This window comes from Kutzneria kofuensis, from assembly GCF_014203355.1.
Classification (GTDB): Bacteria; Actinomycetota; Actinomycetes; order Mycobacteriales; family Pseudonocardiaceae; genus Kutzneria; species Kutzneria kofuensis.
On record NZ_JACHIR010000001.1, the window covers coordinates 2,406,839 to 2,463,142 of the forward strand.

Here is a 56,304-nt window from a genome sequence, read left to right on the forward strand (position 1 = left end):
ACCCCGCCGGGCACGCCGACCCTGGTGAGCGACACGCCGAGCAGCGCCACCATCCAGTGGCCGGCCTCGACCGACAACGTCGGCGTCACCGGCTACGACATCTACCACGACGGGCAGCTGTGCGCGCAGGTCGACGGGACCACGCTGACCGGCACCTGCACCGGCCTGAACCCCGCCACCAACTACGGCTTCTACGTCAACGCCCGCGACGCCGCCGGCAACGTCTCGCAGCCCAGCCCCACGCTGTCGATCACCACGCCGCCGTCGGACGACCACCAGCCGCCGACCGCGCCGACCAACGTGCACACCACCTCGGTCACCAGCACCAGCATCGGCCTGGCCTGGACGGCGTCCACGGACAACGTCGGCGTCACCGGCTACACGGTCTACAACCTGGTCAACGGCTCGCCGGTCGCGATCGGCGCCTCCAACGGCGCCTCCCCCAGCGCGCAGCTGAGCGCCCTGACGCCGAACACGACGTATCACCTGCAGGTCACCGCCTCCGACGCGAACAAGAACGTCAGCCCGCCGTCGCCCGCGCTGGACGTGACCACGTCCAGCGGCTCCTGCACCCAGCCGGTCTGCACCGTCACCCAGGTCGGCGCCAGTGACGACGTGGTGTGGGGCCTGGTCACGCTGCCGGACGGCACAATCCTGTTCAACGAGCGGGACGTGCACGACATCGTGCACCTGAACCCCAGGACCGGGGCCAAGAAGGTCATCGGCACGGTGCCGAACGTGCAGAGCACCGACGGCGAGGGCGGCCTGACCGGCCTGGAGATCAACCCGGTCAGCTTCGGCGCCGACCACTGGCTCTACATCATGCACACTTCGCCGTCGGACAACCGGATCGTGCGCATCAAGTACGACCCCAACGCCGACAGCCTGCAGACGTCCACCGAGCAGATCCTGGTCACCGGCATCGCCCGCAACAAGTACCACAACGGCGGCCGGCTGCGGTTCAGCCCCGATGGCAAGTACCTGTACGCCGGCACCGGCGACGCGCAGAACGGCGACAACGCGCAGAACACCAGCAGCCTGAACGGGAAGGTGCTGCGGATCAACCCGGACGGCAGCATCCCCGCGGACAACCCGTTCCACAACGCCGTCTGGAGCTTCGGGCACCGCAACGTGCAGGGGCTGGCGTTCGACTCGCAGGGCCGGCTGTGGGAGCAGGAGTTCGGCAACAGCGTGATGGACGAGACGAACCTGATCGTGAAGGGCGGCAACTACGGCTGGCCGTCCTGCGAGGGAACGTCCGGCAGCTGTGGCAATTCCGCCTACATCAAGCCCAAGCACACCTATCCGGTCGCGCAGGGCTCGTGCAGCGGCATCACCATCGTGCGTGACGTGCTCTACGTGGCCTGCGAACGCGGAACCCGGCTCTACCGCGAGGTGATCAGCGGCGACAGCCTGACCAACGTGCAGGTGTTCTTCGACGGCACCTACGGCCGGCTGCGCACCGTCGAGCCCGCACCCGACGGCGGCATCTGGCTGACCACCTCCAACAACGGCGACAAGGACAGCACCCCGCACAACAGCAACGACCAGATCTTCCACGTGTCGCTGGGAAGCTAGAGCGCCGCGTCGACCGCTTCGCCGAGACTGTCCACGATGGACATTCCGGCGAAGTGGTCGCGGGCGTGCAGGGCGTCCCGGCCCGCGTGGTAGAGCCGGAACTGCGTGCCACACTCCCGTGCGGCGACGGCGTCGTCGACGCTGTCGCCCACGAGGAGCACAGTGGACGGATCGAACCCGAGCTCGTCGAGCTGCCGGCGCAGATGCGGGGCCTTGCGGCCACGCTCGCCGTCCCGCAACCCGTCTACCGCGGCGAAGAAGCCGGCGATGCCGGTCCTCTGCACCAACGGCATCAGTTCGTCGTGCGGATACATCGACAGCAGCGACTGCGTGCGACCCGCACCCTGCCAGCGCTGCAACGACGTCAGGGCGTCGTGTGTCAACGGAATGGTGTCGCGTCGCTTCACGTACGCGGTTTGGAAGTGCACCGCGAGCGCCGCCTGCTCGGCGTCGGACAGCTCCCGGCCGGCCAACCGGTTGTAGAACAGCGGAATCGGCTGCGCGTGGTGCCGCTGGTACAGCTCGCGCGTGACGGCCGGCAGCCCGGCGGCGTGGAACGCCTCGATGGTGGACTCGATCAGCGCGGCGCCGTCGCCGAACAGCGTGCCGTTCCAGTCCCAGACGATGTGCTCCACAATCATGTTCCCCCCGAACGGTCCCGGTCAGTATATTGGCGTCACGTGCTCACCCGTCGCCTGACCGCCGTGCTCGCCGCCACATGCGCCGTCACGTCGTCGAACATCTACCTGATCCAGCCGGTGCTCGGGCAGGTGGCCGCCGACCTGCGGATAGGCGAGGGCACCGCCGGCATCGTGCCGACCGCCACCCAGCTCGGCTACGCGGCGGGCATCCTGCTGCTGGTGCCGCTGGGCGACATCCGCAATCGCCGCCCGCTGATCCTGTCCATGATGGCGGCGACCACTCTCGCGCTGGCCGGGGCGGCGCTGGCGCCGTCGGTGGGCTGGCTCGCCGCGGCCGGGTTCGCGATCGGCCTGCTCACCCCGATTCCGCAGGTGGTGCTGCCGCTCGGGGTGGCGCTGGCCGGCGGCGAGCGCAGCGGTCACGTGGTCGGCATCCTGCAGGGCGGTCTCCTGGTCGGGTTGCTGGCGTCACGCGCGTACGCCGGCGCGATCGGGCAGGTGCTCGGCTGGCGGCAGGTCTATTGGTGCTCGGTGGCGATGATGGTGATCGTCGGCCTTGTCCTGGTGCGCACGCTGCCCAGCGCGCCGCCGCATTCGTCGATGAGCTATCCGGCGGTGGTGCGGTCGCTGCCGAGGTTGTTGCTGGGCAACCGGATCGTGCTCGGGGTGTGCGCGGCCGGCGTGGTCGTCGGCGCCGCCTTCGGCACGTTCTGGAACACGTTGTCGTTCGTTTTGCTGCACGAGTTCGACCTCGGCCCGGCGATCGTCGGCCTGTTCGGGCTGGTCGCGGCGGCCAGCGCGCTCACGTCGCCGCTGGCCGGCCGGCTCACGGACCGGTTCGGTCCCCGTCTCGGCCAGTTCACGCTGGTCGGTCTCGTGCTGCTGGCCTGGGTGGCGCTGGCCGTCGGTCCACAGTGGATCGGCTGGTTCGTCATCGGCACGGTCCTGCTGGATGTCGGCGTCTGGGGCAACCAGGTGGTGAACCAGGCCGTTCTGTTCGGTTTGGACAGTGCCCACCACAACCGGTTGAACACGCTGTACTTCTTCACCCGGTTCCTCGGCATCGCCGCCGGATCCGCGTTCGGTGCGCAGCTCTGGGACGCGTGGGGGTGGTCCGCGGTCGCCGCCCTCGGGCTGCTCGCCTCGGCCGTCGGGCTGCCGGCCGCCGTGCTGGCCGCGCCGAGGTCAGAGCGCCAGCACGCGGGATAGCCGGTCCTGCCACCAGGTCAGGCGGTCGCCGGTCATCTCGTACCGCTGCAACAGCTCCGGATCCGGGGTCGGCGGCTTCGCCGGCACCGGCAGGTATCCGTCCACCACCCGGAACGAATCCCGCACGACGTCGCCCTTGAGCAGCGACAAAGTCCCCAGCCCGCAGGCGAAACCCAGCTCCGGCAACGCTCCCGCGAGGGCCAGCTGCGCCGCCAGGCCGACGCTCGTCTCCAGCGCCGACGACACCACCACCGGCAGGCCCGCCGCCTCCGCCACCCGCATCGCCCGCCGCACGCCGCCCAGCGGCGTGCACTTGATCACCGCCACGTCGGCCGCCTGCGTGACGTCCACGGACAGCGGATCCTCCGCCCGCCGGATCGACTCGTCCGCCGCGATCCGCACGTCCACCCTGCGCCGCACCGCCACCAGCTCCTCGATCGTGCGGCACGGCTGCTCCACGTACTCCAGCCCGCCGGCGGCCCGATCCAGTCGCCGGATGTGCCGCACCGCCGTGTCCACGTCCCACACCGCGTTCGCGTCGACGCGGATCGCGCCCTGGGGGCCGAGCGCGTCCCGGACCGCCTCCAGCCGGGCGATGTCCTCGGCCAGCGACTCCGGGTGGTCCGCCACCTTCACCTTCGCCGTGCCGCACCCCGACTTCGCCACGATCTCGTGTGCCCGCGCCGGCTCCACCACCGGCACCGTGCAGTTGATCGGGATCCGGTCCCGCACCGGCTCCGGCCACCCCTGCGTGCACTGCTCCACCGCCGTCGCCAGCCACGTGGCCGCCACCGCGTCGTCGTAGTCGTCGAACGGGCAGAACTCGCCCCACCCGTTCGGGCCGCGCAGCACCGCCCCTTCCCGCACGGTGATCCCCCGGAACCGGGTCGTCATCGGGATCGCGAAAAACCGCACGTCGTCGAAGGCTGCCACGGTTCCACCTTAACGTTTCGAACGCGTGAGCGGATTCACCGGCCGGAATGGGGGACGCGCCGGATTCCGGGAATCGGCGCGGCTCTATGATCGCCGGCGTGACCGCTTACCACGATTTCGATCCGTTCCAGGACATGGAGGTCGACGCGCTGCCCGAGCGGCAGGTGCGGATCCTGGCCACCATCAAGGAGTGGGTGGTCGAGTACGGCTATGCGCCGAGCACGCGGGAGATCGGCGAGCGGGTCGGCCTGAAGTCCACCTCCTCGGTGTCGAAACACCTCGCCGCCCTCGAGGAGAAGGGCTACCTGCGGCGCAGCGCCTCGGTGTCGCGGCCGATCGACGTGCGGGACTTCCTGCGCGGCAACGGCAAGGCCCGGGAGCACGGCGACGGCGCGGTGAGCGTGCCGGTCGTCGGCGACATCGCCGCCGGTATTCCGATCACCGCCGAGGAACACGTCGACGACATTCTGACGCTGCCTCGGGAACTCACCGGCCGCGGCACCGTATTCGGCCTTCGGGTGCGCGGCGACTCGATGGTCGACGCCGCGATCTGCGACGGCGACATCGTGATCATCCGCAAGCAGCAGGAGGCCCATTCCGGCCAGATCGTGGCCGCGATGATCGACGGTGAAGCCACCGTGAAGGTCTATCGCAAGCAAAACGGCCACGTGTATCTGGAACCGCGGAATCCGGCCTACGACGTCATCGACGGCGACCGCGCGGAAGTGCTGGGCGTCGTGGCGTCGGTGCTGCGCAGCGTTTAACGCCCGGGGCCGCGGCCGTATTTGAGAAGGTTGCCGTCGGCGTCGAAGGCGGACAGCTGCACCACGCTGGCGGCGTTGATGTCCTCGGCGTCGTACTTCGGCGCCGCCCAGAAGACGGTGACGTTGAGCTCGGGCACGGGCTGGCTGAGCACCGACAGCGTGTCCCCCTCGTACGTGGCCTTGAACTGCCGCACCGGCCCGATGAAGTAGCCGAACAGCGGGAGGAAGCTGCGCGGGTGGCCGGTGGTGACGCCGTGGAAGCCGTCGCCGGTGAAGTCGGCGTCGTCGGCCGACACGGACGTGAGCGTGCCGTCGGCGGCCTTGTGCGCCAGGACCAGCTGGTACCTGGCGGCGCCGCTGGCATCGCGAACGTGCGCGAAGTACAGCACGGCGTGGCCCTCGTGGTCGACGACGCCGGTGTCGACCACCGACCCGACCGGCGCCATGCCGATCGTCACCGCATGCGGTGCGGCCACGGTGATGGTGGTCGGGGCCTGGGAATCACGGTAGATCCGGACACCGATCACGCTGCCGGCGACGATCACCAGAGCCAGCACCGCGGCGGCCCCGGTGAGCAGCCGGCGCCGGGCCCGCCGGCGGCCGCCCAGCCGCATGACCCGCTCGACGTCCACGGGGGCGAAGTGCTGGGCGGGCTGGGCCATGGCCTCCCGAAGCCGGTCGATGTCGCTCACGACACACGCTCCACGAGCTCCTCGGACACCCGCATCTTGGCCAGCGCCCGCGACGCCGTGCTCTTCACGGTGCCGACCGACACGTTCAGCTCGGCGGCGACGTCGGCCTCGGACAGGTCCCAGAAGTGCCGGAGCACGACGATGGCCCGCTCTCGGGCCGTCAATCGAGCCAGCGCCCGCATCAACCACTCCTGAACCGCCAACCCGTCGGCGAAGTCGTCCGGGATCGACCGTTCGGGCATCTCTTCGGTGGCGTCCTCCCGGAACGGCCGCCGCCAGCGGTCGATGACCAGGTTGGCGAGAACCTTGCGGGCGTAGGCGAAGGGGTCCTGGCGGCGGATGCGGGACCACACGGTGTAGACCCGCACCAGCACCGTCTGCACGTCGTCCTCGGCCTGGTGCCGGTCGCCGGTCAGCAGGTAGGCCGCGTGCTGCAGCCGAGCCGTGCTGGCCCGCACGAACTCCACGAACTCGGCGTCACCTCTGGCCATGCCAGCTCCGACGCCCGACGGCCGCGGAGGGTTGCCTCAACCTTTTGCGACCGTCACTCGTCGACCCTGACATGACCACCACGATAAGGGTTGCCGTGGCACTGCTCGGCGGGGCGCTGCTCGCCGGCTGCGGCGCCGCCCCCTCGGCGGCCCCCACGACCGGCACGTCGTCGGCGGCGGCCCCGACGCAGGCCGGCCCGGACACGAACACGCCGGAGGGCCGGGCCGAGGCGGACTCGATCAAGTCCGAGAACCTGATGGCCGACTGCATGAAGGCCGCCGGTTTCCAGTACGTGCCGCATCCGCAGCACTACACCCAGTCGGCCGGCAACGTCGCCGGCAAGGATCCGGCGACCGTCCCGTACGACGTGCTGAAGACGTACCGGCAGAAGTACGGCTACGGCAGCAACTACGCCTCGGACGTCTACCCGAACGACCCGAACGTGGTCCCGCCCTACACCCCCGCGGCGAACCCGAACAACGCCATCCGCGACGCGCTGGACCCGGCCCGCAAGCAGGCCTACGACCTGGCCTACGACGGCGGCGCCCGCGAGCAGTTCGAGTCCGGGAGCAAGAAGCCGGACATCCGCACCGGCGGCTGCGTCGCCAAGGTCAACCAGCAGATCGGCAACACCGGCGGCCCCAAGACGACCACGGATCCGGCGGCGGAGGCGGCAGCGGCCCAGGCGCAGCAGCAGTTCCAGACCGACCCGACGGTGCTCAGCGCCGCCCAGGCGTACGGCAGCTGCCTGCAGCAGCACGGCTACACGGTGCCGAGCACCAAGCCCGGCGTGATCGAACGCACCCTGGAGCAACTGGTGCAGCAGGAGCACACCGACCACCCGGTCGCCGACAAGAAGCAGGGCCTGAGCAAGGAGATCCAGACCTCCCTGGACGACCTGGAGTGCGGCAAGGCCTACGAGGCGGCGGCGAAGCCGTTCGTGGAGAAGCTGCTTCAGGTCGGGGTCGGCTGATGACGCCGAGGCGGGTCATGCTGCTGGTGGTCGGCGTGGCGCTGGCGACCGGCGCGGCCGGCTGGGCGGTCGGCGCGCAGATCACCTCGCCGGCCGACGCCGCCGCCGCGCACCAGCCGCCGCCCGCGTCGCTGATCACGGTGGCGGTGGCGAAACAGGCGCTGGCCAGCAAGATCACCGCCCAGGGCACGGTCAGCTACACCGGCGCGATCCCGGTGACGTTGACCGGCACGGTCGGCGGGGCAGCCACCCAGCTGGTGACCCGGGCCCCGTCGGTGGGCGCGACCGTGGGGCCCGGTGAGCGGCTGCTCGAAGTCAGCGGAAGGCCGGTCTTCCTGCTGCCGGGCTCGGTTCCGATGTACCGGACGCTGACCGACGGCATGAAGGGCGATGACGTCAAGCAGCTGCAGCAGGCGCTGACGACGCTCGGTTTCGGGCACCTGTCCGGCGGCACGTTCGACGTGGCGACGCAGATCCAGGTCAAGCGCTGGTACGAGCACGCGGGCTACGAACCGCAGGCCGAGGACAACAAGGTGACCGTGCCGTCGGGCGAGATCCTGTTCCTGCCAACGCTTCCGGTACGGGTGGACACGGTGACGACCCGGGCCGGCGCGACCGCGTCCGGACCGATCGGCACCGTCACCAACAGCACGGTGAACATCCAGAGCACGCTGCCGTCGGCCGACGCGCAGTTCGTGCGCGCCGGCATGAAAGCCACGCTCACGCTGCCGGACGGCACGACCATGGCGGCGAAGGTGGACGCGATCGGCAAGGACGCGGCGCCGCCGCCCACCGATCAACCCGTCCAACCCAGTGGCCAGCAACAACAACCGCAGCAGCAACAGTCCACTTCGGACGCCGTGCCGATGCGGCTGGTCGCTCAGGACCCGGCCGCGCTCGCGGCGTACGCGAACAAGGCGGCGAAGATCGACATCGAGGTCGGCAAGACCAACGGCGACGTGCTGGTGGTGCCGGTGGCCGCGGTCGCGACCAGCCAGGACGGCGCGACCCGGGTGCAGGTGCAGCGCAAGGACGGTCGACTGCAGGACGTGCCGGTGCGGCTCGGCCTGACCGCGAACGGCCTGGTCGAGGTGTCGGGGACCGGTCTGGCCGAGGGCGACCGAGTGGTGGTGGGCAGCAAGTGACCGACCTGGTCATCCGGCTGGACGGCGTGAGCCGCGTGTTCCCGGCCGACCCGCCGGTGCACGCGCTCGTGGACGTCCAGCTGACCGTGCGGCGCGGCGAGTACGTGTCGATCGTCGGCGCGTCCGGCTCCGGCAAGTCGACCCTGCTGAACACGTTGGGGCTGCTGGACCGGCCGACCTCCGGCAGCTATCAGCTCGACGGCGTCGAGACGTCAGGGCTCCGCGACCGTGAGCGGACGGCCCTGCGTGGCAGCCGGATCGGCTTCGTCTTCCAGTCGTTCCACCTGCTCGCCTACCGCAGCGCGGCCGACAACGTGGCCATGGCCGAGTTGTACGGGAAGGCGGATCGCAAACACCGGCTGGAGCGAGCCGAGCAGGCGCTGGAACGGGTGGGGCTGGCGCACCGCAAGGGTTTCCGGCCGGATCGGCTCTCCGGCGGCGAGCGCCAGCGGGTCGCGATCGCCCGGGCGCTGTTGGGCCGGCCGGCGCTGCTGCTGTGCGACGAACCGACCGGAAACCTCGACCGCGCCAACACTCTCGGCGTGCTGGACCTGTTCGACGAGCTGGCGGCGCAGGGCGTCACGCTGGTCGTGATCACCCACGACGAGCAGGTCAGCAGCCGCGCGCAGCGGCGGGTGCGGATCGAGGACGGCCGGCTGTGCGACTGATCGATCTCGGCGACGAGGCACTGGCCGGCGTCGCCTCGCGGCCGGTGCGGACCGCCCTGACCATGCTCGGCACCTTCATCGGCATCACCACGTTGGTGATCACGCTCGGCGTGTCGGCCACCGCCGGCAACCAGATCGCCGGCCGGTTCGACGCGGTCAGCGCGACCGGCGTCACGGTTTCCGTGCCCTCCGCCCCGAATCCCGGCGGGCCGCCGCTGGTGTCGTGGTCCGGCCTCGCGGATCTGGTGCGGCTCAACGGGGTCCACGCGGCGGCGTCCATCTCCGAGCTGGACAACACCGGCAACCCCTCGGTGCGGGCCAACGAGTTGCACGACCCGAACACCGTCAGCGACCGCGCGCTGCCGGTCGTCGCCGCGACGGCCGGGCTGCCCGAGGTGGTGAACGCTGCCCTGGCCCAGGGCCGGTTCTTCGACGACGGGCACGTCAAGCGGCACGACCGGGTGGCCGTTCTCGGGGCCACGGCGGCCAAGCTGCTCGGCATCACACGGGTCGACGACCAGCCGGCGGTGTTCGTCAACGGCCAGGCCTTCACGGTGATCGGCGTCCTCGGCTCGTCCGGGCTGGACCTGGACCACGCCCTGGACGCGTCGGTGATCCTGCCGTACACCTCGGCCGCGGACCGGCTCAAGATCGGCGCCCCGACGAAGGTCCTGATACGCACCGATCTCGGTGCGGCGCCGCTGGTCGCCAAGCAGGCGCCGGTCGCCTTGAGCCCCAACGACCACGGGCAGCTGCAGGTGCTGGCGCCGCCGGACCCGGCGACCCTGCGCGGCGGCGTCGAGCACGACGTGAACGGACTCTTCGTGGTGCTGGGCCTGGTGTCGCTGGTGGTCGGCGCGATCGGCATCGCCAACGTCACGCTGGTGACGGTGATGGAACGCATCGGCGAGATCGGCCTGCGCCGCTCGCTGGGCGCCCGCCGCCGGCACATCGCCGCCCAGTTCCTGGTGGAATCCGGCACGGTCGGGCTGATCGGCGGCGTGATCGGCACCAGCGCCGGCATCGTCGCGGTGGTGGTGATCTCCGCGCTGAACGGTTGGACGCCGGTGCTCGACCTGTCGCTGGCGGCGGGCGCCCCGGTGGCCGGCGCGCTGGTCGGGCTGCTCGCCGGGCTCTACCCGGCGCTACGGGCGGCCCGACTCGAGCCGGTGGACGCGCTGCGATCGGGGACCTAGAAGTGTGGTGAGAGCTTGAGGATCCGCCGCCGGGCGAGCGGACGGACCAGTGGCAGAACGAGCCGGGCCGCCAGCGCGGGCCGGGAGCACTCGACGACGTACGCCATGATCTCGTCGAAGCTGTGCCGCTGGAACCGTAGAACCCGTTGGCTCTCCTCGGTGTCCAGCCAGTCGGTGCAGTACGGCTCGGTGCTGAACGCGGAGTCGGGCAGCGCGCCGAGCCCGAACGCGTCCAGCGCCCGGCCGAGCATGTCCCGGTAGCGGACCTGACAGCTGGGGCCGCCCCCGATCAGCCAGGTGCCGCCCCAGATGTCGGCGGCGACACCGTTGGCGACGGCCAGCCCGGCGTCGTCCCGGTGCACCAGCTCGATCCGGTTGTCCAGCGGGATGGCGAACATGATCGGGTGCGGCCGGCGGGCCTCGTCGGGCGGCACGTCGGCGAAGCGGTAGATCGCCCACGGCCGCGGCGACTGCCGGACCAGCTCCTCGCAGCGGATCTTGTGCCCGGAGTACTCGTCGGTCCGCGCCACCGGATCGTCCACCCGGCGCGGCGGGTCGAGGTGCTGGGTGGGTCCGTAGACGTCCAAGGTGGACGCGAACAGGATGCGGGAGTTGTGGCGTGCCACCGCGTCCAGCACGTTCCCCGTGCCGCCGACGTTGACGTCACGGGCGGTCTGAGGGTCCTCGGCGACCTGCGGTGGGATCAGGCCGGCCAGGTGCACCACCACGTCCTGGTCGCGGACGGCCCGCTGCACCGCGTCGGCGTCGCGGATGTCGGCCCACACCACGTTGGTCGCGCCGCGCGCCCGCCGGAGGTTGGCCTTGCTCGGCACGTCGAAGCAGCGCACCTCATGCCCCTGACGGCGCAGCTGCGCCACCGCGCTCGACCCGATGTTGCCGAACGCCCCTGTGACCAGCACCCGCATGCCACGGCATTGTGCTCGCGGCCCGCGTCACCCGACAGCGACCAAATGGATAGCACGAGTTGGTTCCATTAGCGGTGTGCTAGGTTGGCGCGGTGCCGGAACCGCTGCCGGTTGAGCTGATGAACACCGTCCGCGCCGACGCGGACCTCCTCGATGACGCCTGGTTGCGCGCGGTCGGCCTGCCCGCGCCGGACGACCTCGACCAGTTGCGCACGTTGCGCCGCGCGCTGCGGCGGTTGGCCGCCGACGCGACCGATGATCCGCGCGAGCCCGTGGACGCGATGACCCGACCGGACGCCCTCGCCGCCCTCAACTCACTGGCCGGATCGGCCCGGCCGGAGCTGTCCTGGCCGGGCGACGGGCCGCCGGCGCGCACCCTGCGCGGGCCCGCGGCCGGCGTGATCGCGACCCTGGGGGTCGAATTGCTTGCCGGCGCGGATCGCGGCCGGCTGCGCGCCTGTCTCGCGCCGAACTGCGTGCTGTACTTCGTCAAGGAACACACGCGCCGGGAATGGTGCTCGCCGAACTGCGGGAACCGGGCGCGGGTGGCCCGCCACTACCAGCGCCACCGTCAGGACTGACCGATGCACAGTGCGAAGACCGAGTTCGTCGGGTCGCAGGGCGAGCCCCTGGCCGCCCGGCTGGAGCTGCCCGAGGGCACGCCCCGCGCCTACGCGCTGTTCGCGCACTGCTTCACGTGCAGCAAGGACGTGCTGGCCGCGTCCCGGATCTGCAAGGCGCTGACCGGGTTCGACATCGCCGTGCTGCGCTTCGACTTCACCGGCCTCGGTGGCTCCGGCGGCGACTTCGGCAACACCGACTTCTCGTCCAACATCTCCGATCTCGTGCTGGCGGCGGACCATCTCCGGTCCACACACGCGGCGCCGACCCTGCTGATCGGGCATTCCCTGGGCGGCGCGGCGGTTCTGGCCGCGCGTCGGCGGATTCCGGAGGTCCGCGCCGTCGCGACGATCGGCGCGCCGGCCGACCCGGAGCACGTGCTGCACCTGCTCGGCGACCGGCGGGACGACATCGAGCGCGACGGCGAGGCGGACGTGGTGCTCGGCGGGCGGAAGTTCCGCGTGCGGGCCAGTTTCCTGGCCGACGTCGCCGCGCAGCCGCAGGCCGAGTGCATCGCGACGCTCGGGGCCGCGCTGCTGGTCATGCACTCGCCGGTGGACGAGGTGGTCGGTGTCGACCACGCCCGGCGGATCTTCGACACCGCGCGGCACCCCAAGTCGTTCATCGCCATCGACGGCGCCGACCACCTGCTGACCCGGTCGGCCGACGCCACCTTCGTCGCCTCGGTGCTGGCGGCGTGGGCGCCCCGGTACGCGTTCAGTCCTGCGGAAAGTCGGCCGACCGGCTGACCTCGGCCCACTTCTCCACCTCGGCGGCACGGGACTCCTGCGACTTGCGCACCTGGTCGACGGCAACCGCGCCGAGCAGCAGGCGCAGCGGCGGCTCGTCGGCGTCGACCACGTCGACGATCACCTTGGCGGCGCGGGCCGGGTCGCCGGGCCAGGTCGCGGCGGTCCTGGCGCGGAAGCGGTCCATCTCACCGACGGTGCCGTCGTAGTCGGGGTCGATCGCCTCGTCGGTGGAGAAGGACGCCCAGTCGGTGCGGAACGGGCCGGGCTCGATGATCGTCACCTTCACGCCGAACGGCTTGACCTCGTTGTTCAACACCTCGGAGAAGCCTTCCACGGCGAACTTCGCCGACTGGTAGGCGCCCATGCCGGGCGAGCCGCCGACCCGGCCGCCGACCGAGGAGAACTGCAGGATGTGGCCGCCGCGCTGCTGGCGCAGCACCGGCAGGGCGGCGCGGGTCACGTTGACCACGCCGAAGAAGTTCGCCTCGAACTGGTCGCGGAAGTCCCGCTCCGACATGTGTTCGATGGGCGCGCTGGAGGCGTAGCCGGCGTTGTTGGCGACGACGTCGAGGCCGCCGAAGCGGTCCACCGCGAACCGCACGGCCGCCTTGGCCGCCTCGGCGTCGGTGACGTCCAGGGCGAAGGGGGCCACCTTGTCGCCGTACTCGCCGACCAGGTCGTCCAGCTGCTCGGGCTTGCGCGCGGTCGCCACCACGTTGTCGCCCGCGGCCAGCGCCGCCTCCGCCAGCTGCCGGCCGAGGCCGCGGGAGCTGCCGGTGATGAGCCAAGTCCTCATCGTCGTACCCTTCTCTATAACTAACTGGATGGTTACTTCAACCATGACATCACCACAGCTATTCCATGTCAACTATCTGGTTAGTTGCTACGCTCACACCATGGCCAGGGACGCGCACGCCACGAGACAGCGGCTGCTGGAGGCGGCGACCGCCGAGTTCGCCGAGCACGGCATCGCCGGCGCCCGGGTGGACCGGGTCGCCGCCGCCGCGGGCTGCAACAAGGCGCTGATCTACTCGTACTTCGGGAACAAGGACCAGCTGTTCGAGGCGGTGTTCGCACGGAACATCGCCGAGTTCTACGAGCTGGTGCCGTTCGACGCCACCGACCTGCCCGGCTATGCCGGGCGGCTGTTCGACCACTACGAGGCGCATCCCGTGACGCTGCGGCTGTCCACCTGGTACCGGCTGGAGCGCGCCGAGGGGGCCATGCCCGCCGTGTCGGCGGTCAACGACGTGCGGCTGGAACGTCTTCGTCAGGCCCAGGCCGACGGTGTGGTGTCGACCCACTTCGATCCCGTGCAGCTCTTGGTGTTGTTGCAGGCCGTGCCCGCCGCGTGGGCGACGACGAACCCGGAGCTGGCCGGCGCCTCCACCCGCGAGTTCCGCCGCCGGACCGTCGTCGAGGCCATCGAGAAGTTGTTGGCATAGAAAGGGATCGGCCCCCACCCGCCGTCCCGGGTGGGGGCCGATCCGGTCCCGTCGCCGCCGCGTCTTTGCTGCCACGCAAACCTTCATGACGCGTGGTGCCGGCGACGGAAGTCCTTTCGTTGTGCTTGCGGGGCCGGCTCGCCCTGGTACGAACGAGCCGGCCCCTTCTCGCCGCTGTCAGGCGACGGCGCCTTCGAGAACCTTGGTCTCTTCCGTCTTGTTGTTGTCCTTGGGGGTGGGCGGGGTCGGCTTGATCCGCCGCAGCAACGCGATCGTGAACACCGCCGCGCCCACCGCCACGACCCCACCGGCGATCGCCGAGTAGTGCAGCGAGCTGGTGAACGCCTCACGGGCCACCGCCAGCAGCGAGTCGGCCTGGGCCCGCGGCAGGCCATGAGCGACCGTCGAGGCGGTGGCCAGGGTCTGCCGGGAGGCCTGCACGGCGGCGGCCGGCACGTCGTGCGGGGTGTGGGCGTCGAAGGTCACGGCATACACCGCCGCCCCGATCGAGCCCAGGATCGCGATCCCCAACGCCCCGCCCAACTCCTGACCGGTCTCCAGCAACGCCGAGGCGGCGCCGGCCCGCTCGGCCGGCGCGGCCGCCACGACCAGGTCGGTGATGCAGGTCAGCACGATCGCGATGCCCAGGCCGATCCCGATCGCCCCGCCCATCACCGTGACCATGCTGCGGGCCACCTCCAACTGCGTCATCACCACGAAACCCACGGCGGCGACGAGGAAGCCGGCGGCGATGATGTAGGCCGGGCGGACGGTGCGGGCGATGATCGTCACGAACGGCACCACCAGGGTCACCACCACCGGGGAGGCCATCGTCCACAGCGCGGCCTCCAGCGTGCTCATCCGCAGCACTTCCATCAGGTACTGGGTGGTGAACACGCCGAACCCGATCAGGCAGAACGAGCAGGCGACGGACACGGTCATGGAGGCGCCGAAGTCGCGGTTGCGGAACAGTTGCGGGTCGATCATCGGGTGCGACAGGGTCTTCTGGCGGCGGACGAAGACGTAGCCCAGGGCCAGGCCGGCCGCCAGCGCCGCCGCGGGCAGGGCGGAGAACCCGTTGACCGCGGTTTCCTTCAGGCCCCAGATGATCGCCAGCACCCCGGCCAGTGACAGCAGGCCGGAGGCGAGGTCGAAGCGGCCGGCTTGGCCGCGGGGCAGGCGGTACTCGGGCACGAGGGCGGGGACCAGGATCAGCAGCAGGACCATGACGGGGGCGTTGATCAGGAAGACCGAGCCCCAGGGGAAGAACTGCAGCAGCACCCCGGACACGATCGGGCCCAGGGCGGCGCCGACGGACAGGCCGGTGGACCACACGGCGATGGCGGAGCGGCGCTGCTTGTCGTCGTGGAACATGCTGCGCACCAGGGCCAGGGTGGAGGGCATCAGGGTGGCGCCGCCGATGCCCTGGATGGCGCGGGCGGTGATCAGGGTGGTGGGGTCGGTGGCGAAGGCGGCGGCGACCGAGGCCAGGCCGAACACGGTGGAGCCGATCAGCAGCAGGGTGCGGCGGCCGATGCGGTCGCCGATGTTGCCCATGGTGATCAGCAGGCCGGCCAGGACGAAGCCGTACATGTCGATGATCCACAGCTGTTCGGTGCCGGAGGGGGCCAGGGCGGCGGAGATGGCGGGGATGGCGAAGTACAGGACGGTCATGTCCATGGAGACCAGCAGCAGTGGCAGGACGAGGACGGCCAGGCCGGTCCATTCGCGTCGGCCGGCGAGGCGGGGTGGTTGCGTGGCGTGTGTCATGCCCCGAACCATACACGCGTCCCACACGCTTGTATAGAACGTACGTTTAAGACACTCGATGGCTAGGGAAACCCCCAGCCGTCGCTCGCCAACCCCAGCCCCGGTGCACGTGAGTGGCATACGTGGCTTCCGCGGCCACACAAGCCACTCACGTACGGGCGGCCACGGCACGTGAGTGGCTTATATGGCTCCTGCGGCCACACAAGCCACTCACGTAGGCCCGCACCCGGGGCCGGCCACGGCACGTGAGTGGCTCAGGTGGCCGCCGAGGCCAAGTGAGCCACTCAGGTGAGAAAAACCGGGGGGACGATGTGCCGAGGCTGCGGCGGGGATGGGGCCGTTGCGACTTCGTCGGCGAGAGCGATCTCGTGGCGGGCGGCCGGGGCTGAGTACGCCGGCGGGTCAGACTCGGGTGCGGGTCATCGGGTCGCGGCCAGGATGTGTTCGCCCATGGCCCGAACGGCGTCACGGGCCTCGGGCAGCCAAGAAGTGAAGTAGTGCCACACATGCGGAGCGTCCTGGACGACGATCAACCGTGCGCCGGCCCTGGCGGCCAGGGCGACGGCGTCGTCGTGAAGGATCTCCTCGGTGCCGACCTGCACGAGCAGCGGCGGCAGGCCGGTGAGGTCGCCGTAGATCGGCGACGCGTACGGGTGCAGCGGGCTGGCCTTCCCCGCCAGATACTCGGTGGCGGCCGCGAGCAGACCGGCCCGGGAGAGCATCGGGTCCCGGGATGCCCTGGTAGCCATGGATTCCCCGGTGCACTCCAGGTCCACCCACGGCGAGTTGACAGCAGCGGCAGCCGGCAGCGGGAGACCCTCGTCCCGAAGACGTAGCAGCAACGCCACGGCCAGCCCACCGCCGGCGGACTCGCCGGCGATGGCGATTCGGTTGGCGGCAAAGCGATCCAGCAACGAGACGTACGCGTCACGGGCGAAGTCGACGGCCGCCGGGAACGGGTGCTCCGGCGCCAGCGGGTAATCAGCGAACGCGACCTCCGCCCGAGCGGCGCTCGCCACCCCGGCCATGAGCGCCCGATGAGTGCCCGGCGAGCCGAGCCGGTAGGCGCCGCCATGGAGGTACAGCACGACCCGGTCCGGCTCGGACTCGGGCGTCCGCACCCACACGCCGAACTCCCACGGCTCCACAACGGTTTCCGCCGGCACGGGGAACTGCCCGGCCCACTCCACGTACGCCTGCCGCTGCGCCTCCACCGTGCCCACCGACCGGGCATCCACCAGCTCGCGCAGCGTCGCGTGCGCCCGCTCCATCTCCGGGGTCATGCCAGCAGCTCCTTCCGTGAGCTCCGATCGCCGCCCCGACGCACGTGAGTGGCTCATGTGCCCCCTGGCGGCAAGTCAGCCACTCACGTACGTCAGCGGCCGATCGGGTCGCCGGGGGCGGATCAGGTCGCGGGCGCTAGATTTCCGCGCTGGCGGGCGCGATAAGTGGCGCCTTTCACCTTGTTTCCGCACGTGGTCATCGAGCACCATTCCCGCCGGAAACCGCGGGAGCGGTCGATGAAGACCTGGTTGCACTCCGGCCGCTGACACTCCTTGAGCAGGTGCGCGTCGGGCCCGCCGAGCAGGTCGACGGCGGCCCGCGCGACGGTGGCAAGCGCTTGCGCGGGCGTGGCCTCGACGTGTCGGCCGGCCGGCGTGAGCTGTGGGGCCGCGGGCGCGGACCGCGCGAACTCGTTGACCAGTGACACGTCCGCGGCACGCTGCTCCTCCCCGAACAACCGGGCCGCTACCAGGGCATATATCGCCTCCCGGAGCGCGACGGCGTCGACCAGGTCGGCGGGTGCGCTGCGTGGACCGGCGTCGATGAGCTTCGACTCACGAAACCAGGCGTCAAGGGACGCGGGCCCGTCGAGCATCTCCAGCGGGTCGTCGTTGCGGCGGCCGCGCAGGGTGCCGACGAAGTCGAGCGCCGGGTGGTCGCACGGGAAGCGGTGAACCATGCGCACCAGTTTGACAGGTGCGCAGACGCCATGCAATGCTGCACACCGTTCTAACCGGTGCGCGATTGCAGGCCGTAAATTACGCACCGCTCCGACAGGTGCCGACTGGAGACGCCAGTGATCACGCGAGAGCAGTACCTCGACTTCTTCACCAACGCGCTCAACGGGATGGCCGACATCGTCGCCGAGCTGGGCGACGACCTGGCCAACCGGCGTATGCCGCTGCCCGGCGCGAACACGCCGTACGCGGTGCTCAACCACAGCCTCGGCGCCATCGGCTACTGGGTCGGCGAGGTCGTCTCCGGCCGCCCCGCGCACCGGGACCGCGATGCCGAGTTCACCGCGTCCGGGCCGGTCGCGCCGCTGCTCGACCGGGTCCGTGACACCGTCGGCCAGCTGGCCAAGGACGTCGCCGCCGCGCGGGAGGACACCGACACCGCCGGCGCGCTGCTGCACGTCTACACCGACGTCGTCCAGCACCACGGCCAGCTGCAGATCATGCGCGACGCCCTCGTCGCCACGGCCTGACCATGCACCCCGTCAAGTCCCCGCCGCTGTCCCGTGGCCGCGACCGCCACGTGATCGCCGTGCCGGTGCTGCCCGATTCGGTGGCGTTGGAGGTGACCGTGGTGCAGCAGGTGTTCGGGCGCCGCCCGTTCCCCGGCGCCGGCGACCTGACCGGCCGCTACCAGATCGTGCTGTGCGGGGAGCGCCGCCGGCAGCCGCTGCCCGGCGGCGTCGACCTGGGCGACTTGGCCCCGTTGGAGACCCTGTTGACCGCCGACACCGTGCTGGTTCCCGGCGTGGAGAACCCGTTCGCGCCGCGCAGCCGCACGTTGCTGGCCACGCTGCGGGCGGCCTTCCACCGCGGGGCGCGGATGGTCGGGCTGTGCGGCGGCACCTTCCTGCTCGGTCGCGCCGGCGTGCTCGACGGCCGGCGCGCCACCACGCACTGGCTGTACTCGGCGGCGTTCCGCGAGGCGTTCCCGCTGACCCGGCTGGAGATCGACCGGGTTTTCGTCGACGACGGCTCGGTGCACACCTGCGGCGGCGCACTGTCCACTGCGGACATCGCGCTGCACCTGCTGTCGCTGGACATCGGCGACGCCTACGCCGACGCCATCGGCCGGCTGTTGGTCGTCGCCCCCCACCGTTCCGGCGAGCAGCTGGCCCGCGACCCGCACGGCCAGTTCATGACGGACTTTCTCAGCTGGCTTCGGGAACACGTGCACGAGCCGCTCACGTTGACCCGGTTGGCGGGGCAGGCGCACGTGAGCGAGCGGAGCCTGGTGCGGAAGTTCCGGCAGGCCACCGGGACCAGCATCTTCGAGTGGATCGGCCAGGAACGGGTCGAGCGGGCCAAGTCCCTGCTCGAGACCACCGACCACCTGGTCGCCGACATCGCGGCGATGGCCGGCTTCGGCTCGGCCGAGTCGCTGCGCCGCAACTTCGTCAAACACGTCGGCATCTCGGCCCGCAGCTACCGGGCCAAGTTCCGGCCGACCCGGAAGTCCGGAGGTAGTCATGGCTGAGCTCACCGACACCGAAGCCGCCGCCGTCCGCCGCGAGCGCTTCGGCGCCCTGCCCGCCCGCGTGCCCGCCGACCACACCGTCGAAACGGTGCCGCCCGAGCGCTTCGAGTTCACCGGCGTCGACCCCGACACCGAGTGGATGATCCGCTACAGCGCCTGAGCGGCTGTCACACTCTCGTTACAAGCCTAGGTCAGAGCCACGACACCGGCCCCGCACGATTGTCCGTATGACCCGAACGATCCTGCTCGAACTGGCGACCAAGGCGCTGGCCCGGGTGTTCCTGCCGGTGGCGAAGGTCCGGTATCGCCGCGACGCGCGGCACCACGCGGCGCAGTGGGCGCTGCGGCTGAGGTTCCCGCGTGAGTCGCTGGCGGGCCTGCACCCGGCTACGAAGGCGGCCTTCGAGGCGGCCAGGGCGGAAGCGTTCTGGCGGGACGGGCAGCTGATCGGGCTGACCTCGGGCCACCGGGACGCGGCGGAGCAGTACCGCCTGTACAAGGAGGCGGTGCGGAGCGCGGGGTCGCACCAGGAGGCCCGCAAGTGGGTGCTGCCGCCGCACGAGTCGAGCCACGTTCAGGGGACGGCGCTGGACGTCCGGCCCTGTGAGGGCGCGGCTTGGCTGGAGCGGAACGGGGACCGGTACCACCTGTACCGCCGCTACGACAACGAGCCCTGGCACTTCGAGCTGTGCGCCGCCCGGCCGGCCCGCCAGCCGCATCCTGGCGCGGCGCCGTTGCGCCGTTCGTGCTAACCACTGTGTATCCGACCGAGGGAGGCACGGTGGCCCAGCTGTTGCTCGTCGAGGACGACGCCGTGCTGGCGGAGGCCCTGGCCCGGGCGCTGACGGCGCTGGGCCACGAGGTGAACGTCGCCCCGAGCGGCGAACTGGCGTTGGAGCAGCTGTTCGACCGGCGCACGCCGACGGATCTGGTGCTGCTGGACGTGATGCTGCCGGGCATCGACGGTTTCGAGGTGTGCCGCAAGATCCGCGCCAAGTCGACGGTTCCGGTCGTCCTGCTGACGGCCCGCGGCGACCCGGTGGACATGGTGGTCGGTCTGGAGGGCGGCGCGGACGACTACGTGGTGAAGCCGGCGGAACCGAGGGTGCTCGACGCCCGCGTGAAGACCATTCTGCGCCGCACGTCCTCCAGCCCGGCACAGCCTACGGTGCAGACGTTCGGCGACCTCTCCATCGACAGCGAGGCCATGATCGTCAAGAGGAACGGCGAGGAGTTGCACCTCACCTCCACGGAGATGCGGCTGCTGCTGGAGTTCGCCGACCACCCGGGCCAGGTGCTGTCCCGCCAGACGCTGCTCAAGCGGGTCTGGGACTACGGCTTCGCCGGCGACTCCCGGCTGGTCGACGCGGCCGTGGCCCGGCTGCGCGCGAAGATCGAGCCGGACCCGGGCAACCCGACGCTGCTGCGCACCGCGAGGGGGCTCGGCTACCGCCTGGTCAAGCCGTGAGGCGCTGGCATCCCGGCCTGCGCACGAGCATCGTGCTCACGGTCATCGCGATCACCGTCGCCGCCACCGGCACGATGGCGTACCTGTCGTACCAGTTGCAGCAGCACGAGATCCGGGACCGATTCCGCCAGGCCGCGCTGGCCGATTTCCAGTCGGACCAGCAGCAGATCCACCAGTGGCTGGTGTACGCCAAGGCCCCGGCCGGCTCCAAAGTGGACGGTGCCGCCGACTATCTCAACGGCCGGCTCGCGCTGGACTGGTCCATCGTGAACCTCAATCCCGCCACCGGCCCGCAGTCGCAGCTGACGGGTTCCGGCTACACCGCGGTCGCCGGAATTCCCGCGGTGCTCCCCCAGGACCAGGTCGAGAAGGCGCTCGACCAGCTCGAACCCGTCGACTTCGAGTACAACGTCCAGGGCAGCCTGCAACTGGTGTTCGTCGGCCAGACGGAGCCGAACATGCTGCTGGTCGAGTACTACAGCACCAGGATCACCGACGCCGAGCTGAGCAAGGTGCGGCTGCAGCTCAGCGCCGCCGCCGTATTGGTCATCCTGGTCGGCAGCGGGCTCGGCGTCCTGGCCGCGCGCCGCATCCAGCGCCGGGTCAGGGTCGCCGCCGGCGCCGCCCGCCAGCTCGGCTCGGGCGACCTGGAGACGCGGCTGCCGGTGCAGGGGCAGGACGAGTTCGCCGACCTCGCCGGCTCGTTCAACTCGATGGCGCAGCGGCTCGGCGAGTCCATCGACGAGCTGCGCCGCAAGGACGAGCAGCAACGCCGGTTCGTCGCCGACGTCGCCCACGACCTGCGGACCCCGATGGCGGTGCTGATCGCCGCCAGCGACGGCCTCGACGGCCCGGACCGGGACCGCTCGGCCGAGCTGATCGGCGCCCAGACGCGCCGGCTGAGCGCGCTCGTCGAGGACCTGCTGGAGATGTCCCGGTTCGACGCCGGCGCCGCCGAGTTCCGGCCGGAACACGTTGACCTGCAAGAGCTCTGCGTGGACGTGGTGGAGATGGTGGCCGCCGACATCTCGGTCACCCTGCACGGCAACGGCATCGTGGTCGGCGACCCGCGCCGCCTGCACACCATCGTCCGCAACCTGGTCAGCAACGCCCTGCACCACGGCGCGCCGCCGGTGACGATCACCATCGACGGCACCGCCGACTTCGAGGTCCGGGTGGCCGTCCGGGATCACGGCCCGGGGCTGCCGCCGGAGCTGGCGCCAGTGGTGTTCGACCGGTTCGTCCGGGGCGACCGCTCCCGCCGCAGCGAGGGCAGCGGCCTGGGCCTGGCCATCGCGTACGAGAACGCGGTGCTGCACGGCGGCCGGATCGACGTCGCCAGCCCCGGCGGCGCGGAGTTCACCCTTGTGGTGCCCCGAATTCCAGGCGGTGGTCCGCGACCCAGCGACGGAAGTCCCGAGCCGGCGCACCCGTGACGGCCTCCACGGTGTCGGTGACGAGCGACGGCCGGCCGACGCAGTGGAGGTCGGTGTCCAGCAACGTCTCCATCACGTCGGCCGGAATGAACGCCGGCCGGGTTTCCAACGCCCGTTCCCGGCTGATCTCGACGACGGAGATCGGCCGACCCAGCGCCGAAGCCAAGATGGCCACCTGCTGCCGGTAGCTCAGCGACTCCGGCCCCGTCAGCGTCAGCGCCTCGCCGAGGTGGCTGCCGGACTCCAGCACGGCCTGGGCGACCGCGGCGATGTCGTCCTCGTGGATCGGCGAGTATTCGGCATCCGGATAGGCGGACTCCACAGTGGACGCTGTTCGGATGGATTCGACCCACCGCAACGTGTTCGTGGCGAACGCGCCGGGCCGCAGCACGGTGACGGGCAGCCCGGACTCCAGCAGCGCGTCCTCCACGGCCTTGTGCCGCGCCGCGATCGAGTTGGTGGCGGGATCCAGTTCCCCGACCGACAACGACGACACCTGCACGACGTGCCGAACGCCTTGGGCCGCCTTGAGAAACGCGTCGATGCCGGTGGGCTGTGTGTACAGCAGGACCCGGTCGACGCCGTCGAGAGCCTCCTCCAGGCCCTCCCCGGTCCGAAGATCAACCCGCACCTCCCCCGGCTCCGGACGGCTACTGGCCACCCTAACCGGGGTTCCGGCGCTGGTCAGGCGGGTGATGAGGCTACGCGCGATGCGGCCGCGCGCCCCCGTGACGAGGACGGTCATGGCGATGCTCCCCCTACGATGAGCCGTCGAGACGCATTAGCTTTGCATGCAAAGCTAGTTTGGAGTCAAAGGTATGTCAACGGTGGACGACAGCGTGCGCGAGCTGCTGCTGCTCATGCCGCGGTTGGTCGGCCGGGCCAAGAGGCTGCCCGTCCCCGCCGAGCTGCGTGGGTTCTCGCTGGCGCCGCGGCACATCGCGCTGATGGCCTACCTGCTGTGCGACGGCCCGCTCACGGTCAACGAGCTGGCCGGCCGGCTGGAGATCGCGCCCACCACCGCCAGCCTGATGGTCGGCGACCTGAGCCGACAGGGCGTCCTCGAGCGCGCCGAGGACCCGGCCGACCGCCGCCGCACCATCGTCACCATCGCCGAGAATCACCGGCCGGCCATCGAGGCCTGGTTGGCGGGCAGCGCGAACGCGTGGCGAAAGGCGCTCGCGCCGCTCACGTCCGAGCAGCGGGAACTGTTCATCGGCACGCTGCGCGCCTACGAGCAGGCGGTCGCCGAGCAGGCCCCTTGACCTGCGGTTTCACCCACCCGAAAACGACTCGGAAAAGCCTTGCGGAATTCGTGATTCACATACGTGGAGCTACCCGATCCGCCCATTGCCGCCGCGTCAAAGCCGCCTCGATACTGCGAGAACCCCGCCCTGCGTTTCGGAGGTTCTCCCGTGTTCCGGACAAGACTGCTGGCGCCGCTGGCGTCGGTCGGCATAGTGACCGGGCTGCTCGTCGTGGCCCATCCCGCCGACGCGACGGCGCCGCTGGCCACCGCTGCACTGCTCACCGCGCAGTTCAGCCAGACAAGCACGTGGAACAACGGCTACAACGGCAGCTACACCGTCGCCAACGGCGGCACAGCCCCCAGTAGCACCTGGGTCGTCGAGTTCGACCTGCCCAGCGGCACCACGGTGACGAAGGCGTGGAACGCCACGCTCACCCACACCGGCCAGCACTACAAGCTGGCCAACGTCGGCTACAACGGCGTGGTCGAACCCGGCGCCAGCACGAGCTTCGGCTTCGGCGTCAGCGGCCTGGCCACCCCGACCGGCTGCCTGATCAACGGCGCCGGCTGCGCTGGCGGCCCGACCACCACCACAACCACGACGACGACCACGACAACGACCACCACCACGACGACCACCCCGCCGCCGAGCGGCCCGACCGTGAACGTCGCAACCGCCGCGGAGCTGATCGCCGCGCTGGGCAGCGCCGAGCCCGGCCAGGTGATCAAGCTGGCGGCCGGGACCTACCACGGTTCCTTTGTCACGCAACGGGCCGGCACCGCCGCCGAGCCCATCACCCTGACCGGCCCGGCCGACGCCGTGCTGATCAACGACGGCCCCGCCGGCGACCCGCCGGACTGCGCCGCGCCGACCGCCGGCTACGACTCGGGCTACGGCCTGTGGCTGTTCAACGCCCCGTACTGGAATCTGAGCGGCTTCACCGTCACCGACTCCAAGAAGGGCATCGTCGCCGACAACTCGCCGCACACCGTCATCGACGGTGTGACGGTGAGGCGGATCGACGAGGAGGGCATCCACTTCCGGCGCTCCTCCGCGGACTCCGTGGTGCGCAACTCCACCGTGACGGACACCGGACTGGTCCAGCCGGGCTACGGCGAGGGTGTCTACATCGGATCGGCGGTCTCGAACTGGCACTGCTACGGCAACACCGACGGCGTCGACCGCGGCGACCGGGTGCAGGTGCTCGGCAACCATCTGGGTCCGAACGTCGCCGCCGAGCTCATCGACGTCAAGGAAGGCACCACGGGCGGCGTGATCAGTGGCAACACCTTCGACGGCCGCGGCATCACCGGCGAGAACTCGGCCGATTCCTGGGTGGACGTGAAGGGCTCCGGATACACCATCGACGGCAACCACGGCACGTTCACCAGCCCTGGCGCCTTCGCCGACGGCTACCAGACGCACAACGTGAGCACCACGCCGTCGGTGGAGAGCGGCTGCGGAAACGTGTGGCGGAACAACGTTTCCGATCTGGGCGGCGTGGGGCAGTACGCCATCGACGTGACATCGGTGTCGAAGTGCGCGGGCGCCCCGAACGTCGTCTACGCCTCGAACACCACGACCAATGCCGTGAAGGGCCTCACCAACATCACGGTGACGCCCTAATCGCCCGCGGCCGGCCGAACCGCCGCCCGGCCGGCCCCCGCCCGCCGCCGCAGTTCGTACACGGCGATGACTATTGCCACGAGCATGAATCCGATGGCGCACCACAACGTCATGGACACCGCGGCCGGAAAGCCCGCGCCGGTGGCCGAGTAGAAGACGGTCGCCAGCACCGCGGTGCCGATCGCGGTGCCGATCCGCTGACCGGTCTGCAACGCGCCGCCGGCCACCCCGGCGATGCGGTTCGGCACGCATTCCAGCGTCAACGTCGTGTTGGGCGAGATGACGGCGCCGCCACCGATTCCGGCCACCAGCAATGGCAGCGCGATCGCGCCGCCAATCATGTCTTGCGGCGCCAGTAGCACGACCACCGCGACCGCCGCCAGTCCAATCGTGATGAGACCCAGTCCGGCCACGGTCACCTTGCGACCCAGCCGGGAAACCAGCCGGCCGGCGACCGCCGCCATGATCGAGGAACCGAGCGCGAACGGCGTGACGGTGAGTCCGGACTGCAACGGCGTGTAGTGCAAACCCTTCTGCAGGAACAGCGACATCACCAGGAAAATGCCGGCGAACCCGCAGAAGTACACCGATCCCAGCAGCAAACCCGACGAGTAGCCGGAAACCTCGGTGAACAGCCGCAGGTCGAGCAGCGGCTTCCCGCCGCGCGCGGCCACCCGCCGCTCCCAACGCACGAACAGCACGGCGAAAACGGGCGTGAGCGCCGCCAATAGCCACAACCAGCCGGCGCCGCCGCTCTCGGTCTCCACGATCGGCAGCAACACGTCGAGCACGGTGACACCGAGCAGGAACGCTCCGACGTGGTCGATCTCGTCACGCAATGCGGGGCGGCCGCGATCGGCGCGCGGCAGCCAGCGCAGGGCCAACACGAACGCGAGCACGCCCACGGGCACGTTGACGTAGAACACCCAGCGCCAGCCCTGTTCGTCGCCGAACGCGGCCAGGATCAGGCCGCCGAGCACCGGTCCGGTGGCCGTGGAAATGCCGATCGTCGCGCCGAGCAGGCCGAACGCCTTGCCGCGTTCGGCGCCGCGGAACAGATCCTGGATCAGGCCCGAGTTCTGCGGCGTGAGCAGACCGGCGGCCAGTCCCTGCAGCAGTCGGGCGCCGATCAGGAACACCTCGTTCGGCGCCGCCCCGGCCAGCGCGCTGGTCAGCACAAATGCGGTCAAAGAGACGAGGAACATCACCCGTCGGCCGAGCACGTCACCCAACCGGCCGCCCGCCACCAGCGACAGGCCGAACGTGAGCGCATATCCGGACACGATCCACTGGACGGATCCCGCCGAGGCGTGCAGACCGTTCTGCACGGACGGCAGCGCCACGTTCACGATGCTCACGTCGAGCAGGCTCATGAAGCCGGCGGCGAGGCTGACCGCCAGCGCTTTCCACCGGTGGGGATCGGGTTGACTCACCCCTCCATCCTGCGCCCGGCAAGGCGGTCGCGCGCAGCGGGCGAGCAATCCGCGACAGTGGGTGAATCCGGACCTAACGCCACCTGATCCGGTGAAGAATCGGTGACGACAACTGTCGTCGCTGGTCTGTTCGGCGTACTACGGTCCATCACTGGCGGACCGACCTCTTGGCAACTCCTGCCCGATCGGCCGGTCGGGCGTGACCCACCCCACCCGGTTAGCCGGTCAATTTGGTTTCGAGTCGGTGAGTCATTTTGTGCGGAGTATCGACTAGACTGGCCGCAGTCGCGTCGACGGGGCACGCCTCTTTGACAGCGAGTATTACGCCACGTTCCGACCCAGACGGAGAAACGTCCATGGCACAGAAGACCATCGTCCAGCTGATCGACGACCTCGATGGCGGTGAGGCCAACGAGAGCGTGTCCTTCGGTCTCGACGGTGTCGAGTACACCATCGACCTGTCCGAGGACAACGCGAAGAAGCTCCGCGAAGGCCTGTCGGCGTTCGTCGAGAAGGCGCAGCGTGTCGGTGGCCGCAAGCAGCGGGGTGGCGCCACCACCGCGGTGAAGGCCGGCGGCGACCGCGCGCAGAACCAGGCGATTCGCGAGTGGGCCCGCAGCCAGGGGGAGAAGATCTCCGACCGCGGCCGCATCCCGGCCGAGCTGGTGGCCAAGTTCCAGGCCGCTCACGGCAGCTGACGAAGTAGGTAAGGCCTTCGATGGCGCCCGCCGAAAGCGGGCGCCATCGGCATGTTCGCGATCGAAGGACCTCGGCTTTTCAATTGGTCTTTCGGCAGCGCAGGACGGTGCCGCCGGAGTTGATCACGTCACGCGTCGCCGGCTCCTTCGGTGCGGGGTGCGAAGGTGTGGGGTACGAAGAGGTGGAGCCGATCACCCGACCGACTCACCGGCCGGCGCGATGTGACGCGCCCCACACCTATGCGGAGGAGTGCGGAATGGCGCAGACCGTCGCCGACCAGCTCATCGAGGTGCTCCGGCAGGCCGGCGTACGCCGGGTGTACGGCCTGGTGGGTGACAGCCTGAACCCGATCGCCGACGCGATCCGCCGCACGCCGGACGTCGAATGGGTGCACGTCCACAACGAGGAAGCGGCGGCGCTGGCCGCAGCGGCGGATGCGCAGCTCACCGGGCGGCTCGCGGTGTGCGCCGGCAGCTGCGGACCCGGCAACACGCACCTGGTCCAGGGCCTGTACGACGCGCACCGCAGCGGCGCCCCGGTGCTGGCGATCGCGTCCCACATCCCGTCCACGCAGATCGGCACCAACTACTTCCAGGAGACGCACCCGCAGCACCTGTTCCTGGAGTGCAGCGACTACTGCGAGCTGGTGTCCCGGCCCGAGCAGATGCCCCGGATGCAGCGGATCGCCATGCAGACGGCGCTGGCCAAGCAGGGCGTCGCGGTGCTGGTGCTCCCCGGCGACCTGACCGCGGAGCCGGCCGCGCATCCCACCGGCGCCAGCCATCTCGTCGAGACGCGGGCGGTCGCCGTGCCGGCCGAGGACGCGGTCCACCAGCTGGCCGCCAAGATCAACCAGGCGCGGACGGTGAGCCTGTTCGTCGGGGCCGGCGTCCGCGACGCCCGCGCCGAGGTGCTGGAGCTCGCCGCCAAGGTGCATTCGCCGATCGGCCACTCGCTCGGCGGCAAGGAGTGGATCCAGTACGACAACCCGTACGACGTGGGCATGAGCGGGCTGCTCGGCTACGGCGCCTGCTACGAGGCGACGCACGAGGCCGACCTGCTGATCCTGCTCGGCACCGACTTCCCGTACGACACGTTCCTGCCGCAGGCGCACACCGTGCAGGTCGACCACGACGCCGCCCGGCTCGGCCGGCGGACCCGGCTGGACCTGGGCGTCGAGGGCGACGTCGGGGCGACGCTGCGGGCCGTGCTGCCGCTGGTGCGGCAGAAGACCGACCGCTCGTTCCTGGACCGGATGTTGCGCAAGCACGCCGACGCCCTGGAGAAGGTTGTCGCCGCGTACACGGCGAGGGTCGAGAAGATGCGGCCGGTGCATCCCGAGTACGTGGCGGCGGTGCTGGACGAGCTGGTCGCCGACGACGCCGTGATCACCGTGGACACCGGCATGTGCAACGTGTGGGCGGCGCGGTACCTCACGCCCAACGGCCGGCGGCGGATCATCGGCTCGTTCCGGCACGGCACCATGGCCAACGCCCTGCCGCACGCCATTGGCGCCGCGCACGCGCAGCCGGGGCGGCAGGTGGTGTCGATGTCCGGCGACGGCGGGCTGACGATGCTGCTCGGCGAGCTGCGCACGGTCAAGGAACGCGACGTGCCGGTGAAGATCATCGCCTTCAACAACGGGTCGCTGGGCATGATCCGGCTGGAGATGATGGTCGCCGGCTATCCGTCGTTCGAGACCGACCACGGCGTCGCCGACCTGGCCGGCATCGCCCGGGCCTGCGGCGTTCCGGCCGAGGTGGTGGAGGATCCGGCCGATCTCCGCGGCACCCTGGAGACGGCGCTGGCCGCTCGGGGCCCGTTCCTGGTCGACGTCCGCACGGATCCCAACGCGCTGTCCATCCCGCCGCACATCACCGCCGCGCAGGTGCGGGGCTTCGCGCTGGCGGCGACACGGACCGTGCTGGACGGCGGCGTCGGCAAGATGATCGAGCTGGCCCGAAGCAACCTGCGCTCGATCCCGCGGCCCTAGCCCGCGAAGCAAGGGGGCCGGACCCGCCGCTCCCCTCGACCAGCGGGTCCGGAGACCCCGAATTCCCCGATACGTCAACTATGCGGAGCGAAAGGTCACGGTGAACAGGGGTTGGCCGTTGCCAACCCAGGAAACACCCCGGTCTCCGCCCGAAAGGGCTCGCATAATCGGGCCGTGCTGATCGTGGTGGACACGGATCCCGGCGTCGACGACGCGTTCGCGCTCGTGGGCCTGCTGGCCAGGGCCCGCCGCGGCGACTGCCGGGTGGCGGCGATCGGCACCGTGCACGGCAACCTACCGCCGGAGCCGGGTGCGGACAACGCCCTTCGCATCACCGCGCTGCTCGGCATGGACGTCCCGGTGGCGGTCGGCGAGGCGAAGCCGCTGGTCGGGCCGGAGATGCAGTCGGGCCAGATCGTGCACGGCGAGGACGGCCTCGGCGGCAACGCCGGGCCGCCGCCCACCGCCCGCCCGACCGGGGAGTCCGCCGCCGACCAGCTGGTCAGGCTGTCCCGACAACACCCCGGCGAGATCACCGTCCTGGCGCTGGGCCCGCTGACCAACGTCGCCAAGGCCCTGGAGATCGAGCCGGAGCTGCCGACCCTCGTCAAGGACGTGGTCTGGATGGGCGGCGTGTTCGCCCTCCCGGGCACGGTCGGCGTCGCCCAGGAGCCCAACGCCTGGCACGACCCCGAGGCGGCCGAGCAGGTCATGGCCGCCGGCTTCACGCTCACCGTCGTGCCGATCGACGCGGTGGTGGAGGCGTGGGCGGACGAGACCTGGGTCACCGAACTGGCGCGGATCGACAACCCGGTGGCCGAGGCGCTGACGGCCTGGCACAAGCAGTACCTCGACTTCTACTCGGGCACGCTGGCCGTGGAGTACGGCGGGCCGGGCATGCTGCTGTACGACCCGGTGGCGGCGGCGATCGCCCTGAACCCCGCCCTGGCCGAGTTCGAGCGGCACGAAGTGGTCGTGGAGCTGCACGGCCACCTGCGCGGGGCCACGCTGGTGGACCGCCGGGCGGTCCCGCTGCCGGGCACCGAGCTGCCCAGGCGTCGTCCGGTGACCGTCGCTGTGGCCGCCGACACAGCACGGGTGTTGGCCGAGTTGCTGGCAGACATCGCCGAGCTGGGGCGGTATGTGTAATACCCTCGGTTCCGGGGGTAGGGCATGTCTGAGAGCTTCGGTCGGCACGTGCGGGCGCTGCGCACCCGACACGCGCTGTCGCTGCGCGGCCTGGCCGACCTCGCCGGCATCACCCCCGGCTACCTGAGCAAGATCGAGAACGGCCGGCTGCCCTCGGTGGACATGGCCCGCGCCCTGGACGTCGCGCTCGGCGCGAACGGCTCGCTGCTCGCGGTGCTGACCGTGGACCAGCTCCCCCGCCCGGCCCAGCTGCCGCTGGCGATGAGCGGCTTCGTCGGCCGGGAGGCCGAGATCCGCGACCTGACCGCCGCTCTGGAGCGCCCGGCCGACAGCCGGGTGCCGCTGATCATCGCGGTGGACGGCCCGCCGGGCGCCGGCAAGACCACCCTGGCGCTGCATTTCGCGCACAAGGCCATCCCCCGCTTCCCGGACGGCCAGCTGTACGCCGACCTGCGCGGGCACAGCCCGCACGACCGGCCGGCGCTGCCCGAGGAGGTGCTGGCCGACCTGCTGCGCTCGCTCGGCGTGCCGGCCGCCGGCACCGCGGACGTGGAGCACCTGGCGGCGCTGTACCGGTCCGCGCTGGCCGAGCGGCGGATGCTGATCGTGCTGGACAACGCGGCCGACTTCGCCCAGATCGAGCCGCTTCTGCCGGGGACGGCCCGGTGCGCGGTGATCATCACCAGCCGGGAGCGGCTGTCCGGGCTGACGCTGCGGGCCAGCCCGCACCGGCTCACGCTGGGCCCGATGTCCGAGGACGAGTCGCTGGCGCTGCTGACGACCGTGCTCGGCAAGGAACGCGCGGACCGCGAGCCGGCGGCCCTGGCCTCGCTGGCCAACCGCTGCGGACGCCTGCCGCTGGCGCTGCGGGTGGCGGCGGAACGAGCCGTCACGACGCCGGACTACGACCTGCGCGATCTGGTCACCGAGCTGGATTCCGAACGGTTGGACGTGCTCGGTGTGGAGGACGCGGACGTCCGCACCGTCTTCTCCTGGTCGCTGCGGCGCCTCGACCCCGACGCCGCCCGGCTGTTCCCGCTGCTCGGCCTGTACCCCGGCCCGCAGATCAGCGGTCGGGCCGCCGCCGCGTTCGCCGGCATGCCGCACACCTTCGCCCGCCGCGCCACGGCCCGCCTCACCCACGCCCACCTGCTGCGGGCCGTCGGCCGCGACCGGTACACGTTCCACGACCTGATCCGCGACTACGCCGCCGAGCTGGCCGACCGGGAGGTCACCGACACCTCGGCGGCGGTGCACCGGCTGGTCAGCTGGTACCTGCACTCGGCCACGGCGGCCTGCCACGTGCTGGCGCCGTTCCGGTTCGACCCGATGGCCAAGGACGACCTCCCGCGCGGCGTGCACCCGCTGGGCTGGACCTCGGACGACCCCGGCGCGCTGGACGCCCTGCGCTGGTGCGACGCCGAGCTGGCCAACTTCGTGCCGATCATCCAACTCGCCATGGAGCACGGCCACCACAAGCTGGCCTGGCAACTGCCGGTCACGCTGTGGACGTACTGGCTGCAGCGCCGGCCGTGGACGGTGTGGATCCGCAGCCACGAGCTGGCCCGGCAGGCCGCCCGCACGCTCGGGGACCGGGCCGCCGAGGGCTGGGTGGTGACCAACATGGCCGAGGGCTATCGGCGGATGGGCGAGCTGGAGCAGGCCAGCCGGCTCTACGCGGAGGCCCGCGACCTGCGCGCCGAGGTCGGCGACCGCTACGGCCTGGCCTGGGCGCTGGCGGGCTCGGCGTTCCTCGCCGCCGATCTCCGTGACGACGGGAAGGCGCAGGACTTCGCCGACCGGGCGACGCAGATCTTCGTGCAGTACAAGGACGTCCAGGGTCAGGCGCTGTGCCTGATGACCCGGGGCGACGTGCTGCGGCTGCGCGGCGACCTCGACGGCGGCCTCGCCCTGTGCGCGCTGGCGCTGGGCATGATGTCGGACATCGCCTCGCTGGAGGGGCAGGTGCACGTGCTGCGCAAGATGGTGGAAATCCACCTGGCGCGCAACGACTTCCCGCCCGCGCTGGCGCTGCTGGACGACACCGTGGTGACGAGCCGGGAGCTGCGGGACCGCTGGGCGCAGGCGGAGGCGTTGACCCGGCGCGGTGATGTGCTGACCGAGCTGGGCCGTCGCGACGAGGCCCGCGCCTCCTGGCAGCAGGCCCTCACGCTCTACGACGAGCTCGACGACGCCACCGGCAGCCGGTCGGTCAGGGAGCTGCTGGCAGGTGCGCTTCCCGCCACCGCAGCACGTCCCGGCAGCACGTGATCAGCCTGTCCCGCAACGGTTTCGAACGTTCCGCGAACTCCGCCTGCAGCCGTGCGTACTCGGCGCGACCGGCCGGCGACTCGATCCGCACCGGCTCGTAGCCCAGCGCCGACAGGTCGTACGGGCTGGCCTTCATGTCCAGCTCACGGATTTCCGACGCCAGCTGGAAGCAGTCCGCCACCAGCTCCGACGGCACGTACGGCTCCAGCTTGTAGGCCGCCTTGTACAGGTCCATGTTGCCGTGCAGGCAACCCGGCTGCTCCAGCTCGACCTGCGACTCCCGGGTCGGCTGCAGCGTGTTGCGCGGCCGGGCCGGCGGGGTGAAGAACCGGAACGCGTCGAAGTGTCCACAACGGACCTGCGACGACTCGACCAGTTCATCGGTTCCGTTGTGCCCCAACCGGAGCGGCCAGCCGAAGTGCCGGACCTGCTCGGGTGTCTGCCGGTACACCATGGCCCACTCGTGCAGCCCGAAGCAGTTCAGCCGCGGCGGCCGGGACACCGTCGCGGTCAGCAGCGCCAGGTAGAACTCCGCGGTGCGCACACGAGGTTCGGTGCAGGCGGCCGGATCCAGCGTCACACCCTCGTCCGTACGGTGATAACCGCGGTAGTCGAGGAACTCCGAGGCATCCCCGGCCAGCACGACGCCGAGACCGGGGTGCCAGCGCTCCAGCCGCCCCGGCCGATGCGAGTAGTACGTGAACAGGAAGTCGTGCACCGGGTGCTTTTCCTTGGCCAGGGACCGTTCCCGGTGCGGCTGCGTCCAGCGGCGGACCCGGTCGACGTGCGCGCGCTGCCGGGCCCGCCACTCGGGTTCGGTCAGCACCGTCGTCGCGTCCATCCGACAACGGTAACCGCTCGTCAGCCAGCGACCGCCTGCGGTGTCGACTCCTTTGGGGCAGCGGTCCGGGTGCGCAGTGTGAGCACGGCATACAGCACGCCGGAGAGCAGGAAGCCGAGCACGATGCCCAGGTTGGTCATGGCCAGCGGGCTGTTGGCGATGCCGGACGGCATCAGGAACGCGGTGATCACGGCCAGATGCGGGTCAGCCGAGGTGACCAGGCCGAGGCCGACCACGGTGCCGACGACCATCGACCCGATGCCGGCCCAGTTGAACCGCCCGTAGCGGCCGTTGACGTCGTCCAGGGCCGCGGTGTCGTAGCCGTCGCGGCGGTGCATCAGCAGGTCGACCAGGAACACCGCCGCCCACGCCGACGCGGCGACGCCCGTGATCAGCAGGAACGCGGTGAACACGCTGGCGAAGGTGGGCGCGATGAACACCATGTAGACGCCCCCGATGATCATCAGCACCCCGTCGATGCCGGCGGTCACCGGCCGCGGCAGCCGCACCCCGATGGCCTGCAGCACGAGGCCGGAGGAGTAGAGGTCGACCGCGCCGGCGGCGGTGACGCTGATGATCACACTGATCAGGTACGGCACCAGGAACCAGGTCGGGGCCTGCGCGGCGAGCGCGCCGATCGGGTCCTTGGCCACCGCTCCGGCCAGCACCGGGTCGCTCGTCGACAGCAGCACGCCGACCAACACCAACAGGCCCTGGGTGACGCCGCCGCCGGCCGCCGTCCAGCCGAGGATGGCGCGCGAAGGCGTGCTTCGTGGCAGATAGCGCGAGTAATCCGCCCCTGCCGCCAGCCAGCCCAGTCCGGTACCGGCCATCACCAGCACGATGCCGCCCAGGAAGATCACGCCGGAGCCGGTCCTGGCGCCGGACAGGTCGAAGTGCAGGCGGGGCAGCACCACGATCAGATAGACGACGGTGACGAGAGCGGTGATCAGCGTCAGCCACCGCTGAACTCGCTGGATCACGTGATAGCCGTAGACGCCGAGCACGATCGTGCCCAGGGCGATGACCGCGAACGCCAACGCCACCATCGCCGTTCCGCCCAGGCCGGGTGACAGTCGTTCGAGCACGGTCCGGGTCGCCAACGCGCCGAGCGCGACGCTCACGGTCTCCCAGCCGACGACGGTGAACCAGGTGATCAGGGTCGGCAGCCGGCTGCCCAGCACGCCGAACGACGCCCGGCTCAGCATCATCGCCGGCGCACCACCGCGCGTCCCGGCGATCGCGACCGCGCCGACCAGCGGATACGACAGGGCGATGCCGATGACCACGGCGAGCATCGCCTGCCACCAGTTCAGCCCGACCGCCACCACGAACAGGCCGTAGCCGACGGGCAACATGCTCAGGTTGGCCGCCGACCACACCCAGAACTGGCGGCTCGGCGTGCCGTAGCGCTCCTCGTCCGGCACGTGCTCGATGCCCCGCTGCTCCACAGCGGTCCGGTCGACCGTCACCATCCGTGTCACTCCGTTCACTCGCCCGGCATCACCGTAGCGGGGGACGGAACGCTCAGACCACGGTCTCCGCCCACTCGATGTGGTGTGCGTACAACCAGGCCCGCGACTGCTGCCGGTCGTTGAGCTGCTCCGACAGCACCTCGTCGCCGCTGTCCTGGGTCGCGCCGTCATTGGCGCTGGTCGCCACCAGCCGTTCGACCCGCTCCCGGCGGATCCGCACGTACGCCTCGAACGCGGCGTCGCGAGGCAGGTCGCGCAGGCACTTCCCGAGCACGACGGCGTCCTCCAGCGCCATCGACGCGCCCTGGCCGGCGGCCGGGGACGCGGCGTGCGCGGCGTCGCCGACGAGCACCATCGCGCCGCGAAACCAGTGCGGCGTGGACGGCACGTCGTAGGCGTTGCCGCCGATGATCTCGCCCCAGGTGGCCTCGATGATCCGCCGCGACGGCGTGGCGTCGGCGATGAAGTACTCGGCCGCCCGCCGCCGCCAGCCGTCGACCGTCAGGCCGGCGACGCGGTCCCGGGTCAGCTCCGGGCCGGGCAGCCGGGCGAACCAGAACGTCTCGCCGTGCGGCGACGTGGTGTAGCCGAAGAACGCCCGCTTGCCCTGGATCATCCGGTACGCGTCGGTGGACAGCGGCAGCGTCGGGTCGTCGGTGTAGCCGTACAGGATGTTCAGCCCGGTGTAGCGGGGTTCCGGCGCGGCCGGGTCGATCAGCGAGCGGACCCGGGAGTGGATGCCGTCCGCGCCGACCAGCACGTCGCCGACCTCGGAGGTGCCGTCCTCGAACACGGCCCGGATCCGGTCGCCCTCGGACACGGCGTCGACGAGCCGCTTGCCGTTGCTGACCGGAATTCCCCGCCCGCGTGCCTCTTCGGTCAGTGCGCGGTAGAGGGCGGAGCGGCGCATGGTGCGCGGGTCGTGGCGGGTCTCGAGCTGGCCGGCGATGTGCTGCCGACCCAGCACCTGGCCCGTTCCGTTGAGGAACTCCACTGTGGTGGCCGGGAAGGAGATGGCCTCGACCACCTCGGCGGCGTCCACCGCGGCCAGGGCGTCCATGCCGTTGTTCATGATCGTCAGGAACGCGCCGACGTCGTCGCCGCCGACCGGATAGGCCTCGTACACCGCGGCCTCGATGCCGGCCTTGTGCAACGCCAGCGCCGTCGCCGGTCCGGCGACACCGCCCCCGATGATCAGCGCCCTGGTCATGATCCGTGAGCGTAGCGGCACCGTTCGTGCTGGTCCGAACGCCAAAACTATGATTGTGTGAACAAACTCACCGCCGCCGCGTGATGGAAAGGGGGCTCCGAGTGACCATCGGTCGCCGTCGCCTGCTGGGACTCGGACTCGGCGCGCTGGGCGCCGCCGCGCTGGCGGGATGCGCGCCACCGGGCGCGAACCCGGTGAACTCGGAGCCGGTGATTCCGGCCGCCGCGCCCGGGGAGAAGATCACGCTGACCTACTGGGCGTGGCTGAAGGACCTGCAGAAGGTCTGCGACATCTGGAACGCCAAGAACCCGAACGTGCAGGTCCAGGCGGTGTTCAGCCTGGGCGGCAACAGTGGCGGCTACCAGAAGATGTATTCCGCGCTGGCCGCGGGCGGCGGTCCCGACCTTGCCCAGGTCGAGCTGCGCAGCGTGCCGGAGTTCATGCTCGTCGGCGGCCTGGTCGACCTGTCCCGCTACGGCGCCAAGCAGTACGCGTCGCGCTACGACGAGGCGGCGTGGGGCCAGGTGAGCTTCAACGGCGGCGTGTACGCGATCCCGCAGGACACCGGCCCGATGGGCTGGTACTACCAGCCGGCGGTGCTGGACAAGGTCGGCGGGCAGCCACCGGCCACTTGGGACGAATGGGCGCGGCTGGCCGAGGAGCTGCACAAGGCGGATCCCACCGTGTACCTGGAATCCTTCTCCGTGGCCGACGCGTCGCCGTTCATCTCGTACGCGGCGCAGGCCGGCGCGAAGTGGTTCACGCCCACCGAGGACGGCTGGGTCGTCAACCTCACCGACGAGGCGTCACTGATGGTGGCCCGGTTCTTCGACAAGGCCGTGGACAACAAGTGGGTGCAGACGGCCTACGACGCCTACAGTCCAGGGTGGACCGCCGCCGCCGGCAACGGCCAGATCGCCGCCCTGACCGGAGCGTCCTGGGGCGACGCGCTCGTGGAGACGATCGGCACCGGCTCGGGCAAGTGGAAGGTCGCCCCGATGCCCAGGTGGTCGGGCGGCTTCGGGTCCACCGCGCTGGGCGGGTCGAGCTCCGCGGTCCTGGCCAACAGCAAGCATCCCAAGGAGGCACTGGACTTCGCCGTGTGGATGACCACCAGCCGGGAGGGCATCGACGCGATGATCAAGTACTGCGGCATCGGCTGGTCGCCGGCCCGCGACTACATCGGCGCGCAGCGGCAGCAGCCCAGCGAGTTCTTCAGCCACCAGAACTACAACACCGACGTCTTCCTGCCGGCGTCCAAGCAGCAGCCGACCGACTGGCACTGGTGGCCGATCACGCAGCGCACGATCTACGCGCTGTCGGACAACTTCCGGCGCAAGCTCACCGCCGGTCAGTCCTTCGTGGACAGTCTGCGGATCACCCAGCAGACCACTGTGGACACCATGCGGCAGATCGGGCTCACCGTGCGGGAGGCGAAGTGACCACCGAACCGACGGCCGTCGCACCGGCCCCGCAAGCCCAGCAGCCCCAGGCGCAAGCCGCCGCCCCGGCCCGGACCCGCCGCGTGGGCAAGGTCCGTGGCGCGCCGTGGATCCTGCTGGCCCCGTTCCTGGCGCTGTTCGTGCTCACCGTGCTCGGCCCGGTGATCCTGGCCGTGGTGCAGAGCTTCACCAAGATCAACCGTGCCGGCCTGTTCGGCGAGCAGGGCGTGTCCGGCGGTTTCGCCGGCCTCGCCAACTACGCGCAGGCCCTGGGGGACAGCAACTTCCTCGGCGCCATCGGCCGGGTGCTGCTGTTCGGCATCGTGCAGGTGCCGGTGATGACGGTGTTCGCCACCGTGCTGGCGCTGCTGCTGGAGTCGGCCTCGGCGCGCTGGCCGGCGTTCTTCCGCGCCGCGTACTTCCTGCCGTACGGCATTCCCGGCGTGATCGCCACCATCCTGTGGTCGTTCCTGTACGTGCCCGGCCTGAGCCCGATCGTCGACGTGGGCAAGCTGGTCGGGCTGGACATCGACTTCCTCGGCCCGAACACGGTGCTGTGGTCGATCGCCAACATCGTCACCTGGACCTACACCGGCTACAACATGCTGATCATGATCGCCCAGCTGAAGTCGATCCCGTCCGAGATCTACGAGGCGGCCCGGGTGGACGGCGCGTCGCCGCTGCGCATCGCCGCCGCCATCCAGCTGCCGCTGATCCGGCCGGCGCTGATCCTGAGCATCGTGTTCAGCATCATCGGCACCCTGCAGCTGTTCGCCGAGCCGCTGGTGCTGCGCACGGTCTCGCCGGCCATCGTCACCGAGTACACGCCGAACCTCAGCGCGTACACCAATGCCTTCGCCTACAACGACTACGGCATCGCGTCGGCGGAGGCCGTGATCATCGCGGTGGCCGCCTTCGTGCTGTCGTTCGGCTTTCTCGCCTGGACCAACCGGAGGGGGCGGTCATGACCACCAGGAACACCGGCTGGGCCATCGCGGTCACCGGCCTGCTGACCGTCGTCGCGCTCTACTTCCTGGTGCCCGTCTACTGGGTCGTCGTCGCCGCGACGAAGTCCTCCGGGGACCTGTTCACCACGCCCGGCTTCTGGTTCGGGCACACCGTGGAGCTGTGGAACAACGTGGTGCAGGTGTTCACCGCGTCCGACCACATCTACCTGCGCTGGCTGCTGAACAGCGTGATCTACGCGGGCGGCGGCGCGCTGGTCGCCACCTATCTGGCCGCCGCCGGCGGCTACGCCCTGGCCAAGTACGAGTTCCGCGGCCGCAACCTGGTGTTCGGCACCGTGCTCGGCGGCGTGCTGGTGCCCAGCACGGCGACCGCGCTGCCGCTGTTCCTGCTGTTCAGCAAGCTCGGGCTGACCAACACGTACTGGGGCGTGCTGCTGCCGGCGATGGTGTCGCCGTTCGGCCTGTACCTGTGCCGGATCTACGCCGCCGCGACCGTCGACGACTCGGTGCTGGAGTCGGGCCGGCTGGACGGCGCCGGCGAGCTGCGCATCTTCCACTCGCTGGTGCTGCGCAGCATGGCGCCCGCCCTGGTCACCGTGTTCCTGTTCCAGCTGGTGGGCATCTGGAACAACTTCCTGCTGCCGCTGATCATGCTGGCCGACGACAAGCTGTACCCGATCACGCTGGGGCTCAACGCCTGGCGCAGCCAGGTCGACCGGTCGCCCGAGTTCTACCCGCTGACCATCGGCGGCCTGCTGGTGTCGGTGATCCCGCTCGGCATCGCCATGGTCGTCCTGCAGCGGTACTGGCGCGGCGGCCTCACCGATGGTTCGGTGAAGGGTTAAGGCGTGACGTACTACGAGGACTTCTCCCCCGGTTCGCCGAACCGGTTGGCCCCGCGCTCATGGGTGCGGTCCAGCGCGCCGACGCTGTCGCTGGGCGGCGACTGGAAGTTCAAGCTGTGGCCGCACGCGGACGCGCCGCTGGAGGACCCGGCCGACTGGGACACGCTGCCGGTCCCGTCGCACTGGGTGCTGCACGGCGACGGCCGCTACGGGCGGCCGATCTACACCAACATCAAGTACCCGTTCCCGGTCGACCCGCCGTACGTGCCGGACGAGAACCCGACCGGCGACCACTTCCGCACCTTCACCCGGCCGGACTGGGACGTCGACCGGTTCGTGCTGCGCTTCGACGGCGTCGAGTCGACGTACAAGGTGTGGCTCAACGGGACGGAGGTCGGCGTCGGCAAGGGCAGCCGGCTAGCGACCGAGTTCGACGTCACGGACCTGGTGGTGCCGGGCGAGAACTCGCTGCTGGTGCGGGTGCACCAGTGGTCGTCGGCGACCTACCTGGAGGACCAGGACCAGTGGTGGCTGCCCGGCATCTTCCGGGACGTCACGCTGCTGGGCCGGCCGTCGGCGCGCATCGACGACGTGTGGGTGCAGGCGGAATTCCTTGACGGGGTCGGCGTTGTCACCACCGAGGTGAGCGGCTCGTTCCCGATCTCACTGTCCGTGCCGGAACTGGGCGTTTCCGTGACGTGGCAGTCGGCCGACGAGGTGGCGGCGCTGGAGGTCGGCGCGGTGGAGCCGTGGAGCGCGGAGTCGCCGCGGCTCTACGACTGCACGGTGGCGGCCGCCGGTGAGACCGTCCACTTGCGGCTCGGCTTCCGCACCGTGCGCATCGAGGGCGACCAGTTCCTGGTCAACGGCCGCAAGGTGATGTTCTACGGCGTGAACCGGCACGAGACGCATCCCGTGCTGGGCCGGGTGTTCGACCTCGACCACGCCCGGCGGGACCTGCTGCTGATGAAGCAGCACAACATCAACGCCATCCGGACCAGCCACTACCCGCCGGACCCGCGGGTGCTGGAGCTGTGCGACGAGCTCGGCCTGTGGGTCATGCTGGAGTGCGACCTGGAGACGCACGGCTTCGAGTTCGATCCGTCCATCACGGACAATCCGTCCGACGATCCCCGATGGGCCGAGCAGTTCCTGGACCGGATGCGGCGGACCGTGGAGCGGGACAAGAACCACCCGTCGGTGGTGATCTGGTCGCTGGGCAACGAGTGCGCCAACGGCCGGAACATGGCCGCCATGGCGCAGTGGACGCACGAGCGGGATCCCGGCCGGCCGGTGCACTTCGAGCGGGATCACCAGAGCGCGTACACCGACATGCACTCCCGGATGTACGCCTCGCTGTCGGAGCTGGCCGCGATCGGCACCACCGGTTGTGCGGTCGAGGGCCTGCGGCCGGAGGAGACCGTGCGGCAGCAGCACCGGCCGTTCGTGCACTGCGAGTTCGGGCACGCCATGGGCAACGGCCCCGGCAGCCTGGCCGACTACCAGGCCGTGTACGAGCGCTATCCCCGGCTGCACGGCGGTTTCATCTGGGAGTGGCGGGACCACGGCATTCTCACCAAGACCGCCGACGGCACGCCGTTCTACGCCTACGGCGGCGATTTCGGCGAGGTCGTGCACGACGGCAACTTCGTGATGGACGGCATGGTGCTGCCCGACGGCACGCCCTCGCCGGGACTGGTCGAGTACGCCGCCGTGATCGCGCCGATCGTGTTCGGCGACGAGCCCGGCACGCTGCGCAGCCGCTACCACAGCATCGACACCTCGAACGTGCGGTTCACCTGGAGCCGGGCCGTCGACGGCGTCGAGGTCGGTAAGGGCGAGCTGGAGGTCCTTCCGATGCCGCCGGGCGAATCGGGCCGGTTCGAGCTGCCGGAGGAGGCGCTGGACGTGGCGGTGTCCGGGGAGACCTGGCTGACCCTGGAAGCCGTGTCCGGCCATGTCGTCGGCTCCCGGCAGTACCAGTTGTCTGCTCGGGGAACGGTTTCCGTGACGCCGGCCAAGGGTCTCGGCGGTGCGGAGTTCGATCCGCGCACGGGTTCGTTGCTGCGCATCGGTTCCGTGGAGATCTCCGGCCCGCGGCTGGAGCTCTGGCGCGCGCCCACCGACAACGACGCGCGGGCCGGCGAGTGGCTGTGGCGGGAGCGTGGGCTGGACCGGCTCGAACACCGGGTCCGGGACGTCCGGATCGGCGACGACGCGGTGACGGTGTCCGTGCGGGTCGCCGCCGCGACGGCTGCTCGGTGCATCGACGTCACGTACCACTGGTTCGGCGTGGCGGACGGCGTTGCCCTGAAGGTCGACGCCGTGCCCAGCCTCGGCTGGGACTGCACGTGGCCACGCCTCGGCGTCCGGTTCGAGCTGCCGTCCGTGGACCAGGTCTCGTGGTTCGGCACCGGCCCCCTGGAGTCCTATTCGGACAGTTCGACCGCCGCCCGGGTCGGGCGGTTCACCAGTGCCGTCGACGACCTGAACGTCAACTACTCCCGGCCGCAGGAGACCGGGCACCGGCCGCAGCTGCGGTCGTTGGAGCTGGACGGCCGGCTGCGGATCGACACCGTGCCCGACCGGACCGGGCACCGCCCCGGTTTCAGCCTGTCCCGGCACACCCCGCAGCAGGTCGCCGCGGCCGCCCATCCCCATGAGCTGCCGCCCAGCGACCGGGTCCACCTGTTCGTGGACAATGCCCAGCACGGCCTGGGCTCGGCCGCCTGCGGTCCGGACGTGCTCCCCGAACACGCCCTCTGGCCCGCCGCGCACACCTTCACCCTGGTGTTCCGCTCCCCGGCCTGACGTTCGGAAAGGACCATTCCACACGTTCAACGTCAGGAATGGTCCTTTCATGGCGGTCCGGGTGGAACGGGCCGTTCCTCGATCCCGAGTCGAGGAACGGCCCGTTCCGTCAGGGCAACAGCACGATCTGCGTCACGAACGGAAGCAGTCGGGCCGCCGCCGGGTCCGCGTCCAGCGGCACCGCGACCGGAGTGCACCCGGTCTCCGCCGCCAGCATCTTCGCCAGCGCGTCCACATCGGACGGTGTCGTCTCGTCGGCCCAGCGCCGCACCGGCGCCATCGGATCCCGGCGCCGCTCGCAGTGCGCCTGGAGCCCCGCCGCGACGGCGTCGTTCCAGCACAGGCCGGCCGCGGCGCCCACCTCCGCGTGCGGCCCCTGCTGGTCCAGCCACACCCGTCGACGGCCGCCCGTGATCAGGTCCGTGCCCCACGTCCAGCCGCGTCCCGCCGCCAGCGCGCCGTAGCTTGCCATCGCCGCAAGCACGGCACGCACCTTCGCGGTCTGCGGGTCGCTCGCCCAGCCCACGACCCGGTGGGCCGGCCACCTCCGCCGTGGATCCGCGACCGTTGCCCAGCTGACGACGCCGGCCTGCTCGACGGCGGAGAGCAGGCCGACGTACGGGTCCACGAACGCCGGCAACCGGTCCAGCAGCGCCGCCGGCCCCACCGGCTCGGCCGACGGCGCCTCCGCCACCGGCCCGCCCCACTGGTAGCGGTGCTCGGTGATCTCCAGCGAGTCGAGGTCCAGCCTCAGCAGCGTCGGCTTCGCGGCTTGAGAAGCGCCGGTGAGGTAACGGAAGGCGGTCAACGCCACCTGCGTCCCGATCAGCGCCGCCGTGACCCCGCCCAGCGCCGCCCCCGACGCGGCACTGGCCGGCGGAGCCGCCGACGGATCGGTCTCGGCGACCGGCACTTCGGGCTCGTTCCCGGCCATCCCGGCGGCGAGCGCCACGCCCGGCACGCGCTTCGGCAACCGGCCGGCGGTCGGCGCCACCGGCTTCTCCTCCGGAACCAGCCGGCGCCAGGCCGCCTCGACGGACCGGCCGCCCGCCGTGTGCACCGGCGTCATCCAGGCATCCCGCCCCCGCACGAACACCTGGGTCAACGACACGTTCTCCGCCCGGCAGCGCCGACACATGTCAATCAACTCGCCGATATCGGACGATACGTGCACGACCAGATCGGTCTCGGCGAGATGCGCGCCGATTCGGTCGACGGAATCGGTCAAGACGTGTTGGAATTCGTCGCGCAATGCGTATTCGGGCACGGTGTCGGTGAACACGCGGGTGCGCCGCCAGCCGGAGCCGACGCCGGCCCGCAGCACGGCGCCGAGCACCGGCCCGTCGCCGACAACGGCGACCCGCGCCTGACGCAGCCGGTAGAACCCCTGCTCAGCGGGGGCAATCTCGATCTCGGAGCGGTATTCGACGGCCTCGGCGGCGGTGAGGCCGGTGATGGTCCCGGTGCACTGGCTCACGACGGCTCACCGCGCCGCGCCGCGGCCGACACGCCGCACCAGGGATGAATGGAAGGTAAACACCGTGCGGTTCGCACCCTTTTGCGGTCGCCGGCCCGAATTGACGGCAGCGGCCATCGCTACACCCGACATGAAATGCCTCGATTCGACGTGGTTTCCCCCCGAACGCAGACTGTAGGCATTTCATTCCGGCGATGATCGCGCCGCCGTCCGGTCGTCCGTCGAAGGTGACACGAACTCACGGTTTCGTGGCGGGGATCACAGGCCGTCGACCAGTGCGCGCACCTCAGGATCGCGCACCTCGAACACGTCCAGCACGCCGATGCGAACCAGTGCGGGCTTCAGCTCCCGCAGCTGCCGCACGATCGTCTCCCACCGAGGGTCGCTCGGTTCCACCTCGGCCAGCGCGCGCACGTTGCCGATGAACGCGGCGACCGACCCCTTGCGCACGTACTCGCCGCCGAATTCGGTGCCCTCCGCGCCGTCGGGCAGCACATCCTCCGGCTTCACAACGTTGCCTGCCATGACTTCCTCCTCGAACCGACTTGCGTGCTTCCTGCACGCATCAGCAACGGTAGCCACCATACGTGCAGTTTGCACGCTTTTCTCGGGTGAGCCATGTCACGTATCTGGACCGTCCAGAAGGGACGGGCAAAGCGAATTGCCCGCGAATTCAAGCCTCCTTGACTTTCCGGACACGCCTGTCCACGATCCACACCGAATTCGCCGCGCTCCCCGGATATTTCGGTCAGCTCTCGCGGTGGCGCGCGGTCTCACAACGGAAGGTGGACATGAGCGAGGAATCGGCGGCCAAGCCGCGTCGGCGTTGGCTGTGGGTGGTGGCGCCGGCGGCGATCGCGATCATCGTCACGGCGGCCAGCCTGAGCGTCTACCTCACGGAACGCGCGCAGAGCCAGTCCCAGGAGACGCTCGGCGACGCGAGCCGCAACGACCGCGTGGACGTGCTGTTCTACGTGCAGAAACTGGACCCGGTCACGCAGACCCTGACCGCCCAGGTGTCGGTGGATCCCAAGGGCCGCTTCGCCGACGCGGACGGCTTCCCGGCCAAGGACATCGTCCTGCACCAGGACGCGGTCAAGGGCGACACGCTGACGTTCAAGGCCGGCAAGAACCCGACGATCAACGACGTGCAGGTGCTGCTGTCCGACGGCATCATCACCGACTACCCGTTCGACAGCTACGGCGTCGACTTCGCCTTCTACGCCGAGTCCGCGGGCGAAACCGCGCCGCTCGCGGTCACCTTCGCCAGCGGCGACACCTTCTTCGCGATCCACCCGCGCGACACGAAGACCGACGACGGCGTGCTGACCTTCTCGGCGGACACCAGCCGAACCGTCGGAATGTTCGCGTTCGCCCTGTTCATCATGCTGTTCATGTGGTGCCTGAGCATCGCCGCGGTGATCGCCGCGACCTTCGCCATCGCCGGCCGGCACGGCCTGCTGTGGCCGTCCATGAGCTTCATGGGCGCGTTGCTGTTCGCCCTGGTGCCGCTGCGCAACGCGGTGCCCGGCTCGCCGCCGATCGGCTCGGTCGTCGACTTCGCCGCGTTCTTCATCGCCGAGGGGCTGATCTCGCTGTCGCTGATCTGCACGGTGGTCGTCGGCTACCGGGTGGAACTGCGCAAGAAGGCGGAAGCGGCCGCCTAGACGCGGATCCGCCCGGCGGCGACCTCGTCCGGGTACCCGTCGTAGGCCGGCACGTAGCCGGTCTCGCGGTCCGCGAGCACGTGCACGGGGCCGCCGCCGGTGTAGCCCTCCTCGCGCAGCGCGACCTTGCGGCTCTTGAACGTGGACGTCTGCTCGACCTCGTCGATCACCCTGAGGAACAGGGGAATCGCGTAGCCGGGCAGGCGATCCGCGAGGTGCCGGGCCAGGCCCCGCCCGTCGAGTTCGGCGCCGTCGGTGAGCTTGACCGCCGCCATGCCGGCGCGGCCGTCGGCCCCGGGCACCTCGACGCCGTACACCACGGCCTGCTCGATCGCCGGCCACTCGTCCAGCGCCGCCTCCACCTCGGTGGTGGCCACGTTCTCGCCCTTCCACCGGAACGTGTCGCCGAGCCGGTCCACGAAGGCCACGTGGTTCCAGCCCTGGTCGCGAACCAGGTCGCCGGTGTTGAACCAGCAGTCGCCGCGGCGGAAACCGTTGCGCACCAACTTCTTCTCGGTCGCCTCGGCGTCGGTGTAGCCGTCGAACGGGGCGCGGTCGGTGACCTTGGTGATCAGCAGGCCGACCTGGCCGGCGCCGACCCGGCGCAGCCGGCCGTCGGCGTCCCGGGCCGGCTGGCCGGTGTCGGCGTCGAAGGCGACGACCGCGAACGGCAGCGGGCACATGCCGGCGGTGCGTTCGAGGTTGAAGGCGTTGATGAAGGCCAGGTTGCACTCGCTGGCGCCGTAGAACTCCGCGACCCGGCCGATGCCGAAGCGCCGGGTGAACTCGTCCCAGATCTCCGGCCGCAGCCCGTTGCCGACCACGACCCGCACGCGGTGCGTGCGCTCGCCTGCCCGCACCGGCTGGTTGAGCAGGTACCGGCAGAGCTCGCCGATGTAGCAGAACGCGGTGGCGCGGGTGCGCTCGATGTCGTCCCAGAACCTCGACGCGGAGAAGTTCCGCCCCAGCGCCAAAGTCGCGCCGGCGCCGAGCACCGACGACAGCGACACCGTCAGCGCGTTGTTGTGGTACAGGGGAAGGCAGCAGTACAGCGTGTCGCCCGAGGTCAGCCGTACGCCGAGGTGACCGAGGCCGGTCATCGCCTTGAGCCACCGGAAATGGCTCATCGAGCTGGCCTTGGGCAGCCCGGTGGTGCCGGAGGTGAAGACGTAGAACGCCTTGTCCCGGGCGTGGATCAGCGTGGTCTGCACGGGGTCGTGGTCGTCGGCGCTGATCGCCGCCTCGTCCATGTCCGGGTAGCCGTGCATCGCGTCGTCGCCGTCGGGCAGGCAGAGCACCGTGCCACGGATCTCCTTGGCCGGCAGGGATTCCAGCGCCTCGCGGCATTCGCTGCCGACGATCAGCACCGTGCTGTCGAGCAGTTTTTGGCTGTGGTTCAGCACTTCGCCGCGCTGGTGGTGGTTGAGCATGCCGGCGGTGGCGCCGAGCTTGGCCACCGCGAGCACGGCGAGCAGCGTCTCCGGCCGGTTCCCCGCCAGGATGCCGACCGTGCTGCCGGGGCGCACGCCGTGGCTGTTCAGCACGGCGGCGTACCGGTTCACCCAGAGATTGGCCTGCCCGTAGGACAACTCGGTGTCCTCGAAGCGCAGGAACGGCCGCTCCGGGTGGCGGTGCGCGGCACGCTGGAACACGTGGCCGACCGAGTCGCGGCTGGTCGGGCCGATGGTGGCCAGCCCGATCGCGCCGTGCAGCAGGCTGGGCACGTCCAGCGCCATGCCGGGCAGCGCCCGTATCACGTCGGCCAGGCCGATCCGGTGCGCCGCCGACTGCTCTGTCGCGTTCATCAAGGCCATGCTACCGACCGGTCGGTATCCGGACAACGGTCCGCTACCGCGTGCGCAGGTCGGTGATCACCCAGTTGTCGCCCTGGCGCTGGGCCGTCACGGTGAGTTCGGCGGCGGCCAGGCTGCTCTGGTTGTTGTCGCCACGGGTCGCCGACTGGTCGAGGAACACCAGCAGCTGCGCGTGATCACCCTGCAGCATCGTCACGCCGCTGTACACGACCTTGGTGGTGAGCATCAGCTTCTGCGCCGGCGCCTGCTGCTTGACCTGCGCGAACAGATCGTCGTACTGGCTTTCGGCGTTGCCCTTGAGGGTCTGCTTCGCGGCCTGCTCGGTCGCCGCCGTGTTGTCGTACCGATAGGAGAACACCTTGCCCAGCGCGGCATTCACGTCGCCGAGAACCTTGCTGGTGGCCGCCGGGTCGACCAGCGCCTGGTTGGCCGTGGCCGGGTCGTCCCAGAGGCTCGTCGCCTCGATGCGGAACCAGATTCCCAGCGACACCAAGGCGATCGTCGCCGCGACGAGCCACTTCACGACTGCACCTGCACGGGTGCGAGGGCGCTGACCTGCCAGCCGTTGGCGGTGCGGGTGAGGTCGGCCTGGAACCGGGTGCGTTTGGTGGTCTGCTGGCCGCCTTCCGGCGTGACGTCGAGCTGCACGGCGGCGATCAGCTTGGCGGTGCCGGCACGTTGGTCGAGCGCCGTCACGGCCGTGTCCATTACCTGTGCAGTGGTGACGGTTTTGGCCTGTTCCAACTGTTTCCGGCTGTCCGCTCCGGTTTGCGCCAGTTGGTCGTGCAGCGTGCCGGTGGAGACGGCCAGCCAGGACCTGAGGCCGTCGTCGATCTTGCGGTAGTCCAGGGTGTTCAGCGTGGCGATGTCGTGCCGCGCGGCCTGCGTGACGGCCTGTCGGTCGAGCGCGAACAGCCTGGCGTCGTCGTGTGCGGCGCTCCACCACGACCACCCGCCCCACGCGGCGAACACCGCCGCCAGGATCACCACGATCTTCATGTCGGCTCCCTGTTCTGTTCGGAAGGGGGCATTCCTGGCGTTGAACGCCAGGAATGCCCCCTTCACAACTCACCCGTTCGGGGCGTTCTGGGCGCCGCGGACACCCGTGCCGGATGCCGCCGGCAGGGTGCAGCGGGCCTGCGTGTTCAGCGGTCTGCCCGGCTGGTTGTCGAGCCCGCTTCGACGGCTGGTGCCGTCGTAGCCGGCGGTGCAGCCGAGGGGGTCGAAGAACGTCAGCGACAGCCCGAAGTCGGCTGTGCCGTTGGTGACTGTGCTGGCCCCGGCGGCGATCGCCTGCGGCGCCGCGATCAGCAGCTCCTGGATGGCGTCGTGGCGGCCGAGGGCCACGGTCGCGGTGGTCAGGAGGTTGGCGATCAACACGCCCAGGCTCGGATCCGTGTCCCTGATCAGCTGGCTGACCTGCACGGACAGCTGTGGCACGGTGCCGATCAGGCTGCGCAGGTCCGCGTCGGAACTCCGCAGCTGGTCGGCGATGAGCTTGGCGTTGGCGCCGAACTGGGTGAGCGCGGCGGCCTCGTCGTTCTGAGTGTGGAGCACGGTCGTGGAGTCGGTGACGAGTTGCGTCAGCTGCGGCATGTGCTGCGTGGTCGCGCCGACGAAGGAATGCGTGCTGTCCAACAGGGCTTGCAGATCCGTGGTCGTGCCGCGGGTGGCCGTGTCCAGTTCGTCGACGAGAGTGCGCAGGGAATCATCCGGCACGCTCCGGACCAGGCTGTCGATGTTCGTCAGCAGGGTCTGCACCGGCAGCGGCACCTTGGTGGCCGATTGCGGGATGACCGAGCCCTGCCGCAGCGTCGGGCCGTCGGGCCTTCTCGGCTTGAGGTCGACGTACTGCTCCCCCACCGCCGACCGGTTCTTGACGACGGTGTCGACGTCCTGCGGGATGTCGTACTGGATCAGGTCCAGCTCGACGTCGACGCCGTCGTCGGTGAGGGTTATCGGCCCGACCCGGCCGATCGGCACGCCACGGTAGGTCACTTCGGCGTTGGTGAAGATGCCGCCGGCGTCGGCGAGTTTCATCGTGACCTGGTAGCCGCCGGTGCCGAACAGGCCGACGTAGCGGGCCGCGACGAAGGCGACGGCGGTCAGGCCGACCAGCAGGAACGCGGCGACCTTGAGGCGGACTCCGGCCGTCAGCATCAGTGGTCCTTCAGGTAGACGTTGAGGTAGTCGCCCTTGACGTCGTCGAGCACGGCGTCGGTGAACGGGAACGTCATCAGGACCTGCAGCGCCTTCGGCAGGTTCTGGCCGGCGGCGGCGAGTTGCCGGAGCGTGGGTTGCAGTGCCTTCAGGTCGGCGACGAGGTCGTCCCGGCTTCGGTTGACGGTGTCGGTGGCCGTCGCCGCGAGGTGGTCGAGAGCGTCGACCATCCTGGTCAGGTTGTCCTTTTGTTGTGCCAGGACGGAGATGCCCGGTGTGAGGTCGTCGATGGCGCCGGTGATCTGGGTCTTGCGGTCGTCGAGAGTCTTGGCCAGCCTGGCCATTCCGTCGAGTGCCTTGGTGATGTCGTCCTTGTGGCGGTCAAGGTTGTTCACCAGGTTGTCTATTTTGGACAGAAGGTCGCGGACGTTGCTCTCGTTGCCGTTGAGGGCCTGGTTCACCTGCTGTGTGATCGTCTGGAGCTGGGCCACACCGCCGCCGTTCAGCACCATCGACAGCGCACCCAGCACCTCTTCCACCTGCGGGTTCCTGTTCGTGCGGGCGAGCGGGATGGTCGCCCCGTCGGCCAGCGGCGTTGTCGTGGCAGTGGCCGGGGCCGCCAGCTCCACGAACTTCTCGCCGAGCAGGCTGGACTGCCGGAGGTAGGCGTGGGCATCGGCCGGCAGGTGGACGTCACCGTTCACGGTCATCGTCACCAGCGCACTCCAGCCGTCCGGCGCCAGCCGCACCGTGTCCACCCGGCCGACCGGCACGTCGTCGACCTTGACGGCCGCCTGCGGCACCAGGTCCAGAACGTCGCCGAACTGTGCGGTGACCCGGTACGGGCGGCTGCCGACATCCGCTCCGCCCGGCAGTGCGCACGCCGTTGCCAGCAACACCGTTGCCAACAGCAGGTATCTACGCATCAGCCCACCGCCGGCAACGGGAGAACCGGTTGCTCGCCGGGTGCGAACTCCCGGATGTTCGCCCTCCCGCTGAGCGTCTTCGTCCCCGGGTCGTAGGCGTTGAGGACATTGCCCAACGCCAGCGGCGCGACCTTGAGCGCCTCGTCCAGCGACGCCCGCTCCCTCACCAGCACCTGACTCAGCTGCGCCAGCTTGTCCACATTGGACGCTATCCGGCTTCGGTTGTCCTGGATGAACTGCTTCACGTCGGCCAACGCACCGGCCAGCTGGCTCAGCGCCGCACCGAGATCGTCCCGATCCCCCGCGAGGAAGGCCGACACCTGTCCCAGCCGATCCGTCACGTCCCGGACCTGGTCGTCGCTGGTCGCGATCGTGGCGGTGAACTTCTGCAGGCTGTCGACGGTGCCCGTGAAGTCGTCCTTCGCACCGGACAGCGTGCCGGCGGCCGCGCCGAGCCGCTCGATCGTCTCGTTGAGCTTCGCCCCGTTGCCGTCGAGCACCTCGGCACCGGTCCTGACCAGGTCGGACAGCGCCCCGTCGGCGTTCGCGCCGTTCGGTCCGAGCGCGGTCGCCAGCTCGTTCAGGCTGCCGTACAGCTGGTCCAGCTCCACCGGCGTCGCCGTGCTGTTCTCGCTGATCGTCGAGTCCTGGGGCAGTTCCGGGCCGGTCGTGTAGGCCGGCGCGAGCTGCACGAACCGGTCGGAGACCAGGCTCGGCGCCATGATGACCGCCTTGACGCCACGCGGGATCCGCACCTCCGGCTCGACCGTGAGCCTGACCCGGACCTGCGTGCCCGCCGGCCGCACCTCGTCGACCGTGCCGACGCGGACGCCCAGCACCCGCACGTCCGAGCCGGCATAGACGCCGACCGCCTCCGTGAAGTAGGCCGTGAGGTGCAGCGGCAACGTGACGTGCAGCGGGCCGAACACCGTGCTGGCCACGACCAGGAGCATGCTCATCAGCTGGTTCATCAGTTGCCCTTCGAGCCCGGCGGCACGCAGTCGCGGTTCGGCGTCGCCGGCACCAGGCCGCACAGGTAGGTGTCGATCCACCGGCCGTTGCCCAGCGCGTTGTCCAGCAGGCGGTAGTAGGGGCCGATCAGCGCCAACCCCTTGTCGAGGTTCTCCTGGTTGCGGTGCAGGACCGCCGTCACCTGGTCCAGCCGCGTGAGCGTCGGACCGAGCTGGGTGTTGTTGTCCGCCACCAGGCCCTTCAGCTGCTCGGCCAGCGCCGTGCTTCCCTTGAGCAGAGCCGAGATCGCCTGCCGTCGCTGCTGCACCTCCCGCAGCAGCGCCGCCCCGTCCCCGATCAGCCGCCGGAACTGCTCGTCCCGGTCCGCCAGCGTCCGCCCGACCTTCGCGGTGCCCGCCAACAACTTCCGCAGCTCGTCGTCCCTCGACGAGATCGTCTTCGCCAGACCGGACAGCCCGTCCACCGTGGCCCTGATCTCCTGCGGCGCGTTCCGGAACGCATCCGACAACACCTGGAAGCTCTGTGCCAGCTGCCCGGTGTCGATCCGGGTGACGGTGCCCGCCAGATCGTCGAACGCCGCCACCACGTCATACGGCGCCGCCGTCCGCTGCCTGGGTATCGGCTGCCCCGGATCCTGCGCCCCGCTCCCCTTCGGCTCCAGCTCCAGGTACTTCTGCCCCAGCAACGTCTTGATCTCGATCGACACCGTGGTCCCGTCCCCGATCCAGGCGCCCCGCACCCGGAAGCCCACCCGGACCTGGTCCCCCGCCAGCGTCACCGCCGTCACCTCCCCCACCTTCACGCCCGCCACCGCCACCTCGTCGGACGGCTTCAGCCCCGCCGCCTCCGTGAAGTAGGCGGAGTAACCGGTGGTGCCGAACGGCAACTCGTCGGCAACGAACACCGCAGCGGTGACCAACGCCGTGACGGTCACTCCCACCACCGCGACGACGAGCGGATTCCGCTCAAGGAAGCTCCGTTTCACTTGCACCTCCCTGCCGTCACGGGGATTCCCGGTGTCGCTCCGCCGGGTGGCGCGGGGGCGTCCGTAGTGGCCGAGCACAGGTAGAAGTTCAGCCACGAGCCGTAGGAGGCGGTGCGGCCGATCGCGTCGAGCTTCGCGGGCAGGTTCGTGAGGAACTGGTCGACCAGACCCTCGTCGGCGGCGAGATTGCCGGCGACTCCGCCGAGTTGCGCGATGTCGTCCTTGAGGGGCTGCCGGCCCTGCTGAAGCAGAGTGGTGGTGGCGTCGGCGAGGCCGGACAACCCGCTGATGGCGTCGCCGATCGAACCGCGGTCGGCGGCCAGGCCGCTGACCAGCTGCTGGGTCGTGAATACGAGGGTCGACAGCTGGTCGTCGTGGGCATTGACCTGCGTCAGCACGGCATTCAGGTGGGACACGACCTCGCCGATCACCTGGTCACGTTGCGCCAGCGTGGAAGTCAGGGACGCCGTGTGGGCGAGCAGGTCATCGACGGTGCCGCCCTCGCCCTGCAGCACCTGCACGATCTCACCGGCCATCTGGTTGACGTCGCCGGGCGACAGCGCTCGCAGCAACGGCTTGAATCCGTTGAGCAACGCCGTCAGGTTCAGCGCGGGGGACGTCCGGGCGAGCGGGATCTGACCGCCGGGTGGCAGCACCTGGTTGGGGTCGCCGGCCCCCTCGCCGAGCGCGATGTACCGCTGCCCGACGAGGTTTCGGTACTTGATCGCCGCCGTCACCGACGCCGGCAGCGGATGGTCCCGCTGCACCGAGAACTCCACCTCGGCGACCCGCTGGTCGGCTATGGAGATCCGCTCGACCTGCCCGACCGTCACGCCGGCGATGCGCACGTCGTCGCCGACCGAAAGCGAGACGGCATTGCTGAACCGAGCGGTGTAGTCGACGGTGTCCCCGTTCCCGGGATTGGCGATCGCCAGCGCCAACGCCGTGGTCGCCAGACCGGTGACCAGGACGAACACGAGCCCCTTGATCAGCACCGCCCTCATCCCGGCCACCCCCGCGAGTCACGCTCTCCGGCACACCGAATGTAGAGTTCCGGCAGACCGATCACCCGACCGTCACCTCCGCGCCCCGGTAGAGCGGTCCGATCAGCACGCTGCCCCAGCTCGGCACGTCCTTGCCGAGCAGAGCGCCGATGAAGGTGTTCTCCTGCACGGAATTCGGCGCGGCGGTCACCGGGTAGCAGGACGGACCGCCCTTGCCGTCGTAGACGGGGGTGTCCCGGCCTGGCACGTACTTACCCCTCGGTGGCTGGACATGGAGCGTCACGTGCATGCCGGGCTCGTTGGTTCCCTTGCCCAGCACCTTGTCCATCTCCGGCTCGAACGCCGTCAGCGCGCGCAGCATGCACGGGTACTCGGGTGAGTACTTGGCCAGCAGGGTCAACGTCGGCACGCTGGCCTGGGACAGCCGGATGATGGTGTTCCCGTTGCGTTGCAGGAACGTGCCGAGGTCCTGCGCGCCGGTGGTGAGGTTCTGGAACAGGCTGGCCAGGTTCGCCCGCTGCTCGGCGATGGTGCGGCTGGTGGTGGTGAGATCCGACAGGGCCTGCACGACGTCCGGCGCGATCCGGCTGTAGTTGTCGGTCACCTGGGCCAGTTCCCGCATGCCGGCGGTGAACTCGTCCAGATGGGGCGTGAACTCGTCGACATCACTGTCGAGCCAGGCCAGGGTCTGGCCGAGCGCCGCGCCGCGCCCGGCCAGCGCCCCCGCCAGGGTGCTGAGGATCGACGCCAGCTTCTGCGGCTGCACCGCCTGCAGCATCGGCATCAGGTCGCCGACCACCTGCTCCACCTCGACCGCCGTCGCCGAACGGTCCTGGCTGATCACATCGCCGCCGGCCAGGCGATCAGCCGCCTTGTGTCGCGGAGGAACGAGGTCGACGTAGCGTTCGCCGAACAGCGTCTTCGGCAGCAGGCGAGCGGAGACGTTCCGCGGAACCTGCCCGATCAGGTCCGGCCGCATCGCGAGGTCGACCTCCGCGCCGGAACCGTTGGTGCGGACGTCCCGAACCTCGCCCACGACCACGCCCCGGAGCTTCACCTCCGCGTCCAGGCGCAGCTGGTTGCCGACGTGATCGGTCCGCAGCGTCACCATCGCTACCGAGGTGAAGTCCTTGCGGTACAAGGCAACCGTCAACGCTACGATCAGCGCCATGATCGTCAGGTAGACCGCGCCGAACAGCCTCTTCATCCCGCCACCTTCACGGTCGTCGTGGCGCCCCAGATGGCCAGGCTGAGGAAGAAGTCCAGCATGCTGACCGCGACGATGGTGGTGCGCACGGCCCGCCCCACCGCGATGCCGACGCCCGCGGGGCCGCCCGTCGCGCGGTAGCCGAAGTAGCAGTGCACCAGCATCACGACGACGCTGAACACCAGGACCTTGCCGAACGAGTACAGGACATCGTCGGGCGGTAGGAACAAGCCGAAGTAGTGGTCGTACGTTCCGGCCGACTGGCCGTAGAACACCACGGTGATCTCCCGTGAGGCCAGGTACGAACACAGCAACCCGATGGCGTACAACGGAACCACAGCCACGAAGCCCGCGACCACCCTGGTGCTCACCAGGTACGGCAGGCTACGCACGGCGATCACCTCCAGCGCGTCGACCTCCTCGGCGATCCGCATCGCCCCCAGCTGGGCCGTGAACCCGGAGCCGACCGTCGCCGACAGGGCCAGACCCGCCACCAGCGGCGCGATCTCGCGCGTGTTGAAGTAGGCGGACATGAATCCCGAGAACGCCGCCACGCCGATCTGGTTCAGCGCCGAATACCCTTGCAGGCCAACGACAACACCGGTGAAAACGGTCATGCCGACCATCACGCCGACGGTGCCGCCGATCACCGCCAGCGCGCCGGAGCCGAAGCCGACCTCGGCCAGCAGGCGGACGACCTCCTTGAAGTAGCGCCGGACCGCGAACGGGATCGCCGCCACCGCGCGGAGGAAGAACAACAGCTGGTCGCCGAGCGCCTCCATCACATTCCCTTCGCCGGCACGATCCGCAGGTACACCGCCGTGATCACGGCGTTCACCAGGAACAGCAGCAGGAACGTGATCACCACCGACTGGTTCACCGAGTCGCCAACGCCCTTCGGGCCGCCCCTGGGATGCAGTCCACGGTAGGACGCCACCACCCCCGCCAGGAAACCGAAGAACGTCGCCTTCAGCTCGCTCACCCACAGGTCCGGCAGCTGGGCCAGCGCCGCGAAGCTCGCCACGTACGCCCCCGGCGTGCCGCCCTGCATCACCACGTTGAAGAAGTAGCCGCCCGCGACGCCCACCACGCTCACCATGCCGTTCAGCAGCACCGCCACCGAGGTCGCCGCCAGCACCCTCGGCACCACCAGGCGGTGCACCGGCGAGACCCCCAGCACCTCCATCGCGTCGATCTCCTCCCGGATCGTCCGCGATCCCAGGTCCGCGCAGATCGCCGACCCACCCGCGCCCGCGATGATCAGCGTCGTGACGATCGGGCTCGCCTGCTGGATGACCGCCAGCACGCTCGCCGCCCCGTCGAACGACTCCGCGCCGATCTGCGCGGTCAGCGACCCCAGCTCCAGCCCGATCACCGCCCCGAACGGGATCGACACCAGCATCGACGGCAGGATCGACACGCTCGCCACGAACCAGAACTGCTCGACCAGCTCGCGGTACTGGAACGGCCGCCGCAGCAACTGCCGCAGGACCTCAAGCCCCAGCGCGAACATCTGCCCCACGGCGGTCATCTCGACGCTCCGCCCGACGCCGGACCATCCGCCACGCGGAGGGCGCTCCTGCATTGGCGCTTCGAACCGACCGCGGTCACCGACTCGCCCCAGGCCGAGCGCAGTCCAAGGTCGCCGCCACATTCCTTCGCGTCGCCGCGGGCAATGTCGGAAGCATCAGTCGCACCCGCTCCTGCCGTCGGCGGATCGCCCGACGCACCGGCAGTCCCGGGCTGGGCGTCAGCTGCGGAACGAGTTCGGGCAGGGGCCGCGGCCAGGCGCCTTCGGCTGCGGCCACAACCGCGTCCTTCTCCTCGCTCATGCCGATCGGGCCGTGGCGGTGGCCGCCGAGGAACTGGGCGACG

Annotated in this window: 55 protein-coding genes (2 of these 55 only partly in view); 27 read left to right on the plus strand and 28 right to left on the minus strand. The window is 70.3% G+C overall.

The window, feature by feature from the left end:
• Positions 1 to 1,578, plus strand: the 3' portion of a protein-coding gene (locus BJ998_RS11055; protein WP_376775856.1) for a PQQ-dependent sugar dehydrogenase. Its footprint begins 507 nt before the window's first position; only the last 1,578 of its 2,085 coding nucleotides appear in the window; the start codon falls outside the window, past its left edge; it ends in the stop codon at positions 1,576 to 1,578.
• Here the strand turns inward: BJ998_RS11055 and BJ998_RS11060 are convergent.
• Positions 1,575 to 2,213, minus strand: coding sequence for an HAD family hydrolase (locus BJ998_RS11060; protein WP_184860884.1), 639 nt, complete (start codon positions 2,211 to 2,213; stop codon positions 1,575 to 1,577). The genes BJ998_RS11055 and BJ998_RS11060 overlap by 4 nt on opposite strands.
• A 45-nt stretch (positions 2,214 to 2,258) precedes the next feature.
• Here BJ998_RS11060 and BJ998_RS11065 point away from each other — a divergent pair, with 45 nt between their 5' ends.
• Positions 2,259 to 3,428, plus strand: a complete 1,170-nt coding sequence (locus BJ998_RS11065; protein ID WP_184860886.1) for an MFS transporter — start codon at positions 2,259 to 2,261, stop codon at positions 3,426 to 3,428.
• Here the strand turns inward: BJ998_RS11065 and BJ998_RS11070 are convergent.
• Complete coding sequence (locus tag BJ998_RS11070; RefSeq protein WP_184868584.1) at positions 3,405 to 4,322, minus strand: o-succinylbenzoate synthase; 918 nt, start codon at positions 4,320 to 4,322, stop codon at positions 3,405 to 3,407. The genes BJ998_RS11065 and BJ998_RS11070 overlap by 24 nt on opposite strands.
• A 137-nt stretch (positions 4,323 to 4,459) precedes the next feature.
• Here BJ998_RS11070 and lexA point away from each other — a divergent pair, with 137 nt between their 5' ends.
• Complete coding sequence (gene lexA / locus BJ998_RS11075) at positions 4,460 to 5,125, plus strand: transcriptional repressor LexA (protein WP_184860888.1); 666 nt, start codon at positions 4,460 to 4,462, stop codon at positions 5,123 to 5,125.
• Here the strand turns inward: lexA and BJ998_RS11080 are convergent.
• Positions 5,122 to 5,817: a hypothetical protein gene (locus BJ998_RS11080; protein WP_184860890.1), complete on the minus strand. Its 696-nt coding sequence runs from the start codon at positions 5,815 to 5,817 to the stop codon at positions 5,122 to 5,124. The genes lexA and BJ998_RS11080 overlap by 4 nt on opposite strands.
• Positions 5,814 to 6,308, minus strand: a complete 495-nt coding sequence (locus tag BJ998_RS11085) for a SigE family RNA polymerase sigma factor (RefSeq protein ID WP_184860892.1) — start codon at positions 6,306 to 6,308, stop codon at positions 5,814 to 5,816. Before BJ998_RS11085 ends, BJ998_RS11080 begins: the two co-directional genes overlap by 4 nt.
• A 71-nt stretch (positions 6,309 to 6,379) precedes the next feature.
• Between BJ998_RS11085 and BJ998_RS11090 the strand changes: the two genes are divergently transcribed.
• Genes BJ998_RS11090 through BJ998_RS11105 form a run of 4 tightly spaced genes read left to right on the plus strand, consistent with a single transcriptional unit; the run spans position 6,380 to position 10,291 of the window.
• A complete protein-coding gene (locus tag BJ998_RS11090; RefSeq protein WP_184860894.1) occupies positions 6,380 to 7,282 on the plus strand; it encodes a hypothetical protein in 903 nt (300 codons plus the stop codon).
• Positions 7,282 to 8,427: a hypothetical protein gene (locus BJ998_RS11095; protein ID WP_184860896.1), complete on the plus strand. Its 1,146-nt coding sequence runs from the start codon at positions 7,282 to 7,284 to the stop codon at positions 8,425 to 8,427. Before BJ998_RS11090 ends, BJ998_RS11095 begins: the two co-directional genes overlap by 1 nt.
• Complete coding sequence (locus BJ998_RS11100) at positions 8,424 to 9,095, plus strand: ABC transporter ATP-binding protein (protein ID WP_184860897.1); 672 nt, start codon at positions 8,424 to 8,426, stop codon at positions 9,093 to 9,095. Before BJ998_RS11095 ends, BJ998_RS11100 begins: the two co-directional genes overlap by 4 nt.
• Complete coding sequence (locus tag BJ998_RS11105) at positions 9,086 to 10,291, plus strand: ABC transporter permease (protein WP_221337963.1); 1,206 nt, start codon at positions 9,086 to 9,088, stop codon at positions 10,289 to 10,291. The genes BJ998_RS11100 and BJ998_RS11105 overlap by 10 nt, the downstream gene beginning before the upstream one ends.
• On the opposite strand, the gene BJ998_RS11110 is transcribed toward BJ998_RS11105, so the two are convergent.
• The gene (locus tag BJ998_RS11110) at positions 10,288 to 11,217 is read right to left on the minus strand and encodes an NAD-dependent epimerase/dehydratase family protein (protein WP_184860899.1); all 930 of its coding nucleotides are present in this window, start codon (positions 11,215 to 11,217) and stop codon (positions 10,288 to 10,290) included. The genes BJ998_RS11105 and BJ998_RS11110 overlap by 4 nt on opposite strands.
• A gap of 92 nt (positions 11,218 to 11,309) precedes the next feature.
• Here BJ998_RS11110 and BJ998_RS11115 point away from each other — a divergent pair, with 92 nt between their 5' ends.
• Both BJ998_RS11115 and BJ998_RS11120 read left to right on the plus strand, forming a co-directional pair.
• Positions 11,310 to 11,798, plus strand: coding sequence for a CGNR zinc finger domain-containing protein (locus tag BJ998_RS11115; protein ID WP_184860901.1), 489 nt, complete (start codon positions 11,310 to 11,312; stop codon positions 11,796 to 11,798).
• Between the two features lie 3 nt (positions 11,799 to 11,801).
• A complete protein-coding gene (locus tag BJ998_RS11120; protein WP_184860903.1) occupies positions 11,802 to 12,587 on the plus strand; it encodes an alpha/beta hydrolase family protein in 786 nt (261 codons plus the stop codon).
• On the opposite strand, the gene BJ998_RS11125 is transcribed toward BJ998_RS11120, so the two are convergent.
• Positions 12,556 to 13,386, minus strand: coding sequence for an oxidoreductase (locus tag BJ998_RS11125; protein WP_184860905.1), 831 nt, complete (start codon positions 13,384 to 13,386; stop codon positions 12,556 to 12,558). The two genes, BJ998_RS11120 and BJ998_RS11125, sit on opposite strands and share 32 nt — an antisense overlap.
• Positions 13,387 to 13,486: 100 nt before the next feature.
• On the opposite strand from BJ998_RS11125, the gene BJ998_RS11130 reads away from it, so the two are divergent.
• Complete coding sequence (locus BJ998_RS11130; RefSeq protein WP_184860907.1) at positions 13,487 to 14,035, plus strand: TetR family transcriptional regulator; 549 nt, start codon at positions 13,487 to 13,489, stop codon at positions 14,033 to 14,035.
• A 177-nt stretch (positions 14,036 to 14,212) separates the two neighbouring features.
• Here the strand turns inward: BJ998_RS11130 and BJ998_RS11135 are convergent, their stop codons facing one another.
• The 3 genes from BJ998_RS11135 to BJ998_RS11145 all read right to left on the minus strand — a co-directional run bounded on the left by BJ998_RS11135 (position 14,213) and on the right by BJ998_RS11145 (position 17,768).
• Positions 14,213 to 15,805 (minus strand): MFS transporter, encoded by a 1,593-nt coding sequence (locus BJ998_RS11135; RefSeq protein ID WP_221337964.1) that lies wholly within the window; start codon positions 15,803 to 15,805, stop codon positions 14,213 to 14,215.
• A 419-nt stretch (positions 15,806 to 16,224) separates the two neighbouring features.
• Positions 16,225 to 17,088 carry an alpha/beta hydrolase gene (locus BJ998_RS11140; RefSeq protein WP_184860911.1) on the minus strand — a complete coding sequence of 288 codons (864 nt, stop codon included), beginning with the start codon at positions 17,086 to 17,088 and terminating at the stop codon, positions 16,225 to 16,227.
• A 122-nt stretch (positions 17,089 to 17,210) separates the two neighbouring features.
• On the minus strand, positions 17,211 to 17,768 hold the full coding sequence (locus BJ998_RS11145) for a CGNR zinc finger domain-containing protein (protein ID WP_184860913.1): 558 nt from the start codon (positions 17,766 to 17,768) through the stop codon (positions 17,211 to 17,213).
• Between the two features lie 117 nt (positions 17,769 to 17,885).
• Here BJ998_RS11145 and BJ998_RS11150 point away from each other — a divergent pair, with 117 nt between their 5' ends.
• The 6 genes from BJ998_RS11150 (at position 17,886) to BJ998_RS11175 (ending at position 22,204) form a co-directional block, all read left to right on the plus strand.
• Positions 17,886 to 18,296 (plus strand): DUF664 domain-containing protein, encoded by a 411-nt coding sequence (locus BJ998_RS11150; RefSeq protein WP_184860915.1) that lies wholly within the window; start codon positions 17,886 to 17,888, stop codon positions 18,294 to 18,296.
• A gap of 2 nt (positions 18,297 to 18,298) precedes the next feature.
• Positions 18,299 to 19,300, plus strand: a complete 1,002-nt coding sequence (locus tag BJ998_RS11155) for a GlxA family transcriptional regulator (protein ID WP_184860917.1) — start codon at positions 18,299 to 18,301, stop codon at positions 19,298 to 19,300.
• Positions 19,293 to 19,460 carry a hypothetical protein gene (locus BJ998_RS11160; RefSeq protein ID WP_184860919.1) on the plus strand — a complete coding sequence of 56 codons (168 nt, stop codon included), beginning with the start codon at positions 19,293 to 19,295 and terminating at the stop codon, positions 19,458 to 19,460. The genes BJ998_RS11155 and BJ998_RS11160 overlap by 8 nt, the downstream gene beginning before the upstream one ends.
• A 67-nt stretch (positions 19,461 to 19,527) precedes the next feature.
• The gene (locus BJ998_RS11165; protein ID WP_184860921.1) at positions 19,528 to 20,052 is read left to right on the plus strand and encodes a D-alanyl-D-alanine carboxypeptidase family protein; all 525 of its coding nucleotides are present in this window, start codon (positions 19,528 to 19,530) and stop codon (positions 20,050 to 20,052) included.
• 29 nt (positions 20,053 to 20,081) lie between these two features.
• On the plus strand, positions 20,082 to 20,768 hold the full coding sequence (locus BJ998_RS11170) for a response regulator (RefSeq protein ID WP_184860923.1): 687 nt from the start codon (positions 20,082 to 20,084) through the stop codon (positions 20,766 to 20,768).
• A complete protein-coding gene (locus BJ998_RS11175) occupies positions 20,765 to 22,204 on the plus strand; it encodes an ATP-binding protein (protein ID WP_184860925.1) in 1,440 nt (479 codons plus the stop codon). Before BJ998_RS11170 ends, BJ998_RS11175 begins: the two co-directional genes overlap by 4 nt.
• Here BJ998_RS11175 and BJ998_RS11180 read toward each other — a convergent pair.
• Positions 22,128 to 22,949: an NAD(P)H-binding protein gene (locus BJ998_RS11180; RefSeq protein ID WP_184860927.1), complete on the minus strand. Its 822-nt coding sequence runs from the start codon at positions 22,947 to 22,949 to the stop codon at positions 22,128 to 22,130. The two genes, BJ998_RS11175 and BJ998_RS11180, sit on opposite strands and share 77 nt — an antisense overlap.
• Positions 22,950 to 23,022: 73 nt before the next feature.
• Between BJ998_RS11180 and BJ998_RS11185 the strand changes: the two genes are divergently transcribed.
• Together BJ998_RS11185 and BJ998_RS11190 are read left to right on the plus strand one after the other, a co-directional pair.
• The gene (locus tag BJ998_RS11185) at positions 23,023 to 23,469 is read left to right on the plus strand and encodes a MarR family winged helix-turn-helix transcriptional regulator (protein WP_184860929.1); all 447 of its coding nucleotides are present in this window, start codon (positions 23,023 to 23,025) and stop codon (positions 23,467 to 23,469) included.
• 150 nt (positions 23,470 to 23,619) lie between these two features.
• Complete coding sequence (locus BJ998_RS11190; protein WP_312890045.1) at positions 23,620 to 25,080, plus strand: cellulose binding domain-containing protein; 1,461 nt, start codon at positions 23,620 to 23,622, stop codon at positions 25,078 to 25,080.
• Here BJ998_RS11190 and BJ998_RS11195 read toward each other — a convergent pair.
• Positions 25,077 to 26,513: an MFS transporter gene (locus BJ998_RS11195; RefSeq protein WP_312890046.1), complete on the minus strand. Its 1,437-nt coding sequence runs from the start codon at positions 26,511 to 26,513 to the stop codon at positions 25,077 to 25,079. The two genes, BJ998_RS11190 and BJ998_RS11195, sit on opposite strands and share 4 nt — an antisense overlap.
• 356 nt (positions 26,514 to 26,869) lie before the next feature.
• Here BJ998_RS11195 and BJ998_RS11200 point away from each other — a divergent pair, with 356 nt between their 5' ends.
• From BJ998_RS11200 to BJ998_RS11215, 4 genes are all read left to right on the plus strand, one after another.
• The gene (locus BJ998_RS11200) at positions 26,870 to 27,211 is read left to right on the plus strand and encodes a histone-like nucleoid-structuring protein Lsr2 (protein ID WP_184860931.1); all 342 of its coding nucleotides are present in this window, start codon (positions 26,870 to 26,872) and stop codon (positions 27,209 to 27,211) included.
• A gap of 257 nt (positions 27,212 to 27,468) precedes the next feature.
• The gene (locus tag BJ998_RS11205; protein ID WP_184860933.1) at positions 27,469 to 29,205 is read left to right on the plus strand and encodes a pyruvate dehydrogenase; all 1,737 of its coding nucleotides are present in this window, start codon (positions 27,469 to 27,471) and stop codon (positions 29,203 to 29,205) included.
• 174 nt (positions 29,206 to 29,379) lie between these two features.
• Positions 29,380 to 30,354 carry a nucleoside hydrolase gene (locus BJ998_RS11210; RefSeq protein ID WP_184860935.1) on the plus strand — a complete coding sequence of 325 codons (975 nt, stop codon included), beginning with the start codon at positions 29,380 to 29,382 and terminating at the stop codon, positions 30,352 to 30,354.
• Positions 30,355 to 30,378: 24 nt separating this feature from the next.
• Positions 30,379 to 32,625: an ATP-binding protein gene (locus BJ998_RS11215; protein WP_184860937.1), complete on the plus strand. Its 2,247-nt coding sequence runs from the start codon at positions 30,379 to 30,381 to the stop codon at positions 32,623 to 32,625.
• Here the strand turns inward: BJ998_RS11215 and BJ998_RS11220 are convergent.
• Genes BJ998_RS11220 through BJ998_RS11230 form a run of 3 tightly spaced genes read right to left on the minus strand, consistent with a single transcriptional unit; the run spans position 32,567 to position 36,151 of the window.
• Positions 32,567 to 33,466: a 3-methyladenine DNA glycosylase gene (locus BJ998_RS11220; RefSeq protein ID WP_184860939.1), complete on the minus strand. Its 900-nt coding sequence runs from the start codon at positions 33,464 to 33,466 to the stop codon at positions 32,567 to 32,569. The two genes, BJ998_RS11215 and BJ998_RS11220, sit on opposite strands and share 59 nt — an antisense overlap.
• 20 nt (positions 33,467 to 33,486) lie before the next feature.
• On the minus strand, positions 33,487 to 34,941 hold the full coding sequence (locus BJ998_RS11225; RefSeq protein WP_184860941.1) for a purine-cytosine permease family protein: 1,455 nt from the start codon (positions 34,939 to 34,941) through the stop codon (positions 33,487 to 33,489).
• 52 nt (positions 34,942 to 34,993) lie between these two features.
• Positions 34,994 to 36,151 carry an FAD-dependent monooxygenase gene (locus BJ998_RS11230; RefSeq protein ID WP_184860943.1) on the minus strand — a complete coding sequence of 386 codons (1,158 nt, stop codon included), beginning with the start codon at positions 36,149 to 36,151 and terminating at the stop codon, positions 34,994 to 34,996.
• Positions 36,152 to 36,252: 101 nt separating this feature from the next.
• Between BJ998_RS11230 and BJ998_RS11235 the strand changes: the two genes are divergently transcribed.
• The 4 genes from BJ998_RS11235 to BJ998_RS11250 are packed head-to-tail and all read left to right on the plus strand — an operon-like array spanning position 36,253 to position 42,217.
• Positions 36,253 to 37,593, plus strand: a complete 1,341-nt coding sequence (locus BJ998_RS11235; protein ID WP_221337965.1) for an extracellular solute-binding protein — start codon at positions 36,253 to 36,255, stop codon at positions 37,591 to 37,593.
• Positions 37,590 to 38,561 carry a carbohydrate ABC transporter permease gene (locus BJ998_RS11240; protein WP_312890047.1) on the plus strand — a complete coding sequence of 324 codons (972 nt, stop codon included), beginning with the start codon at positions 37,590 to 37,592 and terminating at the stop codon, positions 38,559 to 38,561. The genes BJ998_RS11235 and BJ998_RS11240 overlap by 4 nt, the downstream gene beginning before the upstream one ends.
• The gene (locus tag BJ998_RS11245; protein WP_184860945.1) at positions 38,558 to 39,406 is read left to right on the plus strand and encodes a carbohydrate ABC transporter permease; all 849 of its coding nucleotides are present in this window, start codon (positions 38,558 to 38,560) and stop codon (positions 39,404 to 39,406) included. Before BJ998_RS11240 ends, BJ998_RS11245 begins: the two co-directional genes overlap by 4 nt.
• 3 nt (positions 39,407 to 39,409) lie before the next feature.
• Positions 39,410 to 42,217: a glycoside hydrolase family 2 TIM barrel-domain containing protein gene (locus tag BJ998_RS11250; RefSeq protein ID WP_184860946.1), complete on the plus strand. Its 2,808-nt coding sequence runs from the start codon at positions 39,410 to 39,412 to the stop codon at positions 42,215 to 42,217.
• A gap of 109 nt (positions 42,218 to 42,326) precedes the next feature.
• On the opposite strand, the gene BJ998_RS11255 is transcribed toward BJ998_RS11250, so the two are convergent.
• Together BJ998_RS11255 and BJ998_RS11260 are read right to left on the minus strand one after the other, a co-directional pair.
• Positions 42,327 to 43,694, minus strand: a complete 1,368-nt coding sequence (locus tag BJ998_RS11255; protein WP_184860948.1) for a hypothetical protein — start codon at positions 43,692 to 43,694, stop codon at positions 42,327 to 42,329.
• 258 nt (positions 43,695 to 43,952) lie between these two features.
• Positions 43,953 to 44,219, minus strand: a complete 267-nt coding sequence (locus BJ998_RS11260; protein ID WP_184860950.1) for a hypothetical protein — start codon at positions 44,217 to 44,219, stop codon at positions 43,953 to 43,955.
• Between the two features lie 266 nt (positions 44,220 to 44,485).
• On the opposite strand from BJ998_RS11260, the gene BJ998_RS11265 reads away from it, so the two are divergent.
• Entirely contained in the window at positions 44,486 to 45,361 is an 876-nt protein-coding gene (locus BJ998_RS11265; protein WP_184860951.1) for a DUF4436 family protein, read from the plus strand.
• Here BJ998_RS11265 and BJ998_RS11270 read toward each other — a convergent pair.
• The 12 genes from BJ998_RS11270 to BJ998_RS11325 all read right to left on the minus strand — a co-directional run.
• Entirely contained in the window at positions 45,358 to 47,166 is a 1,809-nt protein-coding gene (locus BJ998_RS11270; RefSeq protein WP_184860953.1) for a long-chain-acyl-CoA synthetase, read from the minus strand. The genes BJ998_RS11265 and BJ998_RS11270 overlap by 4 nt on opposite strands.
• Before the next feature lie 43 nt (positions 47,167 to 47,209).
• Entirely contained in the window at positions 47,210 to 47,698 is a 489-nt protein-coding gene (locus tag BJ998_RS11275; RefSeq protein ID WP_184860956.1) for a hypothetical protein, read from the minus strand.
• Positions 47,695 to 48,174, minus strand: a complete 480-nt coding sequence (locus BJ998_RS11280; RefSeq protein ID WP_184860958.1) for an Rv1363c family protein — start codon at positions 48,172 to 48,174, stop codon at positions 47,695 to 47,697. The genes BJ998_RS11275 and BJ998_RS11280 overlap by 4 nt, the downstream gene beginning before the upstream one ends.
• 69 nt (positions 48,175 to 48,243) lie before the next feature.
• Positions 48,244 to 49,335 carry an MCE family protein gene (locus BJ998_RS11285; protein WP_184860960.1) on the minus strand — a complete coding sequence of 364 codons (1,092 nt, stop codon included), beginning with the start codon at positions 49,333 to 49,335 and terminating at the stop codon, positions 48,244 to 48,246.
• Positions 49,335 to 50,261: an MCE family protein gene (locus BJ998_RS11290; protein WP_184860962.1), complete on the minus strand. Its 927-nt coding sequence runs from the start codon at positions 50,259 to 50,261 to the stop codon at positions 49,335 to 49,337. Before BJ998_RS11290 ends, BJ998_RS11285 begins: the two co-directional genes overlap by 1 nt.
• Positions 50,261 to 51,232 (minus strand): MCE family protein, encoded by a 972-nt coding sequence (locus BJ998_RS11295; RefSeq protein ID WP_184860964.1) that lies wholly within the window; start codon positions 51,230 to 51,232, stop codon positions 50,261 to 50,263. Before BJ998_RS11295 ends, BJ998_RS11290 begins: the two co-directional genes overlap by 1 nt.
• The gene (locus BJ998_RS11300) at positions 51,232 to 52,218 is read right to left on the minus strand and encodes an MCE family protein (protein WP_312890048.1); all 987 of its coding nucleotides are present in this window, start codon (positions 52,216 to 52,218) and stop codon (positions 51,232 to 51,234) included. The genes BJ998_RS11295 and BJ998_RS11300 overlap by 1 nt, the downstream gene beginning before the upstream one ends.
• A complete protein-coding gene (locus BJ998_RS11305) occupies positions 52,215 to 53,222 on the minus strand; it encodes an MCE family protein (RefSeq protein ID WP_184860966.1) in 1,008 nt (335 codons plus the stop codon). The genes BJ998_RS11300 and BJ998_RS11305 overlap by 4 nt, the downstream gene beginning before the upstream one ends.
• A gap of 61 nt (positions 53,223 to 53,283) precedes the next feature.
• Positions 53,284 to 54,429 carry an MCE family protein gene (locus BJ998_RS11310; RefSeq protein ID WP_184860968.1) on the minus strand — a complete coding sequence of 382 codons (1,146 nt, stop codon included), beginning with the start codon at positions 54,427 to 54,429 and terminating at the stop codon, positions 53,284 to 53,286.
• Positions 54,426 to 55,211 (minus strand): MlaE family ABC transporter permease, encoded by a 786-nt coding sequence (locus tag BJ998_RS11315; protein WP_184860970.1) that lies wholly within the window; start codon positions 55,209 to 55,211, stop codon positions 54,426 to 54,428. Before BJ998_RS11315 ends, BJ998_RS11310 begins: the two co-directional genes overlap by 4 nt.
• Positions 55,211 to 55,960 (minus strand): MlaE family ABC transporter permease, encoded by a 750-nt coding sequence (locus BJ998_RS11320; protein WP_184860972.1) that lies wholly within the window; start codon positions 55,958 to 55,960, stop codon positions 55,211 to 55,213. Before BJ998_RS11320 ends, BJ998_RS11315 begins: the two co-directional genes overlap by 1 nt.
• 76 nt (positions 55,961 to 56,036) lie before the next feature.
• Positions 56,037 to 56,304, minus strand: the 3' end of a protein-coding gene (locus BJ998_RS11325) for an ABC transporter ATP-binding protein (RefSeq protein WP_184860974.1). The gene runs 704 nt beyond the window's last position; only the last 268 of its 972 coding nucleotides appear in the window; its start codon lies beyond the right edge, outside the window; it ends in the stop codon at positions 56,037 to 56,039.

Coding starts and splice junctions, on each gene's coding strand:
- BJ998_RS11185 (WP_184860929.1), top strand. CDS start 23,023: ATGTCAACGGTGGACGACAGCGTGCGCGAGCTGCTGCTGCTCATGCCG.
- BJ998_RS11285 (WP_184860960.1), bottom strand. CDS start 49,335: ATGCTGACGGCCGGAGTCCGCCTCAAGGTCGCCGCGTTCCTGCTGGTC.
- BJ998_RS11225 (WP_184860941.1), bottom strand. CDS start 34,941: ATGGTGACGGTCGACCGGACCGCTGTGGAGCAGCGGGGCATCGAGCAC.
- BJ998_RS11305 (WP_184860966.1), bottom strand. CDS start 53,222: ATGAGGGCGGTGCTGATCAAGGGGCTCGTGTTCGTCCTGGTCACCGGT.
- BJ998_RS11145 (WP_184860913.1), bottom strand. CDS start 17,768: ATGGTTCACCGCTTCCCGTGCGACCACCCGGCGCTCGACTTCGTCGGC.
- BJ998_RS11205 (WP_184860933.1), top strand. CDS start 27,469: ATGGCGCAGACCGTCGCCGACCAGCTCATCGAGGTGCTCCGGCAGGCC.
- BJ998_RS11070 (WP_184868584.1), bottom strand. CDS start 4,322: ATGACGACCCGGTTCCGGGGGATCACCGTGCGGGAAGGGGCGGTGCTG.
- BJ998_RS11270 (WP_184860953.1), bottom strand. CDS start 47,166: ATGAACGCGACAGAGCAGTCGGCGGCGCACCGGATCGGCCTGGCCGAC.
- BJ998_RS11245 (WP_184860945.1), top strand. CDS start 38,558: ATGACCACCAGGAACACCGGCTGGGCCATCGCGGTCACCGGCCTGCTG.
- BJ998_RS11135 (WP_221337964.1), bottom strand. CDS start 15,805: ATGACACACGCCACGCAACCACCCCGCCTCGCCGGCCGACGCGAATGG.
- BJ998_RS11295 (WP_184860964.1), bottom strand. CDS start 51,232: ATGAACCAGCTGATGAGCATGCTCCTGGTCGTGGCCAGCACGGTGTTC.
- BJ998_RS11280 (WP_184860958.1), bottom strand. CDS start 48,174: ATGAAGATCGTGGTGATCCTGGCGGCGGTGTTCGCCGCGTGGGGCGGG.
- BJ998_RS11120 (WP_184860903.1), top strand. CDS start 11,802: ATGCACAGTGCGAAGACCGAGTTCGTCGGGTCGCAGGGCGAGCCCCTG.
- BJ998_RS11315 (WP_184860970.1), bottom strand. CDS start 55,211: ATGGAGGCGCTCGGCGACCAGCTGTTGTTCTTCCTCCGCGCGGTGGCG.
- BJ998_RS11140 (WP_184860911.1), bottom strand. CDS start 17,088: ATGACCCCGGAGATGGAGCGGGCGCACGCGACGCTGCGCGAGCTGGTG.
- BJ998_RS11110 (WP_184860899.1), bottom strand. CDS start 11,217: ATGCGGGTGCTGGTCACAGGGGCGTTCGGCAACATCGGGTCGAGCGCG.
- BJ998_RS11095 (WP_184860896.1), top strand. CDS start 7,282: ATGACGCCGAGGCGGGTCATGCTGCTGGTGGTCGGCGTGGCGCTGGCG.
- BJ998_RS11180 (WP_184860927.1), bottom strand. CDS start 22,949: ATGACCGTCCTCGTCACGGGGGCGCGCGGCCGCATCGCGCGTAGCCTC.
- BJ998_RS11215 (WP_184860937.1), top strand. CDS start 30,379: ATGTCTGAGAGCTTCGGTCGGCACGTGCGGGCGCTGCGCACCCGACAC.
- BJ998_RS11085 (WP_184860892.1), bottom strand. CDS start 6,308: ATGGCCAGAGGTGACGCCGAGTTCGTGGAGTTCGTGCGGGCCAGCACG.
- BJ998_RS11310 (WP_184860968.1), bottom strand. CDS start 54,429: ATGAAGAGGCTGTTCGGCGCGGTCTACCTGACGATCATGGCGCTGATC.
- BJ998_RS11155 (WP_184860917.1), top strand. CDS start 18,299: ATGCACCCCGTCAAGTCCCCGCCGCTGTCCCGTGGCCGCGACCGCCAC.
- BJ998_RS11230 (WP_184860943.1), bottom strand. CDS start 36,151: ATGACCAGGGCGCTGATCATCGGGGGCGGTGTCGCCGGACCGGCGACG.
- BJ998_RS11125 (WP_184860905.1), bottom strand. CDS start 13,386: ATGAGGACTTGGCTCATCACCGGCAGCTCCCGCGGCCTCGGCCGGCAG.
- BJ998_RS11265 (WP_184860951.1), top strand. CDS start 44,486: ATGAGCGAGGAATCGGCGGCCAAGCCGCGTCGGCGTTGGCTGTGGGTG.
- BJ998_RS11290 (WP_184860962.1), bottom strand. CDS start 50,261: ATGCGTAGATACCTGCTGTTGGCAACGGTGTTGCTGGCAACGGCGTGC.
- BJ998_RS11090 (WP_184860894.1), top strand. CDS start 6,380: ATGACCACCACGATAAGGGTTGCCGTGGCACTGCTCGGCGGGGCGCTG.
- BJ998_RS11200 (WP_184860931.1), top strand. CDS start 26,870: ATGGCACAGAAGACCATCGTCCAGCTGATCGACGACCTCGATGGCGGT.
- BJ998_RS11160 (WP_184860919.1), top strand. CDS start 19,293: ATGGCTGAGCTCACCGACACCGAAGCCGCCGCCGTCCGCCGCGAGCGC.
- BJ998_RS11320 (WP_184860972.1), bottom strand. CDS start 55,960: ATGACCGCCGTGGGGCAGATGTTCGCGCTGGGGCTTGAGGTCCTGCGG.
- BJ998_RS11220 (WP_184860939.1), bottom strand. CDS start 33,466: ATGGACGCGACGACGGTGCTGACCGAACCCGAGTGGCGGGCCCGGCAG.
- BJ998_RS11165 (WP_184860921.1), top strand. CDS start 19,528: ATGACCCGAACGATCCTGCTCGAACTGGCGACCAAGGCGCTGGCCCGG.
- BJ998_RS11130 (WP_184860907.1), top strand. CDS start 13,487: ATGGCCAGGGACGCGCACGCCACGAGACAGCGGCTGCTGGAGGCGGCG.
- BJ998_RS11260 (WP_184860950.1), bottom strand. CDS start 44,219: ATGGCAGGCAACGTTGTGAAGCCGGAGGATGTGCTGCCCGACGGCGCG.